Annotated in this window: 48 protein-coding genes; 15 read left to right on the plus strand and 33 right to left on the minus strand. The window is 69.2% G+C overall.

Annotation, left to right across the window (positions count from 1 at the left end; all coding sequences use genetic code 11):
• Positions 1 to 62: 62 nt before the first annotated feature.
• The 15 genes from ABD134_RS07390 to ABD134_RS07460 form a co-directional block, all read right to left on the minus strand.
• Complete coding sequence (locus ABD134_RS07390; protein ID WP_344228230.1) at positions 63 to 740, minus strand: 3-oxoacid CoA-transferase subunit B; 678 nt, start codon at positions 738 to 740, stop codon at positions 63 to 65.
• Between the two features lie 2 nt (positions 741 to 742).
• Positions 743 to 1,504: a 3-oxoacid CoA-transferase subunit A gene (locus ABD134_RS07395; protein WP_313816764.1), complete on the minus strand. Its 762-nt coding sequence runs from the start codon at positions 1,502 to 1,504 to the stop codon at positions 743 to 745.
• A 214-nt stretch (positions 1,505 to 1,718) separates the two neighbouring features.
• A complete protein-coding gene (locus ABD134_RS07400) occupies positions 1,719 to 2,945 on the minus strand; it encodes a thiolase family protein (RefSeq protein WP_378108266.1) in 1,227 nt (408 codons plus the stop codon).
• 93 nt (positions 2,946 to 3,038) lie between these two features.
• Entirely contained in the window at positions 3,039 to 3,488 is a 450-nt protein-coding gene (gene pcaC, locus ABD134_RS07405) for a 4-carboxymuconolactone decarboxylase (protein WP_344228236.1), read from the minus strand.
• A complete protein-coding gene (locus ABD134_RS07410) occupies positions 3,485 to 4,291 on the minus strand; it encodes an alpha/beta fold hydrolase (protein WP_344228238.1) in 807 nt (268 codons plus the stop codon). Before ABD134_RS07410 ends, pcaC begins: the two co-directional genes overlap by 4 nt.
• Positions 4,288 to 5,874, minus strand: coding sequence for a lyase family protein (locus tag ABD134_RS07415; protein WP_344228240.1), 1,587 nt, complete (start codon positions 5,872 to 5,874; stop codon positions 4,288 to 4,290). Before ABD134_RS07415 ends, ABD134_RS07410 begins: the two co-directional genes overlap by 4 nt.
• Before the next feature lie 160 nt (positions 5,875 to 6,034).
• Entirely contained in the window at positions 6,035 to 6,676 is a 642-nt protein-coding gene (gene pcaG, locus ABD134_RS07420; protein WP_344228242.1) for a protocatechuate 3,4-dioxygenase subunit alpha, read from the minus strand.
• On the minus strand, positions 6,666 to 7,430 hold the full coding sequence (gene pcaH, locus ABD134_RS07425; protein WP_378108320.1) for a protocatechuate 3,4-dioxygenase subunit beta: 765 nt from the start codon (positions 7,428 to 7,430) through the stop codon (positions 6,666 to 6,668). Before pcaH ends, pcaG begins: the two co-directional genes overlap by 11 nt.
• A gap of 222 nt (positions 7,431 to 7,652) precedes the next feature.
• A complete protein-coding gene (locus ABD134_RS07430) occupies positions 7,653 to 8,876 on the minus strand; it encodes a 4-hydroxybenzoate 3-monooxygenase (protein WP_344228244.1) in 1,224 nt (407 codons plus the stop codon).
• Positions 8,877 to 9,047: 171 nt separating this feature from the next.
• The gene (locus tag ABD134_RS07435) at positions 9,048 to 9,962 is read right to left on the minus strand and encodes an IclR family transcriptional regulator (RefSeq protein WP_344228246.1); all 915 of its coding nucleotides are present in this window, start codon (positions 9,960 to 9,962) and stop codon (positions 9,048 to 9,050) included.
• Positions 9,963 to 10,096: 134 nt separating this feature from the next.
• On the minus strand, positions 10,097 to 10,270 hold the full coding sequence (locus ABD134_RS07440) for a hypothetical protein (protein WP_344228248.1): 174 nt from the start codon (positions 10,268 to 10,270) through the stop codon (positions 10,097 to 10,099).
• Entirely contained in the window at positions 10,267 to 11,007 is a 741-nt protein-coding gene (locus ABD134_RS07445) for a hypothetical protein (RefSeq protein WP_344228250.1), read from the minus strand. The genes ABD134_RS07440 and ABD134_RS07445 overlap by 4 nt, the downstream gene beginning before the upstream one ends.
• Positions 11,008 to 11,261: 254 nt before the next feature.
• Positions 11,262 to 12,056 (minus strand): ABC transporter ATP-binding protein, encoded by a 795-nt coding sequence (locus ABD134_RS07450; RefSeq protein WP_313816775.1) that lies wholly within the window; start codon positions 12,054 to 12,056, stop codon positions 11,262 to 11,264.
• Positions 12,057 to 12,243: 187 nt separating this feature from the next.
• Positions 12,244 to 13,143: an ABC transporter permease gene (locus ABD134_RS07455; protein WP_344228252.1), complete on the minus strand. Its 900-nt coding sequence runs from the start codon at positions 13,141 to 13,143 to the stop codon at positions 12,244 to 12,246.
• Positions 13,140 to 13,886: an ABC transporter permease gene (locus ABD134_RS07460; protein ID WP_378108318.1), complete on the minus strand. Its 747-nt coding sequence runs from the start codon at positions 13,884 to 13,886 to the stop codon at positions 13,140 to 13,142. The genes ABD134_RS07455 and ABD134_RS07460 overlap by 4 nt, the downstream gene beginning before the upstream one ends.
• A gap of 527 nt (positions 13,887 to 14,413) precedes the next feature.
• On the opposite strand from ABD134_RS07460, the gene ABD134_RS07465 reads away from it, so the two are divergent.
• From ABD134_RS07465 to ABD134_RS07480, 4 genes are all read left to right on the plus strand, one after another.
• Positions 14,414 to 15,316, plus strand: coding sequence for a LysR family transcriptional regulator (locus tag ABD134_RS07465; protein ID WP_344228256.1), 903 nt, complete (start codon positions 14,414 to 14,416; stop codon positions 15,314 to 15,316).
• A gap of 68 nt (positions 15,317 to 15,384) precedes the next feature.
• The gene (locus ABD134_RS07470; protein WP_344228258.1) at positions 15,385 to 16,470 is read left to right on the plus strand and encodes an ABC transporter substrate-binding protein; all 1,086 of its coding nucleotides are present in this window, start codon (positions 15,385 to 15,387) and stop codon (positions 16,468 to 16,470) included.
• Positions 16,471 to 16,520: 50 nt separating this feature from the next.
• On the plus strand, positions 16,521 to 18,230 hold the full coding sequence (locus ABD134_RS07475) for a thiamine pyrophosphate-binding protein (protein WP_344228260.1): 1,710 nt from the start codon (positions 16,521 to 16,523) through the stop codon (positions 18,228 to 18,230).
• Positions 18,231 to 18,346: 116 nt separating this feature from the next.
• Positions 18,347 to 19,390: an ABC transporter substrate-binding protein gene (locus tag ABD134_RS07480; protein ID WP_344228262.1), complete on the plus strand. Its 1,044-nt coding sequence runs from the start codon at positions 18,347 to 18,349 to the stop codon at positions 19,388 to 19,390.
• A 17-nt stretch (positions 19,391 to 19,407) separates the two neighbouring features.
• On the opposite strand, the gene ABD134_RS07485 is transcribed toward ABD134_RS07480, so the two are convergent.
• From ABD134_RS07485 to ABD134_RS07500, 4 genes are all read right to left on the minus strand, one after another.
• Positions 19,408 to 21,030 (minus strand): dihydrolipoamide acetyltransferase family protein, encoded by a 1,623-nt coding sequence (locus ABD134_RS07485; RefSeq protein ID WP_344228264.1) that lies wholly within the window; start codon positions 21,028 to 21,030, stop codon positions 19,408 to 19,410.
• A gap of 27 nt (positions 21,031 to 21,057) precedes the next feature.
• Entirely contained in the window at positions 21,058 to 22,131 is a 1,074-nt protein-coding gene (locus ABD134_RS07490) for an alpha-ketoacid dehydrogenase subunit beta (RefSeq protein ID WP_344228266.1), read from the minus strand.
• Positions 22,128 to 23,324, minus strand: coding sequence for a thiamine pyrophosphate-dependent enzyme (locus ABD134_RS07495; RefSeq protein ID WP_344228268.1), 1,197 nt, complete (start codon positions 23,322 to 23,324; stop codon positions 22,128 to 22,130). Before ABD134_RS07495 ends, ABD134_RS07490 begins: the two co-directional genes overlap by 4 nt.
• A 153-nt stretch (positions 23,325 to 23,477) precedes the next feature.
• Positions 23,478 to 24,587, minus strand: coding sequence for a histidinol-phosphate transaminase (locus tag ABD134_RS07500; RefSeq protein WP_344228270.1), 1,110 nt, complete (start codon positions 24,585 to 24,587; stop codon positions 23,478 to 23,480).
• A gap of 82 nt (positions 24,588 to 24,669) precedes the next feature.
• On the opposite strand from ABD134_RS07500, the gene ABD134_RS07505 reads away from it, so the two are divergent.
• Positions 24,670 to 25,092 (plus strand): phage holin family protein, encoded by a 423-nt coding sequence (locus tag ABD134_RS07505; RefSeq protein WP_313818011.1) that lies wholly within the window; start codon positions 24,670 to 24,672, stop codon positions 25,090 to 25,092.
• Positions 25,093 to 26,679: 1,587 nt separating this feature from the next.
• Here the strand turns inward: ABD134_RS07505 and ABD134_RS07510 are convergent.
• Positions 26,680 to 27,141 carry a hypothetical protein gene (locus ABD134_RS07510; RefSeq protein WP_344228275.1) on the minus strand — a complete coding sequence of 154 codons (462 nt, stop codon included), beginning with the start codon at positions 27,139 to 27,141 and terminating at the stop codon, positions 26,680 to 26,682.
• Positions 27,142 to 27,330: 189 nt separating this feature from the next.
• On the opposite strand from ABD134_RS07510, the gene ABD134_RS07515 reads away from it, so the two are divergent.
• Both ABD134_RS07515 and ABD134_RS07520 read left to right on the plus strand, forming a co-directional pair.
• Positions 27,331 to 27,945 (plus strand): flavin reductase family protein, encoded by a 615-nt coding sequence (locus ABD134_RS07515; RefSeq protein ID WP_344228277.1) that lies wholly within the window; start codon positions 27,331 to 27,333, stop codon positions 27,943 to 27,945.
• Positions 27,946 to 28,075: 130 nt separating this feature from the next.
• Positions 28,076 to 29,608, plus strand: a complete 1,533-nt coding sequence (locus ABD134_RS07520; protein ID WP_344230778.1) for a DUF1846 domain-containing protein — start codon at positions 28,076 to 28,078, stop codon at positions 29,606 to 29,608.
• Positions 29,609 to 29,654: 46 nt separating this feature from the next.
• Here ABD134_RS07520 and ABD134_RS07525 read toward each other — a convergent pair whose 3' ends face one another.
• The 4 genes from ABD134_RS07525 to ABD134_RS07540 all read right to left on the minus strand — a co-directional run bounded on the left by ABD134_RS07525 (position 29,655) and on the right by ABD134_RS07540 (position 34,720).
• Complete coding sequence (locus ABD134_RS07525; RefSeq protein WP_344230780.1) at positions 29,655 to 31,064, minus strand: aldehyde dehydrogenase family protein; 1,410 nt, start codon at positions 31,062 to 31,064, stop codon at positions 29,655 to 29,657.
• Between the two features lie 177 nt (positions 31,065 to 31,241).
• Entirely contained in the window at positions 31,242 to 32,756 is a 1,515-nt protein-coding gene (locus ABD134_RS07530; protein WP_344228279.1) for an APC family permease, read from the minus strand.
• 177 nt (positions 32,757 to 32,933) lie between these two features.
• Entirely contained in the window at positions 32,934 to 33,866 is a 933-nt protein-coding gene (locus ABD134_RS07535; RefSeq protein ID WP_344228281.1) for an AraC-like ligand-binding domain-containing protein, read from the minus strand.
• A gap of 257 nt (positions 33,867 to 34,123) precedes the next feature.
• Positions 34,124 to 34,720 (minus strand): TetR/AcrR family transcriptional regulator, encoded by a 597-nt coding sequence (locus ABD134_RS07540; protein ID WP_344228283.1) that lies wholly within the window; start codon positions 34,718 to 34,720, stop codon positions 34,124 to 34,126.
• Between the two features lie 250 nt (positions 34,721 to 34,970).
• Between ABD134_RS07540 and ABD134_RS07545 the strand changes: the two genes are divergently transcribed.
• From ABD134_RS07545 to ABD134_RS07555, 3 genes are all read left to right on the plus strand, one after another.
• Complete coding sequence (locus ABD134_RS07545; RefSeq protein WP_344228285.1) at positions 34,971 to 36,986, plus strand: primary-amine oxidase; 2,016 nt, start codon at positions 34,971 to 34,973, stop codon at positions 36,984 to 36,986.
• 118 nt (positions 36,987 to 37,104) lie between these two features.
• On the plus strand, positions 37,105 to 37,614 hold the full coding sequence (locus ABD134_RS07550) for a hypothetical protein (RefSeq protein ID WP_344228287.1): 510 nt from the start codon (positions 37,105 to 37,107) through the stop codon (positions 37,612 to 37,614).
• 58 nt (positions 37,615 to 37,672) lie between these two features.
• The gene (locus ABD134_RS07555; protein WP_344228289.1) at positions 37,673 to 39,424 is read left to right on the plus strand and encodes an amidohydrolase; all 1,752 of its coding nucleotides are present in this window, start codon (positions 37,673 to 37,675) and stop codon (positions 39,422 to 39,424) included.
• Between the two features lie 62 nt (positions 39,425 to 39,486).
• Here ABD134_RS07555 and ABD134_RS07560 read toward each other — a convergent pair whose 3' ends face one another.
• Positions 39,487 to 41,040 carry a GMC family oxidoreductase gene (locus tag ABD134_RS07560; RefSeq protein WP_344228291.1) on the minus strand — a complete coding sequence of 518 codons (1,554 nt, stop codon included), beginning with the start codon at positions 41,038 to 41,040 and terminating at the stop codon, positions 39,487 to 39,489.
• A 320-nt stretch (positions 41,041 to 41,360) separates the two neighbouring features.
• On the opposite strand from ABD134_RS07560, the gene purB reads away from it, so the two are divergent.
• From purB to ABD134_RS07580, 4 genes are all read left to right on the plus strand, one after another.
• Positions 41,361 to 42,851 (plus strand): adenylosuccinate lyase, encoded by a 1,491-nt coding sequence (purB, locus tag ABD134_RS07565; RefSeq protein WP_344228293.1) that lies wholly within the window; start codon positions 41,361 to 41,363, stop codon positions 42,849 to 42,851.
• Between the two features lie 157 nt (positions 42,852 to 43,008).
• On the plus strand, positions 43,009 to 44,310 hold the full coding sequence (locus ABD134_RS07570) for an acyltransferase family protein (protein ID WP_344228295.1): 1,302 nt from the start codon (positions 43,009 to 43,011) through the stop codon (positions 44,308 to 44,310).
• 143 nt (positions 44,311 to 44,453) lie between these two features.
• Positions 44,454 to 45,107, plus strand: a complete 654-nt coding sequence (locus tag ABD134_RS07575; RefSeq protein ID WP_344228297.1) for a trimeric intracellular cation channel family protein — start codon at positions 44,454 to 44,456, stop codon at positions 45,105 to 45,107.
• A gap of 196 nt (positions 45,108 to 45,303) precedes the next feature.
• Positions 45,304 to 46,176 (plus strand): methylenetetrahydrofolate reductase, encoded by an 873-nt coding sequence (locus tag ABD134_RS07580; RefSeq protein ID WP_344228299.1) that lies wholly within the window; start codon positions 45,304 to 45,306, stop codon positions 46,174 to 46,176.
• Between the two features lie 38 nt (positions 46,177 to 46,214).
• Here the strand turns inward: ABD134_RS07580 and ABD134_RS07585 are convergent, their stop codons facing one another.
• Complete coding sequence (locus ABD134_RS07585) at positions 46,215 to 46,412, minus strand: dihydrofolate reductase family protein (RefSeq protein ID WP_344228301.1); 198 nt, start codon at positions 46,410 to 46,412, stop codon at positions 46,215 to 46,217.
• Between the two features lie 210 nt (positions 46,413 to 46,622).
• Between ABD134_RS07585 and ABD134_RS07590 the strand changes: the two genes are divergently transcribed.
• The gene (locus ABD134_RS07590) at positions 46,623 to 47,147 is read left to right on the plus strand and encodes a septum formation family protein (protein WP_344228303.1); all 525 of its coding nucleotides are present in this window, start codon (positions 46,623 to 46,625) and stop codon (positions 47,145 to 47,147) included.
• Here ABD134_RS07590 and ABD134_RS07595 read toward each other — a convergent pair.
• Genes ABD134_RS07595 through ABD134_RS07625 form a run of 7 tightly spaced genes read right to left on the minus strand, consistent with a single transcriptional unit; the run spans position 47,144 to position 54,285 of the window.
• A complete protein-coding gene (locus ABD134_RS07595) occupies positions 47,144 to 48,733 on the minus strand; it encodes an AtzH-like domain-containing protein (RefSeq protein ID WP_344228305.1) in 1,590 nt (529 codons plus the stop codon). The genes ABD134_RS07590 and ABD134_RS07595 overlap by 4 nt on opposite strands.
• Positions 48,730 to 49,872, minus strand: coding sequence for an acetamidase/formamidase family protein (locus ABD134_RS07600; RefSeq protein ID WP_344228307.1), 1,143 nt, complete (start codon positions 49,870 to 49,872; stop codon positions 48,730 to 48,732). The genes ABD134_RS07595 and ABD134_RS07600 overlap by 4 nt, the downstream gene beginning before the upstream one ends.
• A complete protein-coding gene (locus ABD134_RS07605) occupies positions 49,869 to 50,681 on the minus strand; it encodes a YoaK family protein (protein WP_344228309.1) in 813 nt (270 codons plus the stop codon). Before ABD134_RS07605 ends, ABD134_RS07600 begins: the two co-directional genes overlap by 4 nt.
• The gene (locus tag ABD134_RS07610) at positions 50,678 to 51,523 is read right to left on the minus strand and encodes an ABC transporter ATP-binding protein (protein WP_344228311.1); all 846 of its coding nucleotides are present in this window, start codon (positions 51,521 to 51,523) and stop codon (positions 50,678 to 50,680) included. Before ABD134_RS07610 ends, ABD134_RS07605 begins: the two co-directional genes overlap by 4 nt.
• Before the next feature lies 1 nt (position 51,524).
• Positions 51,525 to 52,457: an ABC transporter permease gene (locus tag ABD134_RS07615; protein WP_344228313.1), complete on the minus strand. Its 933-nt coding sequence runs from the start codon at positions 52,455 to 52,457 to the stop codon at positions 51,525 to 51,527.
• A gap of 58 nt (positions 52,458 to 52,515) precedes the next feature.
• Positions 52,516 to 53,484: an ABC transporter substrate-binding protein gene (locus ABD134_RS07620; RefSeq protein ID WP_344228315.1), complete on the minus strand. Its 969-nt coding sequence runs from the start codon at positions 53,482 to 53,484 to the stop codon at positions 52,516 to 52,518.
• Positions 53,485 to 53,520: 36 nt separating this feature from the next.
• Positions 53,521 to 54,285, minus strand: a complete 765-nt coding sequence (locus ABD134_RS07625) for a GntR family transcriptional regulator (protein ID WP_344228317.1) — start codon at positions 54,283 to 54,285, stop codon at positions 53,521 to 53,523.
• Positions 54,286 to 54,494: the final 209 nt, after the last annotated feature.

Consider the following 54,494-nt stretch of genomic DNA (forward strand, 5'->3'; position numbering starts at 1 on the left):
CGTCGTGCGGGGGGCCGGGATGACCCCGGTGGGGTCAGGACGAGGGCGTCAGGGGCAGTGGATCAGGCCCCGACCGCCTCGAAGGTGACCTCCGGGTGGGCCTCCCGCAGCTCCTCGAGGGTGATGCCGTGGAGCTCACGGACCTTGACGATGCCGGAGGTGTCCAGCAGCAGCACGGCCTTGTCCGAGTAGATGCGGGACACGCAGCCCACGCCCGTCAGGGGGAAGGTGCACTCCGGCAGCAGCTTGACGTCGCCCTTCTTGGTGAAGAGGTCCATCATCACGTAGGTGTCCTTGGCGCCGATCGCCAGGTCCATGGCCCCACCCACGGCCGGGATGGCGCCGGGCTTGCCGGTGGACCAGTTGGCCAGGTCGCCCCGGGCGGAGACCTGGTAGGCGCCCAGCACGCAGACGTCCAGGTGGCCGCCGCGCATCATGGCGAAGGAGTCGGCGTGATGGAAATAGGAAGCCCCCGGCAGCTCAGTCACGGGGATCTTGCCGGCGTTGATCAGGTCACCGTCGATCTGCTCCCCGGTGGCCTGCGGGCCGAAGCCGAGCATGCCGTTCTCGGTGTGCAGCGTGACCTTCTTCTCCGGGGAGAGGTAGTTGGACACGGTGGTCGGCTGGCCGATCCCGAGGTTCACGAAGGCCCCCGGCTGGATGTCCTCGGCGATGACCTGGGCCAGTTCGTCCTGGGTCAACGGGGTCTCGGTGCTGCGGAACTCGCTCATCTCGCTCATCCTCACTTCTCGGCGGCCAGCTCGGCCGCAGTCTTGGTGGCCAGGCATGGCTTGGGCTGGCCGGCGGCGAGGGCTGCGCGCTCCTCGCGCTCCTTCACCCCGGACTCGGTCGGGATCCCCACGACGGTGTCCACGTAGATGCCCGGGGTCACCACGTGCTCCGGGTTCAGCGACTCCTCGAGGACCTCGTCCACCTGCACGATCGTGTGGGCGGCGGCCGTGGCCATCACCGGACCGAAGTTGCGGGCGGTCTTGCGGTACACGAGGTTGCCGGCCGGGTCCGCAGCGTAGGCCTTGATGAGGGCGAAGTCGCCCCGGATCGGGGACTCCAGCACGTAATGCTTGCCGTCGATCTCGCGGACCTCCTTGCCCTCGGCCAGCTGGGTGCCGTAGCCGGTGGGGCTGAAGAAGCCACCGATGCCGGCGCCGGCGGCGCGCATCCGCTCGGCCAGGTTGCCCTGCGGGACGAGCTCCAGCTCGATCTCGCCGGCCCGGTAGGCCTCGTCGAAGTGCCAGGAGTCGGACTGGCGCGGGAAGGAGCAGATGATCTTGGCGACCCGACGTTCCTTGATCAGCAGCGCCAGGCCGGCGTCAGCCTGGCCGGCGTTGTTGTTCACCACGGTCAGTCCGGTGGCGCCGGAATCCATCAGGGCGTCGATCAGCTCCATCGGCTGGCCGGCATTGCCGAATCCACCGATCAGCACCGTGGCGCCGTCGGTGATCCGGGAGACTGCCTGGGCGGCCGAGTCCACGAACTCAAGCATCGTTCCTCCTTGTAGCGGGGATGTGAGGGGTTCTGTCCGGTCGGGCCTGTGTGGACCGGTCCGGGCCGGGACGACGACGCCGGCCGTTGCCCTCCCTGCGGAAGGTGTCGATCCGGCGTCGTGCCGGGGGGGTGTTGTCCTCAGTCGGCTTGGAGTGGGTGCTGGGATCCCAGACCACCCCAAGTCGACTGAGGACGTAGGGGTTGGTGGTGGGTCAGCGGGCGTTGACGTTCTCGAGGACGACGGCGATGCCCTGGCCGACGCCGATGCACAGGGCGGCGACGCCCCAGCGGTCACCGGAGGCCTCGAGGCGGCGGGCCAGAGTGCCGAGCACGCGGGCACCGGAGGCTCCGAGCGGGTGGCCGATGGCGATGGCCCCGCCCCACGTGTTCACGATGGAGGTGTCCACGCCCCAGGCGTCGGTGCAGGCCAGGGACTGGGCGGCGAAGGCCTCGTTGAGCTCCACGGCGGCGACGTCATCCCAGGTGATGCCGGCGCGCTGGATCGCCTGGTTGACCGCGTCCACCGGCGCGTAGCCGAAGTACTGGGGCTCGTTGGCGGCGGCGGCACGGCCGGCGATGCGGGCCAGCGGCTGCAGGCCGAGGATGTCCGAGGCCTTCTCCGAACCGAGCCAGGCCGCGGAGGCGCCGTCGTTCATCGGGGAGGAGTTGCCGGCGGTGACCATGCCGTTCTCCTTGCGGAACACGGTGCGCAGACCGGACAGTGACTCGGCGGTGGAGTCGGGTCGGATGGTCTCGTCCCGGGTCAGGTCCACGTCCGGGACCTGCACGGTCAGGTTGTCATACTTGCCCTCGTCCCAGGCCTTCGCGGCCAGCTGGTGGGAGTTGGCGGCGAACTCGTCCATCCGCTCACGGGTGATGCCGTACTTCTCCCGCAGCTGCTCGGTGGCCTCGCCCAAGGAGACGGTCCATTCCTTCGGCATGTTCTTGTTGATCAGGCGCCAGCCGAGGGTGGTGTTGGCCAGCTCGAGGTTGTGCATGGGGAACGGGCGCTCGGTCTTGGGCAGCACCCAGGGAGCGCGGGACATGGACTCGACGCCGCCGATGAGCATGACGTCGGCCTCGCCCACGTTGATCTGGCGGGAGGCGATGATGGCAGCGTCCAGCGAGGAGCCGCACAGGCGGTTCACGGTGGTGCCGGGAATCGAGGTAGGCAGGCCGGCCAGCAGGGTGGCCATGCGGGCGACGTTGCGGTTCTCCTCGCCGGCACCGTTGGCGTTGCCGAAGACGACCTCGTCGATCTTCTCGGCGCCGGACGCTCCCGCGGCGGCCAGCTTCGGGGCGCGCTTGACGGACTCCGTCACCACGAGGGCGGCGAGGTCGTCCGGACGGGTCTTGGCGAGGGCGCCGCCGACCTTGCCGAAGGGCGTGCGGACGGCGTCGTAGAGGTAGGCATCCTGGATGGCGTTCTGGGCGGTCATGGCCGGTCTCCTTGGGGGCTTGGGTGAGTCAGTGGCTGGGGTGAGCCAGGATCGATCCGTGGCTCGCGGCGGTCTGGTGGGCCGGAGGGGCCCTCAGAGCTCCTTGCCGGCCGCCAGGTCCTCGTCAACCTGGGCGAAGACCTCCTGGGCCAGCTTGAAGGCGATGTTGGCGGCCGGGACGGAGGAGTAGATGGCGGTCTGCAGCAGGATCTCCTTGATCTCCTCCCGCGTCAGGCCGTTGCGCAGGGCCGCGCGGAGGTGCATGGCGGCCTCCTCCCAGTATCCGCCCGTGACCATCGCGGAGATGGTGACGGCCGAACGCATCTTGCGGTCCAGGCCCGGGCGGGTCCAGATGGTCCCCCAGGCGTAGCGTGTGATGAGGTTCTGGAAGTCCTCGGTGGTCTCGTCCTTGTTGGCCTCGGCCCGGTCCACGTGGGCGGTGCCGAGGACCTCGCGGCGCACGGCCATGCCGGCATCGTAGACCTCCTGGGAGGTGCGGTCCATCTGGTGTCCCACCGGCTGGCCGGTCTGGTTCTCGCTCATGCGGTGAAGGCCTCCTTCAGGATGGTTGCGGTCTCGGCGGGCTTCTCGATCGGCGCCTGGTGCGCCACGTTCTCCAGCACATGGGCCTGACCGGAGGCGACGCCGGCCGCGATCGCCTCGCCGTCGGACGGCGGGCAGACCCCGTCCTCCGCGCCGTGGACGGCCACGATCGGAACGGTGATCTCACCCAGGCGTTCGCGCACGTCGAAGCCGCCGAGGGCCTCGCAGAGCCGGGCGTAGGAGAAGCGGTCGGCCTCCTGCAGGGTGTGCAGCAGGCGGGTGGTGCGCTCGGCATGCTGCTCGATGAACCCCGGGGCGAACCACTTCTCGGCGGAGCCGGCCACCATGGACGGGGTGCCGGCGGCCTCCACAAACGTGGCTCGCTCCTGCCAGGCCTCGGTCTGGCCGATCTTCGCGGCGGAGCAGACCACGGCGATCCCGTCGAACAGGTCACCGTGGTCCAGGCCAAGTTGCAGGGCGACCGCCCCGTTGATGGAGACTCCGGCGTAGTAGACCTTGGCCCCGGCCGGGATGGTCCCGGCCGCATGCTGGGCCTTCACCAGGTCGGCCACGGCGTTGGCCAGGTCAGCCATGGCGAGCGGCTCATTGTGGGCCGGGGACTGGCCGTGGCCGGGCAGGTCCCATCCGATGACCTGGAAGCGGTCCGCCAGCTCGTTGGCGGCCTCCGCCCAGAGCGCCTGGACGCCGGTACCGAGGCCGGCACCCACGAACAGGACGTCCTTGCCCGGGGCGGCCTCGCCCTCGCCGGAGAGGCGGATGGCGGTGATCTCTGGTGTGCTCACGTGGTGCTCCATTCTGCGAAATTGCGGTACTCGGCCACCAGGCGGTCCACCAGGGTGGTGGCCTCGCCGGTGTAGTTGGCGGGGTCAAGCAGGCCGTCCAGCTCGGCGTCCGAGACGGTGTCCGGCAGGGCCGTGCGCAGCAGGCTCCGGAAGTCGTTCCCCTGTTGCTGGCCGTGTTGCGAGTCCAGGCTGCGGTCCACGATCTCCTGTAGCCGTTCCTTGCCGGAGCGGGCCCGGCCCGAACCCACTTCGTCGAGAAGCGGGGCGAGTTCGGCCATGAGCCGTTCGGAGACCAGCAATGGGCCCACTCGGTTCAGGTTCTCGGCCATGCGGTCCGTGTTCACGCGCAGTCCGGAGACGAGTTCCGCCGTCCGGGCGGCGGCTCCCCCGGCGGTGCGCATCAGCTGCCGCAGGGCGGGCCACTCGGCGTGCCAGGCTCCGTCCGGGCGTTCCTCATTGGCGGCGCCGGCGGCGGTGAGCACCTGCGCGAGCGTACCGGGCGCGCCGAGTGCGCCGGCGTGGATCATCACGGACAGCACGGGATTCTGCTTGTGCGGCATCGCGGAGGACCCGCCGCGGCCGGCGACCAGCGGCTCACCGAGTTCGCCATTCTCGATCCGGGCGGAGATCAGCACGTCATTGGCGATCTTCCCGCAGGCCGCCACCACATCGGCCAGGGCGGCGGCCAGCCCGGTGATGGGCATGCGGTTGGTCTGCCACGGCCCGGCGGGAGCCTGCAGTCCCAGTCGTTGCGCCAGGTCCTCGACGAGGGTGAAGGCATCGGTGACGGCGTCCAACGTCCCGGCGTCTAGCGTTCCATCAGCCCGCGCCTTGGTCACGCGGCCGGCCAGGGCGGCCATGGTGCCCGCGGCACCGCCCCACTGGATCGGCAGTTCCGCGGTGGCATCCTCGAGCCGGCGGCCGGCCTGAGCCAGACCGGACATCCAGCCGGCGGCCCGCAGGCCGAAGGTGGACGGCAGGGAGTGCTGCGCGAGGGAACGGGCCACCATGGGGGTGGCCCGGTGTTCGGTGGCCATCGCGGCCAGGGATCCGACGGCGGCGCGCAGGTCCGCCAGGATCGTCGCGGCGACCTGGGCGGCCATCCGCATCATGGCGGTGTCCATGATGTCCTGGCTGGTTGCACCCACGTGGATGGCGGAGGAGACTCCTGGCTCGGTGGGGGCGGCCTGACCGGCCCGGGCCCGCATGGCCTTGAGTGCCGGGATGAGGACGTTTCCGCCGCTCTGGCCGGCGCGGGCGAGCCCGATCAGGTCGTAGTCGGCGAGGTGGCGCGGGTCGGCGGCCTCGGCGGCGGCCTCGGCCTGGGCAGCGGTGACCATCCCGTGCTCGGCGAGGACCGCGGTCCACGCGGCCTCGACTTGCAGCAGGTGGAGCAGGTAGTTCGCGTCCGAGGACTGGACCACCGCGGTGGTGCCGGAGGACAGCGGGTCCAGCAGGCCGGCGTCGGCCTCCATGGCCAGCGCAGTCAGTCCCGGCACTCCGGACAACCCAGCCGATCCGTCAGATCCGGTTGAACCGGACGCGGTGGCCGGGTGTTCTGACGGCGACGCGGGCGTGGACATCGGTGGGCGCTCTCCTAGGGGGTGGTGGTTGTTTCTAGGCTATCCGCACCGATGGCCCGGAGGGCCTTTGCGTCCGTTCTCGTCACGGAGGCTCAGGTCCCGCCGGGCCATCAGGCGGCAGTGTGCCGGGAGGTGCCGGCACGTATCCTTCGGGACCGGATCAGTCGTGCACCGGGTACTCGATGCCGGGGAACTGCAGGAAGACCGTCTCCTTCTCGCCCTGCAGGTGGATGTCGAACCGCAGGGTGCCATCGGCCTCGCGCTCGGCGATCAGTGTCTGGCGGCGGTCCGCCTCCACGGAGGACAGCAGCGCGTCCTTGTCGAGGGCGGCGGCGTCCTCCGGCAGGTAGATCCGGGTGTGCAGCTTGTTCATCAGGCCGCGGGCGAAGACCACCACGTGAATGAACGGCGCCTTGCCCTCCTCCGTGGCACCGGGGTTCACGGTGGAGAAGGTGTAGGTGCCCACGTTGTCCGCGGTGGCCCGGCCCCAACCGGTGAAGGTCCAGCCGTCACGGACGAGGGAGCCGGTCTCCTGCGGGATCTGACCGTTCTCATCGGCCTGCCAGATCTCGATCATGGCGTCCGGGATCGGCGCCCCGGAGCCGTCGTAGATGGTCCCGGTCAGGCGCACGGCCTTCGGGCTGGCCGGGTTTACCAGGTGCTGGCCGTCCCGGAAGGGGATGTGCACGTTCTCGTACCCGGAGGCGTAGCCGAAGAACGGACCGATGGTTTGGCCCGGCGTCGCCACCAGCTTCTCGCTCCCATCGCGGGCCGCGGCCAATTGGTTCTGATCAATGCGCATCGTGCTCGTCCTCCATCCAGGTACGGTTGCTGCCGGTCAGGACGATGTCCCAGTAGTAGCCGGTGTTCCACTCGTGTGTGGAGACATTGTGGTCGTACGTAGCGACCAGCCGGTCACGGGCCTTCTGGTCCGTGATCGACTGGTAGATCGGGTCCAGGCTGAACAGCGGATCGCCCGGGAAGTACATCTGGGTGATCATGCGCTGGGTGAAGTCCGTGCCGAACAGCGAGAAGTGGATATGGGCCGGACGCCACGCGTTGTGGTGGTTCTTCCACGGGTACGGGGCCGGCTTGATGGTGGTGAACTCGTAGAAGCCCTTGTCATCGGTGATCGTTCGACCCACGCCGGTGAAGTTCGGGTCCAGCGGCGCCGGATGCTGATCGCGCTTGTGCACGTAGCGGCCGGAGGCGTTGGCCTGCCAAATCTCCACCAGCTGGTTGCGCACCGGGCGGCCGTCGCCGTCCAGCACGCGGCCGCGGACCACCATGCGCTCGCCCAACGGCTCACCGTTGCCCTGGACCGTCAGGTCGGACTCCAGTGTGTGGACGTCCCGGTGGCCGAAGGCCGGGGACCACAGCTCGATGGTCTCCGGGTCGGTGTGGTGCATGTCCTTGGTCGGGTGGCGCAGCAGGGAACTGCGGTACGGCGGGAAGTTCACTCGCGGCTGGGTCTCCCCGGACGCCGAGTCGTGGATCTGGCCGATCTCGGCGCTGATGGTCTCCTGGGAGTCCTGCGTCGCGGCGGGGTCGAGCACGTGGCTGTTGTCAAAGGTCTCGTCGTCCTCGACGACGGATCCGGTGTTCTCGGTGATGTCGTTGCTCACGGGCTGCTCCTTTCTACGGTTCTGGTGCTGCAGTGGGCGGGATCGTTGACGGTGTTGCGGTGGTGCGGTGGTGCGGTGGTGCAGGGAGAAGACCGGGCCCGACGTCGGCCGGCCTCCTCCAGCGCCGGCCCACGGGCCGGCGTCGGGCACCGGTCAGGCGTGCGGCCAGCCGGTGTACGACTCGGCCAGGTACTGCTGGCCGTAGCGCGAGGAGGTGACGGTCTCGAGCTCACCGAGCGCGCGCTTGGTCTCGAACGGGTGGGCGTCCTGGCGGGTGTGGAGCATGGACGTCATCCAGTAGGAGAAGTGCTGGGCCTTCCAGACACGCTTCAGGGCGGTCTCGGAGTAGCCGTCCAGGAGCTCGCGGGAGCCGGTGGCGTAGAACGAGTCCAGAGCCTCGAACAGCACCTTGATGTCGGCGAACGCCAGGTTCAGGCCCTTGGCCCCGGTCGGTGGGACGGTATGCGCGGCATCCCCGGCCAGGAACATGTTGCCGTGGCTCATGGGCTCGCGGACGAAGGAGCGGAAGCCGAGCACCGTCTTGTCGAAGATCGGGCCGGTCTTGAGCTGGAAGCCGTCCGGGCCGTCCACGCGCTTCTGCAGCTCGGACCAGATCCGGTCGTCCGACCAGTCCTCGGTCCTCTCCGCCGGATCGCACTGGAAGTACATCCGCTGGACGTTCGCGGAACGCTGGGAGATCAGGGCGAAGCCGTGCGGGGAGTTCGCGTAGATCAGTTCCGGTGAGGACTTCGGGGCCTCGGTGAGGATGCCGAACCAGGCGAAGGGGTATTCGATCCTGAAGTCCTGGTGGCCCTGCTCCTGGCCGACGGCGCGGCGGCAGAAGGAGCGGGAGCCGTCGGCGCCCACGAGGACGTCGCAGTGGACCTCGTGGACGGCGTCTGGATCGGCACCGGCGGAGACGTCCCTGTAGCGGATCTTCGGGGTGTCCGACTTCAGGTCCGCCACCTCGATGACCTCGGACTCGTAGCGGATGTCGCCGCCGTCCCGCTTCCGGGCCGCGGCCAGGTCGATGAACACCTCGTTCTGGGCGTACAGGGTGACCGTGGCGTCCACGAGGTCCGGGAAGTTCAGCGGGTGGGACTCGCCGTTGAAGCGCAGGTCGATGCCCTCATGCTCATCACCGTGGGTCAGCACTCGGCCGTCCACGCCGGACTCCGTCAGCATCTTCACCGCCTGCTGTTCCAGGATTCCGGCGCGGTGGGTGTTCTTGATGGTCTCGTGGTCCTGCAGTTCGACGACCACGTTCTCGATGCCCTGCTTCGAGAGCAGGTGGGAGAGCAGGAGTCCGGCCGGGCCGCCTCCGACAATGCCCACCTTTGTCCGCGTGACCAGTGGCGTGTCTGCGCTGGCTGCCATTCCAACTCCTTCGTTGTGCAGGGGCTCCGCGGGCGGGCGGGGCCATACCGCGCGGGGATGTCAACAAGGCCGCAGGCTGCAGGGCCAGGCCTTCTGCCTCCAGTGTGATGGAGCGTACAGACGTTTGCCGGGTCGGTTCTCACTGAGCGAGAAGGATGACCGCGATGCAGGTCACTCCGCAGTGTCCGGCAGCGCCACGGGCGGGTGCTGCGGGAACACCGTGTCCGACGCCGGCATGGCCGCCTGGGGACCCAACGCGCGGCTGATGCCCCGGGCCGCGGCAAGCAGCATCGGAGCCAGGCCGGGCCGGAATTCCGAGGAGCGGGGCACCACCACACCGAGGGCCGCCACGGCATGACCCTCCGGTGACAGGACCGGCACGGCGACGCCGGTCGCCTCCGAGTCGATCTGACCGTCCACCGAGGCCCAGCCCTGCTGGCGCACCTCGGCGAGGAGCTGCCGGAGTTCCGCCTCGGTCGGGTTGACCACGTTCTGTGCGTTGCCCCGCAGGGCGGCACCGCCCGACGTGCCGGACACTCCCGAGGTGGCCGGGCCGGCGTCGTGCCAGGAGCCCTTCAGCTGGGCGCCGAGCTCAGCGGCATGCTTGGCCAGGAAGGACTCGGTGACGTGGCGCCGGGAGAAGGCGAGCAGCACGAGGCCGAGTGAGGTCGTGAAGGTCGGCATACGGCCGGCGATGGTGGCCTGGTTCGGGACGGCCCCGCGGGCAGAGAGCCGTTCGAGCACGAGCACGCCGTTGGCGTCCAGGACCGCGATCTGGGTGTGCTGGCGCAGCACCGCCTGGACGTCGTCCATGTACGGCATGGCCGCCTGCCGCAGGGAGGTGCCCGGCGCGGAACGGGCGGCCAACTCCCAAAGCTTCATCCCGGGCCCCACGGCGCCACCCGGTGCCCGCTCGAGCAGACCCGCCGCCGTGAGCCGGTCCACCCACCGGTAGGCACTGGGCAGGGGTATGGCGGCGCGGCGGGCGAGGGCGGAGATGGACAGGGTGGGCCGGTCCGTGTCAAAGGCACCGAGGATCCGGATCAACCGGTCCAGGGTGGTCTCCTTGGGGTGTTCCTCCGCCATACCCTGAGCCTACCGACCGCCCAGGCCCGCACCCGGCGCCCCGATCCCACTTTCCGGGCACAAGTTCGGGATTCGCCAGGCCCTCGGGCTTTTGCGGCCAGAAATCAGTACTGATCTGTGCCCGCAAAGCGCAGTCAGCTGACACGGCGAGACAGGACGGCCGAAGAGGGCCAGCCGGCAGGTTGCGCCAGTCGGGCACGGACCTGCCGGATGACATCGCGGAGGTCGTCCTTCAGGTCTGCCACGGTGATGCGGATGACGATCCACCCATGGCGTTCGAACCAGGCGTCACGGCGGGAGTCGATCAACTGCTGCTCCGGGGTGCGGTGGTGCTCGCCGTCATACTGCAGGGCGACCCTGATGCCGCGATAGCCAGATCTGCTGGGTAGGGGTCGCCGGGTAAGGACGTGGCGTGGACCTGCAGCTCCGGCTCCGGCAAACCCGCATCCACCAGCGTCAACCGGACGAGAGTCTCCGTCGGGGAATCCGCGCCCACTCGGATCCGCGGGAGCGCGGCTCGCGCCAGGCGCACCCCTTTGAAGCGACCCACGCGGATCAGGGCCCTCTCCAGGTCCCATGGGGTGCTGACAGGTTCCATCCGTCCGCCGTTGAGCCACGGATGCTTGACGAGGTGGTCGCCGGCCGCCACCAGGTGAGCCTCCTGACCCGGCCGGAGCAGGGACGCCAGGTCCAACCATGTGCGCTCCGGACCGGTGCACGGCAAACCGTGGCGGACCACGACGTCGGCCGGATCCAGCGGGCGGCGATGCCCCGAGATCCCGGGGCGGCGGCTGCGGAGCTCCGGCCCCGGTCCCGTGATCTGCAGGTCCGGCTCGTCGGCGAGCCAGGGCGGCAACGGGATCCTGTAGAGATGCGCCGCCGACTGGTGGGAGAGGGCTCCCCCCGTGGCCTCCAACAGCGCAGCCAAGGACTGGGGGTCCAGGCCATGTTCGGGATCGGGGAGACCGAGATCGGCCCACCGCCGCAACTCGAGAGGACGATGTCGGTACAGGCCATGGGCGAATCGCTGGACATCGGACGCCAACAGCCTGTCGATCGATACCCCGTGAGCCTTCGCCTCGCCATGGGTAAAAGGGGCAGCGCACAAGTCCTCGGGAAGAGGCCGGCGTCGAGACATGAGGCCAGCATGGCGGGCCGGGACACTCGCCGAACCACCCCGATCAACGAACTGTGGACGACACGCCCGGCCGCCCACAAACCACCCGTCCTTAACGCGTTTTGCGGGCAGAGATTAGTACTAATCTCTGCCCGCAAAACGGATGGGGTGGGTGGAGGGGGTTACTTGGCCAGGGCATCCTCGGGGCGGAAGCCCTTCTTGGCGAGCTGGATCTGCTCGTAGACGTGGTGGCGGAGTTCGGAGAAGCGCTGGGAGGAGCGGGTCTCGAGCTGGTCGCGCTCGTCCGGCAGGTCGATCAAGACGTCTTCCTGGATCACGGTGGGTGAGGAGGACAGGATGATGACGCGTTCGCCGAGGTAGACGGACTCGTCGATGTCATGGGTGACGAACAAGATGGAGACGCCGAGCTTCTTCCAGACGCTGCGGACGAGGTCTTCCAGATCGGCGCGGGTCTGGGCGTCCACGGCGGCGAAGGGCTCGTCCATGAGCAGCACCTGGGGTTGGTAGGCCACGGCGCGAGCGATGGCCACGCGCTGCTGCATGCCGCCGGAGAGCTGCCAGGGGTACGACTTGGGCACGTGGGCCAGGCCGACGGCCTCGAGGGCGTTGTCCACGAGCTCGTCCCGCTTGGCCTTGTCCATCCCGGCGTTCTTCAAGGGCAGTTCCACGTTGTCCCGCACCCGCATCCAGGGGAACAGGGAGCGTCCGTACTCCTGGAAGACCACAGCCATGGACTTCGGCGGACCGGTGACCTTCTTGCCGTGCAGGGTGACCTCCCCGGCACTGGGGGCCAGCAGTCCCGCGATGCATTTGAGCAGGGTCGTCTTGCCCGATCCGGAGGGCCCGACCAGGCAGGCCAGCTGGCCCTGGGGCAGGTCGAAGGTGAGGTTCCGGACGGCCTCGATATCGCCGCCGTCGGTGTGATACACCTTCTTCATGTTCCGCACCGAGAGCATGGCCTCGCCGTCCGGCAAGGTCTTGCCGACGGTGATCAGTCCGTCCGGGGTCTCGGCCACGCCGCCCTGAGAGATGACGGTGCCTGCGGTGGAGGTCTGGTCAGAAGTCATGGTGGCTTCCTTTTCGGTGTGAGACTCGGGGGATGAATCGGCGTGGACTGGGTCTGGGCTGACGGGTTCGGTGCGCTCAGGCTGCATTCTCGATCTCCCTCAGGCCGTGGTACCAGCGCAGCACGTTGCGTTCGATGAGCTGGAAGATGAAAGACATGATCACACCGATGATGCCCAGCAGCACGATGCCGGACCACATCTCCGGGATCGCGAAGGACCGCTGGAACTGCACGATGGTGAAGCCCAGCCCGGAGGAGGCGGCGAACATCTCGGAGATGACCATCAGGATCAGCGCGATCGACAGGGACTGGCGGATGCCGGCCATGATCTGCGGCATGGCCGAGGGCAGGATCAGGTAGCGGACCCGGTTGAATCCCTTGATCCCGTAGGTGTGCGTGGTATCCGCGAGCACCTCGTCCATCGAGCGCACGCCCTCGATCGTGTTGAGCAGGATCGGCCAGAGCGCGCCGGAGATGATGACCGCGACCTTCATGTCGTCCCCGATGCCGATCAGCAGCATCAGCACCGGGATCAACACGGTCGGCGGGATCGCCCGGAAGAACTCCAGGGTGGGCTCGGTCAGGGCGCGCAGCCAGCGGACCGAGCCGATCAGCAGGCCGCCGACGATGCCGATGATGACCGAGCCGGCGATGCCGAACAGCAGTCGGGTCAGCGAGGGGATCACGTCCGTGGTGATCCGGTTCCCGGTCCAGGTCTCGAAGAAGGTCTCGACCAGCAGTGCCGGGGTGGGCACGAAGAAGTTCTTCTCCCCCACCGCGGTGGAGATGTACCAGATGAGCACGAGGATCACGGGCAGGGCAGCGATGTAGAACAGGCCCTTGGCCGCACCCCAGGCACGCTTGGCGCCCGGGGCCTTCTTCGCGGGGGACGACGGCGGCGCCGACCGGGAGGTGCCCGGTCCGCCGGCCGCTTGGGTCGGGTTGACGGGAGTGGCGAGGGGGGCATCGGCGCTCATTTGGCGACCTCCGTTCGGACCGAGGAGTGCCAGGACAGCACCTTGCGCTCGATCATGCGCATGACCAGGTTGATGAGGACGCCGAGCAGGCCGGTCGCCAGGATGAGTGCGTACATCGCCACGTAGGAGCCACCGGACTGGGCCTTGGCGATCTCGGCACCCAGGCCCGGGTTGCCGATGATCAGCTGCGCGGTGATCGCGAGGATCAGGGCCACGGCCGAAGCCAGGCGCACGCCGGTCATCAGGTACGGCAACGCCGTGGGGAAGATGACGTAGCGCAGCCGCGCCAGAGGACCGAGCCCGTAGGACCGGGCCGTGTTCATGGCCACGTTGTCCACGTCTGCGACCCCGTACAGGACCTGGATCAGGACCTGCCAGAAGGACGCGTACACGATCAGCAGCAATGCCGACTCGATCTCCACGCCGAACAGCAGCACGGCCAGCGGGATCAACGCCACGGACGGCACCGGGCGCATGAATTCGATGGTCGAGTTCGTGAACCGGCGCAGGAACGTGGACGAGCCGATCAGGAAGCCCAGCACGGTCGCGGCGATGCACGCGATCAGCATGCCCAGCAGCCACTGCCACATCGTGTCCCCGACGGCCTGCCAGAACGCGGTCAGACCGAGGTTCCGGAACAGGTCCGCGATGGCCTCCGAGGCCGGCGGCAGGAACGTCGGGTTCACGATCCCGGTGCGCGGCAGCACCTCCCAGATCACCAGGAAGCCCAGCAGGCCCACCAGTCCGAGGGCCTTCGTGCCCCAGTTGCGGCGCGGCTTGCGCGTGGCCCGGGACGGGCCGGACGACGTCGGCCGACCGGTCACTCCGGACTGCGCCACCGAGGTGCGTGGCGCGGCCGGATCCGGCCGCGTGGGGATGTCGAGGCCGGCCACGGTGGCCGCATCGGTGTGCCGCCGGAGGTCTCCGCGGCGGCGGTCGGAACCGCTGGAGGCCTCGAGACGGTGCAACCGCTCGATCTCCGATTCGCGGTGGGTGTCTCCGGACCCGCCCGGGCCATGATGGCCCGGCGCGCCGGTGGACGGGGTTGATTCAGTCATCGATCGAGGTGCTCCGCTCGCGACAGGGGGTGGTCGTTGGGGACGGCTATGCTGACATTTTCGTCAACAATATTGTGACCCGTCCCACAGGCTGTGACCAGACTAGACAGGAGTGAGACTTAGTTCAAGACTTCAACAATATTGACTTTCAAGTGAATTTCCGTCCGGGGGAAGCCGACTCCCCCGCGGACAGCGGCACCCAGGAGGCACGCATGCTCGATCTGAACCTCATTCGGGTCTTCGTCGCGGTCATGGAGGAGGGAACCGTGACGGCCGCCGCGGTGCGCCTGAACCTCACCCAGCCGTCTGTCACACACTCCGTCAACCGCCTGCGCCGCGCCACTGGCGATGAGCTGTTCGTCCGCTCCGGCCGCGGAGTGATGCCGACCCGGGCGGCCCGTCAACTCTACGCGGAGGTGGCCACCATGCCCGCGGCGGTCGACGCGGCGGTGGCCAGCCTCGCAGATTTCGAACCCGCCCACGCTGCCGCCACCTTCCGGATCGCCGTCACCGACCTCGGCCAGCTGGTGTTCCTGCCCCGGCTGGTCCCCGCCCTCGCTGCCACCGCACCCGCCTGCAGCCTGGACGTGGTCCAGCTGGACACCACCACCGCCGCGGATCTACTGGCGGCCGGGGACCTCGACTTGGCGATCGCCTCCGCCCGCCCCCGCGGCGAGGTCCACGCCCTTCCCCTGCGCCGCGACCGCTACGTCTGCATCGCCCGCCGCGGCCGGCTCGGACCGACCCGCCCGACGGCTGAGGACATCTCCCGCGCCGCCCGGGTCGTCATCCGCGGCTCTACCGGACACACGCTCATTGAGGACCGCATGCCGCCGCCCGCCGGCGGGTCCGTGGCCGTCTCCAGCTTTTCCGCCATCCCGGCCCTGGTGGCCGGCACGGACCTTCTCGCCTTCGTGCCGGAGATCCTCCTCGCGGAATGGTTCCACGCCTGGGACATCGAGCAGTGGCCCCTGCCCTACGAGGACACCGACGTGACCGTCCACGCCTACGCGGCACCCCGGTCGCCGACCTCGGCCACGGCGTGGTTCGTTCCGTGGGCCGTCAATCAGCTCCAGGACCTCGGCTCCCGCCCCACCGGGGCCCGGGACCTATAGACGAGATCTATATCCGGCACGCAGAACGATCATTGGACCACGTGTGACTCACGCCATACGGTGCCTCTATGACCCTTCCATCACTGACACCGTCACAGAACCCGTCCCTCACCCGGCGCGGCAGCCGACCCCTCGCGCACCGCGGCCGCCTGCGCTCCCTCGCGGCCGGCGTCGGGATCCTCACCCTCACCCTGGGACTGGCCGCCTGTGGCTCCGGGTCCCCGTCCGGCGGGGAGGAGGCGACGTCGGCCGGCACCGAGGCCGGCGGCGGCTCGGAGGACCTGACCCCCATCCGCGTCGGGGCCATTCCCATCGGTGACGTCGCACCGATCCACGTGGGCGTGAAGGAGGGCTTCTTCGAGGAGGAGGGCCTGGACGTCGAGGTGGTGAACACCTCCGGCGGCGCGATCGCCGTGCCGGGTGTGGTGGCCGGTGACTATGACTTCGCCTTCGGCAACACCGTCTCCCTCATGGTGGCCCGGGACCAGGGCCTGCCGCTGCAGTACGTGGCCAACGGCACCACCACCACGGGCGAGGAGGGCAAGGACTTCGCGGCCGTGATCGCCCTGGAGGACTCCGAGCTGGAGACGACCGCCGACCTGCAGGGCCAGACCGCCTCCTCGAACAACCTGATGAACATCGGGGACACCTCGATCCGGCTCGCGGTGGACAACGCGGGCGGCGACGGCGCGGACATGGACTTCATCGAGTTGGCCTTCGGCGATGCCGCGGCCGCCGTGCAGAACGGTCAGGTGGAGGCGGCCCTCGTCCTGGAGCCCTACCTGACCCAGTCTCTCGACGCCGGACTGAAGGCCGTGTCCTGGCCCTACGCCGAGGCCCACCCGGACCTGGACATCGGGGGCTACTTCACCACGGAGGAGGTCATCGAGCAGCGGCCGGAGGACGTCGAGGCATTCACCCGCGCCATGCGCAAGTCCATGGAGTACAGCCAGGAGAACCCGGACGTGGTCCGCGAGGTGATCGGCGAGTACACCGAGACGGACCCGGAGATCCTCGAGCGCATCACCCTGCCGCGCTTCAAGGCCGACTTCTCCCGCGAGGCCATGGCCGCCCTCGGAGAGGCCGCCGTGAAGTACGGCGTCATCGATGAGGCCCCGGACCTAGACGCCCTGCTGCCGGAGGGGACCGCGTGACCAGCACGGCAACACAGCACGAGACCACGACGAAAGGACCCCAGCCAGCCATGAAGGTCAGTGAGGCCGTCGGCCGCCTCATCGCCCGGATGGGCGCCGCCCACGTCTTCGGCGTGGTCGGCTCCGGCAACTTCCGCGCCACCAACGCCCTCCTCGCCCCGAGCGACGAGCGTCCGGACGGCGTGCCGTTCACGGCGGCCCGGCATGAGATGGGCGCCGCCTGCATGGCCGACGCCTACTCCCGATCCACGGGCCAGCTCTCCGTGGTCACCGTCCACCAGGGCTGCGGGCTGTCCAACGCCCTCACCGGCATCGGTGAGGCCGCCAAGTCCCGCACCCCCGTGCTGGTCATCTCCGGAGACACTCCCGGCGGTCAGTACGGTTCGAATTTCTACATCGACCAGGACAAAGTGGTCGAGGGCATGGGCGCGGTGCCCGAGCGGCTGCACTCCCCCGCCTCCGCCGTGGCGGACACCATCCGCGCCGTGACCCGGGCCGTCAACGACCGGCGCACCGTGGTGCTGTCCATGCCGCTGGACGTCCAGGAGGGCACCGTCCCTGAGCCTCAACGTGCCCTGGTGGACTCGGTGGCACCACCCGTGCCTCCCACCCCGGCCTGCGCCTCGCCGGAGGCGGTTGAGCGGATCGCCGAACTGCTGGCGGGCGCCCAGCGCCCGGTGATCGTGGGCGGCCGGGGCGCCGCGGCCGGCGTCGGGCCCATCCGGGACCTGGCCGAGCGTGCCGGTGCGCTGCTGACCACCTCGGCGGTGGGGCGCGGGCTGTTCCATGAGGATCCGTGGCACCTGGACGTGATGGGCGGATTCTCCACGGACGGGGCCGCCGAGCTGGTGCGCCAGGCCGACGTGATGCTGGTGTTCGGTGCCGCCCTGAACCGGTGGACCACCCGGGACGGTACACACCTGCGCGGTAAGACCGTCATCCAGGTCGATGACACCCCGGCCGCGTTCGGACTCCACTACCCGGTGGACCTGACCATCCTGGGCGACGCCGGCCTCACGGCCGCCGCTGCCGCCGTCGCGCTGGGCGAACGCCTGGCGTCCACCGGAGGCACGCAGACGGGATACCGGACCGAGGAAACCCGTGCCCGGGTGGCCGCGTCGCTGCACTGGCGGGACCAGCCCTTCGAGGACGTCTCCGAGCCCGTGGTGGAGGGGGAACCGGACAGCGGGCGGATCGATCCGCGGCTGCTGACAAACCGGCTCGATGAGATGGTGCCGATGGAGCGCGTGGTGGTCCCGGACGGCGGCAACTTCAATGCCTATCCGGCCATGCACTTCCGCGTGCCGGACAACACGGGGTACTGCGTGCCACTCGCCTTCCAGTCGATCGGCCTGGCCCTGTCCAGCGCCATCGGATCCCAGTTGGCCTCTCCCGGCCGGATCGCCATTGCCGGGGTGGGCGACGGCGGACTGCTGATGTCCCTCGTGGAGCTGGAGACCGCGTCGCGGCTGCGGATGCCGCTGATGGTGGTGGTCTACAACGATGCCGCCTACGGGGCCGAGGTGCACCACTTCGTGCATGAGACCGACCGCCTGGACACGGTGCGGTTCCCGCCGACGGACATCGCGGCCATCGCCGCCGGGTTCGGCTGCGCGGCGGTCACGGTGCGCCAGGAGTCCGATCTAGGCGCCGTGCAGGAGTGGCTCGACGGTCCGCGCGACCGCCCGATCCTCATCGACGCGAAGATCGCCGACTTCCCCTCCTGGGTCCTGGCCCACAGCTTCGCGGACGGGGAGTAGAGGGCCACCGGGAGCGGGCCACGAGAAATGAGACCCCACCCATCAGCACTATGAGGGCAGAGATAAGTACTCATCTCTGCCCTCATAGTGGTCTTCCAGACACCAGAGGAGAACCCATGAGTACCCGAAGCCCCTCGTCCTCCCTCCTGACCCGCCGACGGCTCCTGGCCGTCGGCACCGCCGCCGTGGTGGTCGGCACTGCCGCCGCCTGTGGGCAGGGTGATCCCTCCGGCGGCGGTGACACCGGTGGGGATGCCCAGTCAGCTGACGGGTCGGCCGGCGGCGCTGGCGATCTGCGTGGCGTGACGGTCGGGGCGATCCCGATCGTCGACGTCGCACCCCTGCACCTGGCGAAGGAGCAGGGCTTCTTCGAGCAGGCTGGCCTGGATGTCACGATCGAGTCGACCTCCGGCGGCGCCATCTCCTTCCCGGGAGTCTCCTCCGGCCAGTTCGACTTCGCCTTCGGCAACGTGGTGTCCATGATGGTGGCGCGTTCACAGGGCATCGGCCTGAAGTTCTTCTGCTCCGGCAGCACCACCACGGGAGAACCCGGCAACGACAACGTGGCACTCATCGCGGCCCCGGACTCTGGATTCGAGAGCATCCGCGATCTGGCGGGCAGGACCCTGTCCTCGAACCAGCTGGCGAACATCGGGGACACGGCGTGCCGTCAGGTGATGGACAAGGCCGGTGGAGACGGCGGGTCCCTGGAGTTCATGGAGATGGCCTTCCCGGACGTCCAGGCTGCGTTGGAGAACGGGCAGCTCGACGCCGGGGTCGTGGTGGAACCCTTCGTCACCCCGGCCCTGGAAGCCGGCATGGTGGCCGTCTCCTGGCCGTACGCGGAGGCCAACCCCGAGCTCGACACCGGCGGATACTTCGCGAGTGAGGAGACCCTGGAGAACGATCCGGACCTGGTACGGTCCTTCCGGGAAGCTCTGGTCCGTGGCCTGGAGTACGCCCAGCAGAATCCGGACGAGGTCCGCCGGATCACCGGAACCTACACCCAGACCCCACCGGAGGTGCTGGAGAAGATGAAGCTCCCACGGTTCCGGTCCGAGTTCGACCTCGAGGCCCAGGAGGAGCTGGCTGAGACTGCGCGCACCTACGGGACGGTCACCGGGGAGCTGTCTGTGCCGGACATGTTCGCCGCCCTCTGAGGTGAGGTGATCCGGGGCTACTCCAGCAGGAGGGCCGGCTCCTCCATGATCGCGGCGACGTCCGCCATGAAGCGCGCCGAGAGATCCCCGTCCACCACGCGGTGGTCGAAGGAGCCGCCCAGGGTGGTGATCCACCGCGGGATGATCTCCCCGGAGACCACCCAGGGCTTCTGCCGGATGGTTCCGAACGCCACGATGGCCACCTCGCCACGGTTGATGATCGGCGTGCCCGTGTCGATGCCCAGGGCGCCGATGTTCGTGATCGAGATCGTCCCGTCCGCCATCTCCGCCGGCTGCGTCTTGCCGTCCCGGGCCCGCTTGGCCAGGGTTCCGAGGGCCTCGGCCAGGTCGCGGAGGGACAGCTCATTGGCGTTCTTGATGTTCGGCACCAGCAGTCCGCGCGGGGTGGCGGCGGCGATGCCGAGGTTCATGTAGTGCTTGACCTGGATCTCGTCCTCCGCCCAGGAGGCGTTGACGTGCGGATTGCGCGCCGCAGCCCAGATCACGGCCTTCGCGAGGATCAGCAACGGTGTGACCTTGACGCCCTCGAACTCACGGGAGGTCTTGAGGCGCTTGACGAACTCCATGGTCCGCGAGGCGTCCACGTCCACGAAGATCGAGACGTGCGGGGCGTCCCGGTAGGACTCGGAGACCGCGGCGGCGGTCGCCTTGCGCACGCCCTTGACGCGGATCCGCTCGGTGCGCCGCGCGTTGTCCCCGGTATCCGGCATCCAGAATGAGCCGGAGGTGTCGATGTTCGTATCCCGCTCGGCAAGATAGTTCTCCACGTCCGTCCGCGTCACCTCGCCGAACTGACCCGTGGCCCGCACCTGGGTCAGGTCCACGCCCAATTCCTTGGCGATGCGGCGCACCGGCGGCTTGGCCAGCACGCGCTCGAACAGTCCTGCCACCTCCGTCTGGCGTTCGCGTCCGGCTGCCATCAGATTCCCGACGGCGGCCGGCAGCCTCAGCCCGCGCGTCGCCGGGGCGCTGGGGGCTGCTGGCGCAGCCGCGGGGGGCCGCTCGGCGGCGTTCGGAGCGTCCGGAGCGTCCGGGGCGGTGGCGTCAGTCAGGTCAGTGGTACGTCGGACGGGCTTCTCGCGCAGCGTCGGGCTCCAAGACGGCGCCACTGCGGCCTGCCCGGACGGCTTCCGCGGACGGCGGGTGGCGGCGTCCGCCTTCGGACCGGAGCCCGTCAGCGCGGCACCGGCTCCGCCGGCGTGGGGCCCGCCACCACCGGACGCACCGCCAGCGGTGGACGGACGAGCAGGATCGCCACCGTCGGTCGGCACAGGAGCCTCCTCGCCGACTCCGTCCGCAGCGCTGTCCCCTGCCTCGACAGGCATGGTGTACCCGGTCTCCTCGGCAACGGGAGCCGAGCCCTCTGGGGAGCTGTCCGGGGAGGCCCCCGTGGTGATGCCGATGATCGGGGTGCCGACCTCGATCACCTCGCCAGCCGGGGCCATGAGCTCGGCCACGGTGCCGGCGTAGGGGCTGGGCAGCTCGACCAGGGACTTGGCGGTCTCGATCTCGCAGAGGACGTCGTTGACCGCGACGGTGTCTCCCACAGCCACGCGCCACTCCGTGATCTCAGCTTCGGTCAGGCCTTCGCCGACGTCCGGCAGGGTGAAGATCTCCATGGGTGCCTCCCGGCAATCAGTAGGCGTTCAGTACGCGAAGGTGCGGTCGACGGCGTCGAGGATGCGGTCCAGGTCCGGCAGGTACTGCTCCTCCACGCGGGACGGCGGGTAGGGCAGGTGGAAGCCGCCGACGCGGACGATGGGCGCCTCGAGGTGCAGGAAGGATCGCTCGGACAGGCGGGCGGCGATCTCCCCGCCGAGTCCGCCGAAGGTGGGCGCCTCGTGGGCGATCACCATGCGCCCGGTCTTCTCAAGGGAGCCCTGCAGGGTGTCGAAGTCGATCGGGGACAGCGAGCGGAGGTCCACGACCTCGATCGATCGCCCGTCCTCGGCTGCGGCGTTCGCGGCGGCCAATGCCACCGGGACCAGGGGGCCATAGGCGGCGATCGTCGCATCGGTGCCGGTACGGACCACCTGGGCCTGGAACGCGCCGAGCCCACCGTGGCCCTCAGCGGACAGGTCGACCTGGCCCTTGAGCCAGTAGCGGCGCTTCGGCTCGAAGATGATGACCGGGTCTTGCGACTGGATGCCCTGACGCGTCATCCAGTAGGCGTCCTGCGCGTTGGACGGGGTGATGATCCGCAGGCCGGGAGTATGGGCGAACAGAGCCTCGGGCGATTCCGAGTGGTGCTCGATCGAGCCGATGCCGCCGCCGTAGGGGATGCGGATGGTCACCGGCACGGTGGCGGTGCCGCGGGTGCGGGCACGCAGCTTGGCCAGCTGGGTGGTGATCTGGTTGAAGCCCGGGAACACGAAGCCGTCGAATTGGATCTCGGCGACCGGCCGGTAACCCCGCAGGGCCAGGCCGATGGATGTGCCGATGATTCCGGATTCGGCCAGCGGTGAATCGACCACGCGGTCTGCCCCATACGTGGCCTTCAGCCCCTCGGTCACGCGGTAGACGCCGCCCAGGGAGCCGATGTCCTCACCCATGAGCAGCGTCTTCGGGTCGGCGGCGAGTTCATCCGCCAGGGCCCGGTTGATGGCCTTGGCGACAGTCAGCGTCTCGACGGCAGACACTCCGACGGCGGGCTGGCTGGGCTGCTCGGTTGACCGTGCTGCGGCCCGGCCGCCCGGCAGGGTGGTGCTCTCCGCGCTCATGCCTGACTTCCTTCATCTGCTGCGTCAGTTGCCTCTGCTGCATCGGCGAAGCCGGCCTGCCATTCACGGTGCCAGGCCTTCTCCTCGGCCACGAGCGGATGCGGTTCCGCATACACCGTGTCGAACACGGCATCCAGCGGCGCGATGGCGTCCCCGGTCATCGCCAACACGGCCTCGCGGCTCTGGGCGGCCAACCGCTCCCCCTCGGCGGCGACGTCGGCGAAGAACTCGTCCGGCTCGGCACCCGCGGCGCCGGTGGCGCGCAGGTACTTCTCCAGGCGGACCATCGGGTCGACGCCGGCCCAGGCCGCCTCCTCGTCCCGCGTCCGGTACTTCGTGGGGTCATCAGCTGTGGTGTGCGCCCCAACCCGGAAGGTATGGGCCTCCACCAGGACGGGACCGGCGCCGGTGCGGGCCTGGTCCGCGGCCCACGCCGTGACGGCGTACATGGCCAACGGGTCATTGCCGTCCACGGTGACACCCTCGAAGCCGTAGCCCGCGGCGCGCTGTGCGAGCGGGACGCGGGTCTGGGTGGACGCCGGCACCGAGATGGCCCACTGGTTGTTCTGGCAGAAGAACACCACGGGCAGGTTGAAGCTGGCGGCAAAGACCATGGACTCGTGGACGTCTCCTTCGGAGGAGGCGCCGTCCCCGAAGCACGCCAGCGCGATCTGACCCTCGCGCCTCAGGCGGTCGGCGTCCCAGCCGGCCTGATCCCGCTGGATGCCCCACGCATAGCCGGTGGCGTGCAGGGTCTGGGCGGCGAGCACGAGTGTGTAGGGCTGGAGGCGGTGGTCCTCAGCGGTCCAGCCGGCATGCGCGGCTCCCCGGAACAGCTCGAACAGTTGGCCCGGGGTGACGCCGCGGCCCAGGGCGAAGAGGTGCTCGCGGTAGGTCGGGAAGATCCAGTCGGAGTCGTGCAGTGCGGTCAGGGCGCCAGCCTGGGCCCCCTCCTGGCCGATGGCGGGGACCCACAGGGCGAGTTGGCCCTGCCGCTGGAGAGAGGTGCCCTCGGAGTCCACCCGGCGCTCGGTGGCCATGAGCCGGTACATCCTCTGCAGGGCCGCCTCATCGAGGTCGGCGAGGTAGGGCGTGAACCTGGTGTCCTCCTGCAGGGTGCCGTCGGCATCCAACAGGCGGACGGCACCGTCAGGCAACTCGGTCGCCGTGGTCGGCGGCTGCGGTTCGTTCACGTGGAACTCCTTCTCCCCCGGCACGTCCGGCACCGGTCCGGGGTCAAGCCTAGTCGCGCCGGGCCCTACTCGCGCGTTGAACGACGCCGGGCCAGCGCCTTTCGCTTGTTCATCGGCTCCCGCGGCACGCACCGGACGGTGGGGGCTGGGAGGCTAGGCGGCCGGCGTCGGGCGTTCGGGGAAGTCCGCACAGAGCTGGAGGAAGCGCGTGTTGGCCTCCTCCTCGCCGATGGTGACCCGGACACCCTCGGTGCCGAAGCCGCGCACGGCCAGCGCCTGGCGTCCGGCCGCCTCGAGGAACTCGGGCGTGCGGTCGCCCAGGGGCAGCCAGACGAGGTTGCCCTGGGAGTCGGGGACGTCCCAGCCAAGGGCGGCCAGGCCGGTCAGCACGCGCTCACGCTCGGAGACGACTTTCGCCACGCGCTCATTGACCTCATCGATGTGGTCGAGGGAGGCGATGGCGGCCTGTTCGGCCACCGAGGAAACGGCGAAGGGTGTGGCCAGTACGCGGAGGTACTGGGTGACGTGCGGATGGGACACGGAGTACCCGACCCGCAGGTTCGCCAGACCGTGCGCCTTGGAGAAGGTCCGCAACACCGCAACGTTCGCGTGCCGACGGTAGACCTCCAGCGCGTCGACGGCGTCCGGCTGGGTGATGAACTCGGTGTAGGCCTCGTCGAGGACCACCAGCACGTCCGGCGGCACCTTCGCCAGGAACGCCTCGACCTCGGCGCCGGTGAGGGCGGGCCCCGTGGGGTTGTTCGGGGTGCAGACGATGATCACGCGGGTGCGTTCGGTGATGGCAGCGGCCATGGCGTCCAGGTCGTGGCGGAAATCGGCGGTCAGCGGGACCTGGACGTCCCTGGCCCCGGCCGCCCGGACGACGATCGGGTAGGCCTCGAAGGACCGCCACGCGTAGATGACCTCGTCCTGGGTGCCGTCCGGGTGGGTGCCGGCGTAGGTGGTGATGATCTGCGTCAGCGCGCCGAGGGAGCCGGCACCGGTCACGATGTCCTGCGGGGAGATCTGGAGGTGTTCGCCGAGGCGCTCGCGCAGGGCGGTGGACAGCGGGTCCGGGTAGCGGCAGATGTCCGTGAACCGCTCCAGGACCGCTCGGACTGCGGGCACCGGGCCGAACGGGTTCTCGTTGGAGGAGAGCTTGTAGGGCGTGAGCCCCTCCACCGGGGCAGCGGGCTTGCCCGCCGCATAGGCCGGGAGCTGGCTGAGGACCGGGCGCGGCCGGATGGGCAACGGTTCGTTCATGACTCACCAGCTTAGCCCCGGCTCGTGATCGACGGCCGTGTCCGCAGGCCATGTCCACAGGTGGACGTGGGACGATGGCTCCATGGTGAAGTTCCTACTCCGTGTCATCGTCAACGGCCTGGCCCTCTGGGTGGCCACCCTGATCCTGCCCGGTATGGAGGTCATCCCCTCCGACACCTTCGGTGACACGGGTGACACCACCCTGAACACGGTGATCGCCTACCTCGTCATCGGTCTGGTGTTCGGTGCCGTCAACGCGGTGGTCAAGCCGGTCATCTCCCTCCTCTCCCTGCCCCTGACGTGCCTGACCCTGGGTCTGTTCACGATCATCATCAACGCGGGCATGCTCATGCTGACCGTCTGGTTGACCTCCTACCTGCCGATGCAGGTCACGGTGGACGCCTTCTGGTGGACGGCGGTCTTCGCTGCCGTCATCATCTCGATCGTGTCCATGCTGGCCAACGGCGTCCTCGGCCTCTCCGGCGCGAACTCCCGGCGGGACTGACGCGCCGTCAGCGGCGACGGGGACGGATGGCGCGGGTTCCCGGGGCGGATCCTCTCCAGCTGCACCGATCGGGTCACGCCACCAGCGGCGGTCAGGGCGCCGAGATGGGCCAGCGCTGGTGCCAGACGGGCCGCCTCCGGGTCTGCGTCGATCCGTTCTCCGTGGAACCGGTAGTTCTCGAAGTGATGCCCTGACATGAGATCCCGACCCTCGGGATACAGCTCCTCCCGGTACCCGCTGACCGTAATGGTGGCCCGATGGGCGCCCTGCGGGTTTGGCCGACCGTCCGCAGCTGCAGGCAGGTCTTCCTCGTGCTCCAGGTGGACGGTCTCCACCCCCTCGGGGACGGCCATCTCCCCCGTGGGGGAACCGATGGTCATCAGCCCCCGCACGTCATAGGTCGCCGTGATCCTCGGGTCGGCGGCCGCTCGCGCGGCATGCATTCCGCCCTGGCTGTAGCCTGTCAGCACCAGGGCGTCGCCCTGGCCTGCTCCCGCCTGGCGAAGCGCGTCATCAAGGGCCGCCGTCATGTGCTGCGAGTCGAAGGCCAGGGCTTCGGCATTTCCATCCAGGCCCAGGGGGTTGGTGGACCAGCCGCTGGCGTCCTTGGAATCGCCCGGCTGGGTGCCGGGGATCGCCACCAGCCACACCGTCGCCGGGGCACCGGGGGCACTGGAGACGTCCGGAGTGATCCGGGTGATCTGGATCGAGCCCGGTTCCGCCTCGCGCGCCTGGTCCAGGTGGTCCATGACATTCGTGACGGTGCCCCGCTCCTGGGGCGTCCACGACTCGTCCCACTCGTCGGCCGCGGGGACCTTCTCCTTGGTCCGCACCGGACCGATCTGGACGATCCCGGCGCCCGAACCCAGCACCGTGAGCAGTGGCCACAGGCGTTCCGGCCCGGACAGGGCGCCGCTGACGCCCTCATCCCGAGCCGCATGGCCGGCGACGTCCGAGGCCACTCGGAATCCCACACCGAGTCCCAGGGACAGGGTACCGAGCAGTCCCGCGATGACCTCTGGAGCAGCCTGGATGGCCAGTTCCGCGATCGGCTGCGGAATCGGCTGGTTGGAGAGGGCCAGCACCGCCGCAGAGACGAAGGCAGCACCGCCGGCCAACTCGACGACAGCGCGCTGGGCGGCGGCCTCCGCACTCCGGTAGGCCTCCGCCGAGGACCGCACGCCGAGGTACAGCACGTCCGCCTCGGCGCTGATGGACAGCAACCCGGAAGACAGTGTTGCCGTGCGAGCCGCCAACACCCGGCCTGCTCCGGTCTGGGCCGCCGCCAAGGCGAGGAGGGAGCCCGCCCCCGCAGCCCGCATCGACAGGGCCGCCGCCTCGACCGTGGCCGCGGCCAACAGGAAGCTGCCCCGTTCCAGGTCGTCCAGGTTGGCGTGGATGCTGGTCGGCCCGCCGCGGATGGAGAACGACGGCGTCGCCTCGCCACGGCCGTCCCCCGACCGGCCGGGAACATCATCCACTCCGTCCAGGAGACCGGGACGACCGACGCCCGCGGGCACGATTGTGGTCAGGATAGAGGTCGCGGGCAGGGCGCCGGGTGCAGCCGCACCCATCGGCCCGGCCACCTCAGCACATCCCCAGGGTCACGGCGCTGGCCGCCGTGGCCTTGGCGATGCCGATGCTGGCACGCAGTTGGCCGATCCTCCCGTGCAGCTCGTCGATCGCGACGCGGGCCAGCGCCGCGGATTCCTCCGCCAACTCGGCCAGGTCCGCCGCCCGCCCGCGCAGACGGTCGCTCCGGCCCAGGAACGCGGCCCCGGCCGGCGAGCGCCAGTCCAGGGCCGAAAGGCTGTGGACTGAGTCGGCCACCTCGCGGGTACCCGTCCCGACCAGCCGCAATTCCTGGACCACCTGGTACAGCTGGGCCGCCGCCGCCTCCAGGAGGCGAAGCTGCTGCTCGTCACCGAAGAGCACATCCACAGTCGTCCCGACCGCCGAACACACCACGTCCGGATCGATGACCGGACGGAACATGGTTCCGCCCATCAGCCCGTGATCCACCGGCGTTCCACCGTTGGGTATTGTCATGCCCGTCCTCCCGCCCTGCACTGCTCCGGTCTCGTCCGGTCACAGCCCCGTCACTCCTGCTGTCCTCGACGCTAGGCACTCTCCCCGGCTCCTGGGTGCCTGTCAGCTGCCAGTGGGGATAGGCCCAGAGCATCGGGCCTGTTGTGGAGGACGGCACCGGCGCGCCGGAGGTGCTGGAAGACTGTCCCCATGAGTCACCAGCGCACCGAACTCGATCCGGCCACCCTTGGCGATCGCGAGACAACTCTCCTGGTGAAGTCCATCCTCATTCCGAGGCCCATCGCCTGGGTGGGGACGGTGGACGCCCACGGAACCGCGAATCTGGCCCCGCACTCGTTCTTCACGATGGTCTCTGAAGAGCCGCCGATCGTGATGTTCTCCTCGACCTCACGCAAGGACACGCTCACCAACGTCGAGGCCACCGGCGAGTTCACGGTCTCGCTCGTCTCCCGGCCACAGTTCGAGGCAGCCAATCAGACCTCGGCGCGTTATGCCCCGGAGGTGAGCGAGTTCGAGGCCGTAGGGATCGAGGCCGAGCTCTCGGCCGTCGTCGTGCCCCCGCGGGTGGCCGGCTCTCCCGCGGTCATGGAATGCACCGTGGAACGCATCATCGAGGTCGGCGGGAACCATATGGTGCTCGGCCGTGTGGTGCAGGTGGCGGTGGACACGGACACCCTCCACACGGACTCCCGCGGCCGTTCCCTTCCACTGGCGGAGAGCCTGGATCCGCTCACTCGCCTGGGCCGGAACGAGTGGGGCACCCTCGGCGAGGTGTTGGCCATCGACCGGCCGCAGGGCGCGTAGCCCGGCGGAGGTCCGGCCCGGATGCTAGCTTGACGTCGTGGCCTCGTCGACATCCCCCTCCGCTCCATCAGCCCCCGAAACCCCCGCCCAGGACCTGTTGGCAGCCTCCGCGCCCGGCGTCGCTGGGGGCGTGCCCGGCGGTTCGCCGTCTCCCACGCCGAATGGCCTGCCAGGACACCGGACGGGCTTCGACCGGGATCGCTACATCGACCTGCAGTCCCGCCACATCGAGGAGCGGCGCCAGGAGATCGGCGGCAAGCTCTATCTGGAGATGGGCGGGAAGCTCTTCGACGACCACCACGCCTCCCGCGTGATGCCGGGTTTCACGCCGGACAACAAGATCGCCATGCTCGAGCGCATCAAGGACGAGCTCGAGATCCTCGTCTGCCTCAATGCCAAGGATCTGGAACGCCAGAAGGTCCGAGCTGACCTGGGAATCCCCTATGAGGAGGATGTCCTGCGGCTGATCGACGTGTTCCGCGAACGCGGCTTCCTGGTGCAGCACGTGGTGCTGACCCAGCTGGAGGACTCGAACCAGGTGGCCCAGTCCTTCAGCGAGCGTCTCGAGCGGCTGGGGTTGACGGTCGCCCGCCACCGCGTGATCCCGGGCTACCCGCAGGACACCAGGCGGATCGTCTCCGAGGAGGGCTTCGGACTGAACGACTACTCCGAGACCACCCGGGACGTCGTGGTGGTGACCGCGCCCGGGCCTGGCTCCGGCAAGCTCGCCACGTGCCTCTCGCAGGTGTATCACGATCACGCCCGCGGGATCGCGTCCGGCTATGCCAAGTTCGAGACGTTCCCCATCTGGAACCTGACCCTGGACCACCCGGTGAACCTCGCCTACGAGGCCGCCACCGCGGACCTGGATGACATCAACCTGATCGATCCGTTCCACCTCGACGCCTATGGCGAGCAGGTCACCAGCTACAACCGGGACGTGGAGGTCTTCCCCCTCCTGAAGGCCCTGCTGGAGCAGCTCACCGGTTCCTCCCCCTACGCTTCCCCCACGGACATGGGTGTGAACCTGGCCGGCAGCTGCATCGTGGACGATGAGGTGTGCCGCGAGGCCTCCCGCCAGGAGATCGTGCGCCGCTACTACAAGGCCCTGGTGGATGAACGCAGCAACGACCGCGAGGCGGACATCTCCGAGCGCGTGGCCATGGTGATGTCCCGGGCGGGCTGCCGCACCGAGGACCGCGCCGTCGTCGCCCCCGCCCTGGCGATCGAAGAGGCCACCGACGCTCCGGGCTCCGCCATCGAGCTGGCCGACGGGACGATCGTCACCGGCAAGACCTCTGGTCTGCTGGGCTGTTCGGCGGCCATGCTGCTGAACGCGTTGAAGCACCTCGCCGGGATCGAGGACGGCGTCCACCTGCTCTCCCCCGCCGCGATCGAGCCGATCCAGACCCTCAAGACCGAGCACCTGGGCTCAAGGAACCCCCGACTGCACACGGACGAGGTGCTGATCGCCCTCTCCGTCTCCGCCGCCTCGGATCCGAACGCGCGCCGTGCCCTGGACGAACTGCGCAACCTGACCGGCTGCGACGTCCACACCACCACCATTCTGGGCACCGTGGACGAGGACATCTTCCGCAACCTCGGCATGCTGGTCACCTCGGAGCCCCGGTTCCAGCGCAAGGCGCTGTACCGCAAGCGGTAGGGACACGTGCGCCGACGGCCGCGCCCCTGCCCGCCTGCGGCTCAGCTCACCAACTGGTGACCTTGGGTAGCGCCACCGACTTCAGGCCCTCCACGCCGAACTCGAGTCCGTAACCGGATTTCTTGACACCGCCGAAGGGCACCCTCGGGTCCACGGCCCCGTGCTTGTTGATCCATGTGGTGCCGGCCTCCAGCCGTGCCGCCACCGCTCGTGCCTCATCCAGGTCGGTGCCCCATACAGAGGAGCCGAGCCCGACCTCGAGGCCGTTGGCCCAGCCGATGACCTCGTCCAGGGCCGTGTATTTGACGATCGGCAGCGCCGGGCCGAACTGCTCCTGGGCCACCAGTGGATTGTCGTTGTCCACGTCCGCCACCAAGGTGGCCGGGTAGAAGTAGCCGGGCTGGTCCTGCTGCGGGTCGCCACCGATGAGAATCCGGGCGCCGGCGGACCGGGACTCCTCGACCAGCCCGGAGACGATGTCGAACTGCTGCCGGTTCTGCAGCGGCCCGAGGACGTTCTCCTCCTCCAGCCCGACGCCCATCGGCATCTTCTTCGCCACGTCCACCAGGGCCTCGCACATCTGGTCGTACTGGGACTCGTGCACGTAGAGCCGCTTCAACGCCGCGCAGGTCTGTCCGGTGTTGATGAAGGCTCCCCAGAAGACGCCTTCGGCGATCGCCTCGGGATCGGCGTCCGGCAGAACGATGCCGGCGTCATTGCCGCCGAGCTCCAGTGTCAGTCGCTTGAGTGTGTCCGCGGCGGAGCGCATGATCGCCTGACCGGTGGAGGTGGATCCGGTGAACATCAGCTTGTCCACTCCGGCGTGGGCGGTCAGCGCGGCACCGAGCTCACCGCCACCGGGCACCACCTGCAACACTCCGGCCGGCAGCACCTGGTTCAACACGGCGCCAAGGGCCAGGACGGACAGCGGGGTGTACTCGGAGGGCTTGAGCACCACGGTGTTGCCCATCCGCAGAGAGGGCGCGATCTGCCAGATCGAGATCATCATCGGCCAGTTCCAGGGACCGATCGCCCCGACCACACCCACCGGCACGTACTCCAGAACCGCCTGGCCGGACTCGTCGTCCACCAGCACCTCGGGCTCGAGCTCGAAGGCGGCGTTGGCCCTCAGCCAGGACGCGCAGGCCCCGACCTCGAATCGGGCGTTCGGCCCGTTGAGCGGCTTGCCCTGTTCGCGGGACAGCAGCTCGGCCAGGGCCTCGGCCGAACCCTCGATCGCATCCGCTGCCCGGTTCAGGTACTCGGAGCGTTCGGCATGCGAGGCGGCCGCCCACTCCGACTGGGCCTGCCGGGCCGTGGCTACGGCGGCGTCCAGGTCCGCCTCGGAGCGCTGCGGCGCGCGCCCGACGACGGCCCCGGTGGCCGGGTCCCTCATCTGGACTCCCTGCCCCTCGGGTGCCTGGATGGCGGCCAGCAGCGCCGCGTAACTGGACAGGTCGGCGGCGGACGGCGTCGTCTGGGTGGTGGTCTCGGAGGTCATCATGGTCCTTTCATCGGAGGCCGGCAGCTCGGATGGCCGGCAGAGAATCACTAACAGGGGTTCGGTGACGTTGCAGTCAGGAGAGAGGGCGGGAGTGAGGGTCAGGCCGTGGCGGCGCCCGGGGCGGGGTTCTCAGTCCAGTTGACCACCCGCGCCGATGCCCCGGTAGGTCTCGGGCCGGTGGCTGCGCAGCCGCCACGCCCACAGGGTCCCGAGGAGTCCGGGGACTAGGACGATCGCCGGCAGGAGCCAACTCAGCATGCTGTACCCCTCAGAGCCGATCAGGACGTTGAAGTTCACCACGATCACCACGAACAGGACGATCAGTCCCACGGCCGCCAGGCCGGGGGCAACGGTCCGGGTCCAGAAGGAGTACTCCCCGGTGAACCGGCGGAGGAAGCCGAGTACGGCCAGGGACGTCAAGGCCATCAGCAGCACCAGCCCGAAGGCGCCCATGTTGGTCAACCAGGTGAAGAGCGTCAGCACCGGGAAGAGCGGATCATCGGATCCGGCTCCGGCCACGCCGAAGACGAGGATGACCACCAGGGCTACGCCGGACTGGGCCAGCGAACCGGCCACCGGGGCACCCGAATGACGCCCCGTCCGCTCCAGCCAGCCAGGCAGCACGCGCTCGCGCCCGAGGGCGAAGAAGTACCGGGCCACGATGTTGTGGAAGGCCACGAGTGCGGCGAACAGGCTGGTGATGAACATCAGGTTCGCCAGGGTCACGAACCAATCGCCGGCGTTCTCGGCGAGAAAGACGAACATGAGGTCGGGCCCGAACTCCTGGGAGCGGGCGATGACGTTCGAGGCGCCCTCGCCGACCACCATGGCCCAGGAGGAGAACGCGTAGAACAAGGCGATGACGCTGATGGCGATGAGCGTGGCGATGCCTGCGGTGCGGCGTGGATCCTTGACCTCCTCGTTGTAGATGGCTCCGGACTCGAAGCCCATGAAGGCGGCAATGGAGAAGGCGAGGGCCGCACCGACTCCGGTGGCGAACAGTTGATCGGGCACCAGGCCGTCGGCTGTCACGCCCTCGGGAGCGGCGCCGAAGGACATCACGTCGAAGATGATCACCACGAGGAACTCCAGGGCCACGACGATTCCGAGCACTTTGGCGGAGAGGTCCACGCGATTGACGCCCATCAGACCCACCACCACCCAGGCAGCAAGGGCGCACACCCACCATGGCAGGGAGATTCCGGCGACTCCGGCAAGGAAGGAGGACAGGGCGAAGCCGAACATGCCGGCGATCCCGATCTGCATGCAGTTGTAGGCCACGACGGCTACGAGCGATGCCCCCACTCCGACGGGCTTGCCCAGACCCTTGGCGATATAGGCGTAGAAGGCACCGGCGTTGTGGACATGCCGGCTCATCGCCGCGTAGCCGATGGAGAACAGCACCAGGACCACGCCGAGCACGATGAAGGACAGCGGGATGCCGACGAGTGAGGTGACCGCAAAATTGCTGGGCACGCCTCCGGCCACGACGGTCAGCGGGGCGGAAGCGGCGATGATCATGAAGACCAGTGCGGGGATGCCGATCCGGCGCGCGCCCAAGCGCCGGCCGGCGGCCAGGGGTGGCCGGTCGGCGCCCGGCGTGGTTCCCGGGTCACTGTGCCGGGCGGTGGTGGGGTGGGACATCGTCGTCTCCTGGGTCAGGACCGGCGGTGGGGGGATCCGGTACCGGTGGGCCGTCCCCGCCGGGCCCGCGTGCAGGCACCGGCGAGGATTGCCACCAGACTGGCCCCACCGCCGTCCTGGCCGCTTGGCCCTGGGGGCACAGCCCTTGACGATCCGCGCACGACGTCGGGTGCGGCCTCAGCTGTGCGCGTGCCGGAACTGCGCCGGCGACTGGCCGAACTCAGCCCGGAACAGGCGAGAGAAGTGCGCCGGGTCCGCCAGGCCCCAACGGGCGCCGATCGCTCCGACAGGCGTGTCCCGATGGAGGGGGTCCTGCAGGTCCCGGCGGCACTGCTCGAGCCGGCGTTCGCGGATCCACCGGGCCACAGTGCGGTCCGTCCGGGCGAAGAGCTGGTGCAGAGCGCGGGTGGACAGGTAGTGGGCGGCGGCGATCATCTCCGGTCCCAGATCGGGATTGGCCAGCTGGGACTCGATGAAATGGTGGACCCGGCGCAGCAGCCGAGCCTGCTGCGTGCCCTCGGCGCCCGGGCGCGAATAGAGCTCGTCGGCCAGGACGGTGGCCAGCAGGTCCACGACGTTCAGTGCCAACCGGTGGCCGATCGGACCATCCAGCGTCGGCAGCATCGCCCCGATCTGGGTGATGAACGGGGCCACCGCCTGGCCGAGGCGGTGGCCGGCGCCCATGGTGGTGGCTGTCAGTTCCCGGACGTCGTCGGCGGACAGCCCCGTGAGCTGGCGAGGGAACATGAGGACCAGGGTGGAGAAATCGTCGTCGAAGGACAGCGAGTAGGGCCGCTCCGTATCGTAGATGGCCAGGTCTCCGGGCTGCAGGAGCGTTTCCCGCCCATCTTGAACCAGCAAGCCGTGGCCGCTGACCTGGAGGTTGAGCTTGTAGTATCCGGGCCCGGATCGTCCGATGAGTTCCGGAGTGCGGATCACGGAGTGCGGGCCAGCGGTCACCTGCATCATGGCCAGCTCCCGGAGGTGCCGGCCTGCCAGTAGCCCGGAGAACCTCCGGGGCCGCGCCTGCTCCGCCTCGAGCGGCACGAAGGAGTCTGAGATGAGCCGCCGCCACCGGACGAAGTCGGCGGCCGTGTCCTGCTGGTACATGGTGGACCTCCTGGAGACGGAAGCGTGTGTCCCCGTGGGACGGGCCCGGGTGGGGAACGCCACCGGCCACCCGTCAACCGTCGGGATTGTGGCCTCGATCACGCTTGCAGACCACTGTAAGCGGCCTCTCGCCACGCGTCACCGTTTTCCCTCCGCGCGGAGGAAAACCGAGTCGCCTCCCGGAGGCCCGGTCCGGACGGTCAGCGCGCCGCTCAGCCCGGCCAGGCCGGCAGGGCCGCTCAGCCCGGTCCGGACGGTCAGCCCGCCGCTCGCAGGTGGGCGAGCTGGGCGGCCAACTGCCGCTCGAGGTCGGCAGGGCTCGTGGCAGCACTGTCGATCACCGCGGAGATCTGGCTGCCGAGCATGAAGTTCAGCAGCACATCGCCACTGGAGGGGATGTCGATTGCGGCGTCGAGATCGCCGGCCTCGCGAGCCTGCCCCATCCACGTGGCCATCGAATGGCGCCATTGGGCCATGGAGGCGTTGTTGAGCTCACTGCCCCGCGGATCATGCGCCGCCTCCTGCCAGAAGGAGATCACCACCCGGGCCTCGTCCAGCCGATCCACGTCCAGCGGCAAGACCTCGCGGCAGAACGCCTCGAGGGCCGCCATTCCATCCAGGCCGCGGGTCGCCACCGCCACGCGCCGGTTGGTCCGGTCGAAGACGAAGGCGTACGTCGCCTCGATCAACTCGGCCTTGGTGGGGAAATAGGGCTTCAGGGAGCCGTTGGCGAAGCCGGCCTCGGCAGCGATCTGACGCATGGTGGCCCCGGAGAGCCCCCGCCGGGCAATGATCCGCCAGGTCGCCTCCACCAACTCCCGCTTGCGCTGCTGATGGTCTACCACCTTCGGCATCGCCACCCCTTCCGCCATGGTGCCGCGGCCCTGCCGCACACGCCGTGCCGCCGCCACCGTCGACTCGAACATTCTGCCACCGGGACCATGGGCGTCGGCCGGCAGGCCCTTGCCACCGTCGTCGACGATGTTTATTCTCTACAACTGTAGAACCAAACAGTGATCCAGGTCACCCTTCCTCCCGCGTCCACCTCTTCACCGCCCCTCACCGTCGACCCTCCGTTGACGTCCAGCCCCGAAAGGACCGGACATGACCGCCACCGATTCCGGCACTCGCTCCCTCCCCGCCGAGACACCACCAGTGCCCGCCTCAGACGCCTTCGCCCTGCAGACGCCCGAGGAGATCACCGCCGTCCGGGACATCCTGACCGAAGGCGGTCTCTTCTCCGAAGCTGTCCGCATGGCCTATCTGGGCCTCGTGGAACCTGCCCGGGGCGCCCCGGCCGACGCACCTCTCGACCGCCGGTTCCGGGTCTTCCTGCTGGACACCGGCGGCGGCCCGTCCCGGGATGTCGTGGTGTCCACCACTCATCGTCGCATCGATTCCGCCCTCGAGCTGGACACGGCCACCACGGGTGAGCTGCCCGTCCTGGAAGAGGAATTTGAGGTGGTCGAGTCGGTCCTCGCCCAGGATCCGCAGTGGCTTGCCGCCCTGGAGAATCGAGGGCTCCCTGTGGACGAGGTCCGCGTGGCCCCCTTGTCCGCCGGAGTCTTCGAGTACCCGGAGGAGAGCGGTCGTCGGATCCTGCGCGGGCTGGCCTTCCACCAGCAGCACGAGACTGATTCCGCCTGGGCCCACCCCATCGACGGCCTGGTCGGCTACGTGGACGTGGCTGCCAAGACCGTGGACCAGGTCATCGATCTGGGCGTGGTCCCGGTCCCCGCCGAGCACGGCAACTACACCGATCCAGAGCTGACCGGCCCGGTGCGCACCTCGCAGAGGCCTATCGAGATCACCCAGCCCGAGGGCCCGTCGTTCACCGTGACAGGCAGCAATCACGTGGAATGGGAGAAGTGGTCCCTGGACGTCGGGTTCGATATGAGGGAGGGCCTCGTGCTCCACAACATCGCCTTCCAGGACGGCGAGCGCCGGCGAACCGTCCTGGACCGGGCCGCCATCTCCGAGATGGTGGTGCCCTATGGCGATCCATCGCCGGTTCGATCCTGGCAGAACTACTTCGACACCGGCGAGTACCTGGTGGGTCAGTGGGCCAACTCCCTCGAGCTGGGATGTGACTGCCTGGGGGACATCACCTATCTCTCACCCTGGGTGGCCAACAACACCGGTGAGCCCCGGCAGATCAAGAACGGCATCTGCATGCATGAGGAAGACTGGTCCATCCTCGCCAAGCACACGGACCTGTGGAGCGGCGTCGCCTACACGCGCCGCAACCGCCGCCTGGTGATCTCCTTCTTCACCACCGTCGGCAACTACGACTACGGGTTCTACTGGTACCTCTACCTGGATGGCACCATCGAGTTCGAGGCCAAGGCCACCGGCGTCGTGTTCACCTCGGCGGTCCCCGATGGGCCCACGGACTTCGCCTCGGAGCTGGCTCCCGGCCTGGGAGCCCCGTTCCACCAGCACCTGTTCAGCGCGCGCCTGGACTTCGCCCTGGACGGCGGGGTGAGCCGCGTGGTGGAGGAGGACGCAGTCCGACTGCCGGTCTCCGGGGAGAACCCGCGGGGCAACGCCTTCACGCGACGGCATACAGTCCTGGCCACCGAGCAGCAGGCCATCCGGGACGCGGACATGTCCGTGGGGCGCACCTGGGTGGTCACCAATCCCGAGTCCTCCAACCGGCTGGGACGGCCGGTGGGCTACAAGCTGCACCCCGAGGGCCAGCCGACGTTGCTGGCGGCAGAGGGCTCCTCCATCCACCGCCGGGCCACGTTCGCCTCCAAGGCGCTCTGGGTCTCCCGGTACGCGGAAGACGAGCGATACCCCACCGGCGACTTCCCCAACCAACATGCCGGCGACGGCGGCCTGCCGGAGTGGACCGCACAGGACCGGCCGATCGACGGCGAGCGGATCGTCATGTGGCACACCTTCGGTCTCACCCACTTCCCTCGGCCGGAGGACTGGCCGATCATGCCCGTCGACCACGTGGGCTTCCGGCTGCGCCCCGAGGGCTTCTTCGACCGCTCGCCGGTGCTCGACGTCCCGGCACCGGAACGCGGCCACTGCTGCACGCCCGGTGGCTGTAACGAGCCGTCCGGCGACTCCCAGGATGGCCAGGACCATGGCGGATGCAGTTCCCACTGAGTCCCGGCTCGCCGGGGCTGCGGGATCGGACCGGAGCACCGCCTCGCGGCCTGGCGTCCGCACGGTCGCGGCGCCACGGGCAGCCAGGGAAGCCAGAGCGGCCAGAACGGCGACCTGGGTGGCAGCCGCCCTGGCCACCGGATCCGTCCCCCTGCATGCCTGGATGCTGATCTCCCATGCCCACGGCCCGGTCCTGACGGTGCTGATGGCGGCCACGGCGCTGTGGTGCTGGTGGTGTGGCGTCAGGGCCGTCCGGGCCGTCCGGGCCGTCCGGGACCCAGGTTCTCCTGGAGGGGCGCCCGTGGCGCCCCTGCGCCACCTGTGGATCATGGCCCAGGCCATGGCCCTGGTCCATGTCGCCTTGCTCACCGGGTTCCCGGGCACCGGCGGCCATCGGCACGCTGGCGCCCCGGCCGGCGTCGGCCCCTGGTCCGGTTCCGGTAGCCAAGCCGGCTCCGGGACCCAGGTCACCCTCGACGGAGTGGCAGAACCACTGCTCTGGGTGGTGGTCCTGGAACTGGGGGTCTGTTTCGCCTGCGCCGTGGCGCTGCGCGCGGGCCGCAGGGGCATCCAGTCCGCCCTCTCGACGGCCGCACCTCCCACTCAGCCGGCCGGTGGCCACACGTGACCATCGGCCACCCGAACCGCCCCCTCGACCGGATCCGCCTCATCGAAAGGAATCGAGCATGACCTCGAACCCCTCCTCCCCCTCCGACTCCACGCCGGGCCGGATCCCTCCCGAGCGGGACGGGACGCCCCGGCGCGAATCCGGACGGCCCCTGGTGCTGACGGGAGCACGGATCTTCACGGCCGATCCCGGTCACCTGTGGGCAGAGGCCCTGGCCGTCGCCGAGGGGCGCATCCTGGCCGTGGGCACCGTGGCAGAGGTGGAACGCGCCGCCGGCGCGGACGCTGAGCGCGTCGAGGCCCATGGCGCGCTCGTCATGCCCGGGTTCTGCGACGTCCACATCCATCTCGGCCTCGGTGGACGCCAGTTGGCCTGGGAGCTGCCGCTGCTGCCGACCGACACCGCCGGGCAGATCCTGGCCAAGGTCAGGGAGTGGAGCACCGGCCGGGGGCCTGACGAGTGGATCGTCGGCGGGATCGTGGGATCCACGATCATGGACACGCTCGCCAGCGTCGAGATGCTGGCCGCCCTGGACGAGGCATCGGGCGGGCGGCCGGTGATGCTCCGGGACGACTCCATGCACAACCGCTGGGTGAACTCGCGGGCCCTGACCCTGATGGGCGTGGAGACGGACACGGCCGATCCTCGGGACGGCACCTACGTCCGGGACCGCGATGGGCGGTTGACGGGCGTGTTGTGGGAGATGGCCTCGCAAGCGGCGGAGGCCGCCGTCGCCGCAGGGATCGAGGATCTGGAGGCCTACCTACGCCGTGCTCTCATCGAGGGACTGGGTGCCGCCCACTCTTTCGGCATCACGTCCATGCAGGAGGCAGCGACCATGGAGCCGACCCTGCGGGCGCTGCAGCGGATGGACCACGCCGGCGAGCTGACGGCGTGGGTGGTGACCTCGATGCCGGCCCAGCCCTTCCTGGAGCCCGGGCCGGTGGGACCGGAACTGTTCGAGGCAGCCGCACAGTACCGCAGCGAGCATGTCCGCCCGGACTTCGCCAAGTACGTCCTCGACGGGGTCCCGATGACCCGGACCTCGGCCATGCTGGCGCCGTACCGCTGTTGCACCGATCAGCACTCACCGGAGGATCGGGGCCACCTGATTTGGGACGCCGAGGAGCTGCGCGCGTCCCTCGCGGACACCGTCGCCCGCGGACTGGGGGCGAAGCTGCACGCCACCGGCGATGCCGCGGTGCGGTTGGCCCTGGACGCCGTCGAGCACGTGCGGAGCCTCCACGGTGGCGCACCACGCTTCCAGGTGGCGCACGCCGAGTACATCGCCCGCGAGGATCTGCCGCGCTTCGCCGCCCTGGATGTGGTCGCCGACGCCTCGCCGTACATCTGGTACCCCTCCGTCATCCAGTCCTCGATCGCCCAGCAGGTCACAGCGGAGGTGTTCGAGGACAGCTGGCCGATGCGGGACCTGGTGAACTCCGGAGCCGTGGTGGCCGCCGGATCGGATTGGCCCTGCGCCCTGCCCAGCCCGGATCCATGGGTGGGACTGCAGACGATGGTCACGCGGCGCAGCCCCGACGGATCCCTGCCGGGTGCACTCAACGTCAGCCAGGCACTGACCATGGAGGAGGCCGTGGCGGCCTTCACGCGTGAGCCGGCGCGGGCCATGGGCCTGGGGGACGTCACCGGGCGGCTGGCGCCGGGACTCTCAGCCGATTTCATCCTGGTGGATCAGGACGTCTTCGCCGTGGCCCCAGAGCGTATCCATCACACACGGGTCCTGCAGACCTGGTTCTCCGGCCGGCCGGTGTACACGGCCGCCAGGGATACCGCAGGCCCGGCGTGAGCCTCGGGTGGGACCCCGTCTGAGGTCCCACCCGGCCCCAGGGCTGAGGTTCGGACTGGGGCTCAGAACGGGGTGATGCCCGTGATCGCCGTGGCGGCCTTCTCTCCGATGAGGACGGCGGGGGCGTTGGTGTTGCCGGTCGTCACCTGCGGCATGATCGAGGCGTCGGCAACCCGGATCCCCCGCAGTCCGTGCACGCGGAAAGTCTCGGGATCCACCACCGCGTCCTCGCCGAGGCCCATGGCACACGTGCCGACCTGGTGGTGGTACGTGGTGGTCGTGTTGCGGATGTACTCCACCAGTTCCTCATCGGAGTCCCCGACTCCGGGCCCGGGGAAGATCTCCGCCGCACCCCAGGCAGCGAGGGCCGGCTGGCTGGCGATCGACCGGCACTGGCGCACCGAGAAGAGCATGGCCTCGAGGTCATCACCGCCGGTGTAGGCGCCCAGGTCGATCCTGACCGGGTCATCGGTGCCCGGACCGGACAGGGTCAGAGACCCGCGGGAGGCAGGCTGCACCATGCCGGCAAGCAGTGAGAATCCCTCCTCGGGGCCTTCCATGAGTTCTCCGGCCGTGTTCGTGTACATCGGCACGGAGAAGAAGATCGGCTGGGTGTCCGGTCCGGGTCGGTCCTCGCTGGACTTCGCCCAGTAGTGCACCTGAGCCGCCGCCACCTCTGGTGCGGGCAGAGGCTGCTCGGTGCTGCACACCACCGGTACCAGCAGGTGGTCGTGCAGGTTCTGCCCGACGCCGGGCAGGTCCAGTTCCACGTCCACGCCCACCTCGCGCAGGTGGGCCGCCGGACCGACTCCGGAGCGCAAGAGCAGCTCGGCCGAGCCGATGGCCCCGGCTGTGAGGACGACTTCACCCGCGGAGTAGACGGCCCTCTCACCGTCTCGGATCAGTTCCACGCCGGTCACGACGTCGCCGTCGAACCTCAGGCGGTGCGCCCGGGCGCCGGTGACCAGGGTCAGCCGCGGATGGTCGGCGATCGGCTTGAGGTAGGCCCGCCAGGTGTTGAACCGGACGTCGTCCCGGAGGTTGAGCTGCATCCAGCCCACGCCCTCCACCGAACCCGCGTTGTAGTCGGAGTTCTCCGGCACTCCCTCCTGGACCGTCGCGTCGTACATGGCCTGTTGGATCGGGTGCCGGGGATACTCGGTGGTGACGTCGAGGGGCCCGTCGTGGCCGCGGACCTGCGCGTCCCCGTCGCGGTAGGCCTCGATGGCCTTGAAGTACGGCAGGACCTCCTCCCAGGCCCAACCGGTGCATCCGCCCTCAGCCCAGGAATCGAAGTCCTGCCGGTCTCCGCGGACCCAGATGGTGGCGTTGAGGGCGTGGGATCCGCCCAGCACCTTGCCACGGGGCAGATGCACGCGGCGGCCGTTAAGTTCGGCCTGCGGCTCCGTGAAGTAATTCCAGTCCACCGCTGATCCCCAGAGGAACCCCAGCCGCGAGACGTCGTCGATGTCCGGATTGATGTCATGCTCCCCAGCCTCCACCAGCGTGACGGAGTGCCCGGCATCGAGCAGGCGGCGGGCGAGGACGCAGCCGGCTGAGCCGGCCCCGATCACCAGGAAGTCGGTGATGGCTGGTGCGGTCGTGCTCTCGGGCATGGGTGGACTCCATTCGGCATCAGGCCAGATCAGGCAGGGCGATAGCCGTCACCGTAGGTCACTGCCGCCACGGTGTGATTGACGCTCCGTGCACGAGGGCTGACGATCCGCGCACGCCCCTGACCCCGGAGGCGCGGCACGCACTGCCCAGCCCCAGGTACCAACATCAGTTGGGGAATCTGTAGCCGACAACACGTCCATTTGGGCGTCAGATCGCCCAACTAACGCGTGTGGCCTGGCACGAAACCCGGCGTACTGTCCGCAGGCTCCCAAGATGACGTCTAGTCATGTATATGACATGGCAATGACAGAATGGCCCCATGCCTGAGTCTTCCGCGCCGCAGTCCGCCTCCTCTGCCCAGCCCGCTTCAGCCCAGAGTCCCTCGGCCACGGAGCCGTCCTTTGGCTTCGTCGCCAGCGGGCGCAGTTCCCTGGCCGACGCCGGCATCCCGCTGGGTCCCTTGGACGGCCGCTACCGCTCGGCGGTGGCTCCGCTGACCGAGCACCTCTCCGAGGCCGCTCTGAACCGCAACCGCCTACACGTGGAGGTCGAGTGGTTCATCCACCTCGCGCGCCACGAGGTCCTGCCGGGCCTGGCGCCGCTCACGTCCGCGCAGGAGTCCGGGCTGCGGGCCATCGTCACCGGCTTCGATCAGGACGGAGTCGCCGAGCTGGCGGCCATCGAGAAGGAGACGGTGCACGATGTCAAGGCCGTGGAGTACTACATCGGCCGTCGGCTGCCGGACCTGAAACTGGAACACCTCACCCCGCTGGTGCACTTCGCCTGCACCTCCGAGGACATCAACAACCTCTCCTACGCCGTCGGCGTGCGGGACGCGATCCGCGACGTCTGGCTGCCAGCCGCGCGGGCCGCCGTCGGAACCCTCCGCCAGATGACCGAGACCGCGGCCGGCACGCCGATGCTCTCCCGCACCCACGGGCAGCCGGCCACACCGACCACGCTGGGCAAGGAGATGGCGGTGTTCGTGCACCGCCTGGAGCGTCAGCTGAGGCGCATCGAGCAGCAGGAGTACCTGGGCAAGATCAACGGCGCCACCGGCACATACGCCGCTCACCTGACCGCCGTCCCGGACGCCCACTGGCCCGAGGTGGCCCGCACCTTCGTGGAGCACCTCGGCCTGACCTGGAACCCGCTGACCACGCAGATCGAGTCGCACGACTGGCAGGCTGAGCTGTACGCGGACATCGCGCGCTTCAACCGCATCCTGCACGGCTTCTGCGTGGACGTGTGGAGCTACATCTCCATCGGCTACTTCGCGCAGATCCCGGTGGCCGGTGCCACGGGTTCCTCAACCATGCCGCACAAGGTCAACCCGATCCGCTTCGAGAACGCCGAGTCCAATCTCGAGCTGTCCAACGCCCTGTTGGACTCGCTCGGCGCCACGCTCGTGGAGTCCCGCTGGCAGCGCGACCTGACGGACTCGACGTCCCAGCGCAACATCGGCAACGCCCTGGGACACTCGGTGCTCGCACTGTCCAACGTCACCAAGGGCATGGGCCAGCTCAAGGTCGCCGACGCCGTGCTGGCCGAGGACCTGGACCATAACTGGGAGGTCCTCGGCGAGGCCGTGCAGACGGTCATGCGCGCGCAGGCGATCGCCGGCGCGGAGGGGATGGACAACCCCTACGAGCGGCTCAAGGAGCTCACCCGGGGCCGCCGCGTGGACGGGGAGCGAATGCGCGAGTTCGTACAGGGCCTGGGCCTGGAGCCCGACGCCGAGGCTCGCCTCATCGACCTCACCCCCGCCTCCTACATCGGCCTGGCCGAGGAGTTGGCCCGCGGGATCTGACCGGGCGCCGGCGCGGACCTCACCCGGTACCGCACCGGCCCCGGGCAGACCAGGCCCTGGGGTGTCAGTGGTCCGGTCTCCGGCCCCTCCCCGGTAGGGGGCCAGTCGATACCTGTGGGTGATGTGGCCGGTGAAGCCGCATCCATACCTTCACAGGGTGAACCTCAACAACAGCCTCACCTTGATCAACGGTCCGGCACAGCCGCCCCGGCAGTTCGGACACACTGCCGAGGCGAGCCCGGCGACCGGTCGCGATACCGGCATCGACCTGGTGCGCGCATGGTGCGTGCTGGTGGTGGTGCTGCTGCACGCACTGATGGCCGGTGTCACGGTAAGCGGCGCCGGACCCGAATTCGTCAACACCGCCGAGGGCGCGGCGTGGTTCGCGCCTCTGAGCTGGGCAGTTCAGGTCATGCCCTTGTTCTTCGTGGTCGGCGGATTCGCCGGTTCAATCGCCTATCGCCGCCTCCGGCACCGGGGCGGCACCCCCGTGGACTTCCTCGCAGGGCGCGTGCACCGGCTCCTCCTGCCGGCAGTGCTCTCGGTCGGCGCGGCCGGGCTCGGCCTGGCAATTCTGGCTGCCGGAGGCGTCCCCGCCGACCTGGTGCTGACAGCGGGATTCCGGTATGGCCAACCGCTCTGGTTCCTGGGCGTCTTCCTGGTCTGCCAAGCACTGTTGCCCGCCCTGATCGCCGTCCACGACCGCGCACCGCTCCGCAGCATCCTCGGGCTCGCCGCAGCCGCAGTGGCTGTCGAGGTACTGCGCACGGCCACCGGCCTGGAGGGGACCGGGTTCCTCAACCTCGCCTTCGTCTGGCTCACCCTGCAGCAGCTGGGGTTCTTCCTGGCCGACGGGCGCCTGGACGCCCTGAACCGCCGCACCCTGGTCATGACCGGCCTGGGCGCCATCACGCTGCTGGCCGGGTTCTTCATCACCGGGACCTTTTCGCCGGACCTCATCGAGAACCTGAATCCACCGACGCCGGCCCTCCTCCTGGTCGGTGTGGCGCAGACCGCCCTGCTCTCCCTCGTCCGCCCCACCCTGACGCGCCTCAGCGCCCACCCCCGCATCGCTGCGGTCACGGATTTCGTCACGCCGCGCACCATGACCATCTACCTCTGGCACATGCCCGTGCTGCTGACCATGGCCGGCGCCACGGCATGGGTGGCGATGGGCACCGGCGTGACGCTGCCCGAACCCTCCAGCGCCGCATGGTGGCTCACCCGCCCGCTGTGGCTGGGCGTCGCCGCCGTTCTCACCACCGCGGCAGCGTGGGCCCTGGCAGCCGGCGAGCAACGCCGGATGCCGCCGCCCACAGCCTCTGGTGCCCGCGCGGCGCAAGCCGTCCTGGCCGGACTCGCCGCCGTGGTCCTCCTGCTGGTGACCGGCACCACGGTGCTGTCCGCTGCGGCCGCGGTCTGCCTGCTCATCGTGGCCCTGCGCCGGATCCGTAAGTAGTACGGCCTTGATGGATGCGCCTATCCTGAAGGTCCACGGGGCCCCGGGCGGCCTGCACGCCGGGTCCCTCACTATGGTCTCCGACGGCCCGAGTGACAGCACCCCGCCCGCGGCACCTCAGCGACGTCAGAGGAGGGACGGGCATGATCGAGGCCTTCGAGGCTCCGGCCTATCTCGAGACACTGCTGTTGGTCCTGGACCTGTGCGGCGTGTTCTTCTTCGCCGTCTCCGGCAGCCTGCTGGCCGCCCGGCGGCAGTTCGACATCATCGGCTCGGTGTTCCTGGCCTTCCTGGCCGGGCTCGGCGGCGGCGTGGTGCGGGACATCATCATCGACGAGGGGGTCCCCAACGCCTTCGCCAACCCGCTGTACCTGATCCCGCCGGCTGTGGCCGCGGCACTCGTGTACTTCCGACTCATCACCCAGGGCCGACTGCGCCGTACGCTGCTGGTCTTCGATGCCGCCGGCCTGGCCCTGTTCTGCGTCACCGGCACCCAAACGGCCCTGGCGGCCGGCATCACGCCCGTCATGGCGATCCTGCTCGGGGTCAGCACGGCGGTGGTCGGCGGACTGCTGCGGGATGTGGTGGCCAACGAGGTCCCCGAGATCTTCAATCCGCAGGGCCTCTATGCCGTGCCCGCCCTGTTCGGCTCCGGGTTGAGCTCACTGCTGTGGGTCCTGGGGGTGTTCACCTGGCTGACCGCGGCGCTGGTCATGCTGGCGGTGTTCGCGTTCCGACTGGTGTCCCTGCGGCGACGGTGGTGGGCTCCGGGAGCGGCCCACGGCTGGAGGTCGTAACGGCTGGAGACCCGAGTCGTCGCGACACACCCCTATACCTATGGAGATAGTTATTATAAACTCGTGACGTCAGCGTGACCGGGACCACAGCGGAACCGGTCACGCGGCACCAAGCCAGCCCGGCCGACGTCGGGCCCGTCCTCCCGGAGCCACCGGACCGCACGGGCCACGGCCCCCGAACATCCGAAGGATCCGCATGAGCTCCCCGAACCCCACCCCCACCGCCTCCGGCCGCCCGTCCGTCATCACCGACCCCTCCCTCGAGATGACCGGCAAGGACAAGGACATCGATGCGCTGCGCGAGGCCGCCCCGCTGATCCCGGCCGGCACCCGCATCAACGTCACGTTCCTGGGCAACGAGGACCTCGGCATGCGCGTCAAGGCCTCGTCCGCCGCCAAGGAGTTGGGCTACGTCCCCGTTCCGCACATCTCGGCCCGTCGACTGACGTCCGAGTCCGAGCTGGTGGAGTTCCTCACCGCGCTGCGTGACCAGGTCGGTGCCACCCATGCCTTCGCCGTCGGCGGCGACCCCTCGGAGCCGATGGGTCCCTACGGTGCCTCGGTGGACCTGATCACCTCCGGCCTGCTCAAGGAGCATGGCTTCACGGACATCTCGATCGCCGGCTACCCCGAGGGTCACCCGGACATCTCGGATGCCCAGCTCTGGGATGCCCTCGAGAGCAAGTACGCCTCCCTGCAGGAGCAGGGCCTCAACGGCACCATCCTCACCCAGTTCGGCTTCGACGTGGACCCGGTGTTCGCCTGGATCAAGGAGGTCCGCCGCCGCGGCATCGACCTGCCGATCCGCATCGGCGTCCCCGGCCCGGCCGGCATCAAGCGCCTGCTGACCTACGCCTCCCGCTTCGGCGTCGCCACCTCCGCGGGCATCGCCAAGAAGTACGGCTTCTCCATCACCAACCTGCTCGGCACCGCCGGGCCGGACAAGATGATCCAGGACCTCGACGCCGGCCTGACCCCGGCGGAGGGCGACGTCAAGCTGCACTTCTACACCTTCGGCGGAACGAAGACGACCGCCGAGTGGATCAAGGACTACCAGGCGAAGCACTGAGCCTCCTCGCCCCGTCCTGACAGGTCCGCGCCGACCCGTCAGGACGGGGCGTGCACGGTGGGGCGGTAGACCAGCACCTGGGTCCGTCTGTCGAAGGTGTGGCTCTCCAACAGCTCCAGGTCGAAGTCGCCCGCACCGCGGAAGAGGGGCGCGGTCCCGGTCACGCCCGTGATCACCGGGAAGATCGTGAGCTGGATGCGGTCGACCAGGCCCGCGGCCAATAGGGCACGATTCATTGAGGCCACTCCGAGGTGCCCGGGGCTCGGAGGAGCCGCTTTCAGCGGGATGCTGGGGACCAGCTTCCGGCCTGAGCACTCCGCCCGCAAGGATCGGGTGGCGTCGTTCGGCAACCCGTCCGCTGCGAGCGCCGGTGCCGGGTCCTCCCTGTCCGGACCAGGCAATAGGCTTGCCGTGCAACAATCCGTTCAACAGAAGAGGATCGCCGGATGTCGGACGTCACATCGACCCCTGCGGTCCCGCTGATTCGACGGCGCATCCTCGCCTCAGGTGCCGTCCTCTCGGTACTGCTCACCGGGTGCGGCGGTCCGGGAGGCGCCGAGGAGGTGGTGGGAGCCTCGCCCCCCTCGCCGGCCGTCACAGCGGAGGCCACGAGCATCTTCCAGCTCTCCCCCGGCCAGTGCTTCGACCGGCCCGCCGCCGAGGGGCTGTATGAGGTCGCAGTGGTGCCCTGCGAGGTGTCCCACGACCTGGAGATGTACGCCCTGTTCCAGCTGGATGACCCGGCCTGGCCGGGCGACGCAGTGGTCCACCAGCAGGCCGACCAAGGGTGCCACGAGCAGTTCATCACCTTCACCGGCACGGAACCGGCACAGTCGGATCTGGGTTACACCATGTACACGCCGTCCGAGGGATCCTGGTCCGAGGGTGACCGCCAGGTCCAGTGCGCCCTGCAGTTCAACAGCGGCGGCCGGATGATCGGATCGCAGATGGCCGGACCGGCTGCCGGTTAGGGACAGCGTCCGCCGGTGGAACCGACGCCGCATTCCCGGTGGATCTCTTCACCCAGGTCCACCAGCGCCAGATCCGTGTCCTGTGGGCCGACAAGACACAACCCGACCGGTCCCTCGTCCGTCTCCAGGGCCGGCACGGACAGGGCCGGCCGCGCCAGGATGCCGGCCACGCAGGTCATGGTCAGGGTGGCGGTGCGCACCCTCTGGATCATGGCGTCCGGCGCGTCCACGGGCGGTGCCGCTGACGCAGCCGATGGCAGCAGGAGGACACGCCCGCCCAGCACCTCCTCCCACCGTGCACGTGCCGCGTGCAGGGTGCGGCGGGCGGCCTCCTGCTGCTCCGCATCGACGCGTTGGGCATCCGCGAAACGGTCGGCGACGTCTCCCGTGACCAGTCCCGGGTGTTCGGTGATCCACCGGCCGTGACTCTCCCATGCCTCCGCGGCCTGGACCAGTCGGAAGGCGTCGTAGTACGAACCTGGGAAGGCTTCGGACGCCGCGCCGCCCTCGAGGGAGATGACCGTCACGGGGCGTTCGAGTCGGGACACGGCCAGGTCGAAGGCCGCGACCACGGCGTCCTCGGCCTGCTCCACCAGATCGCGATCGATCACCAGTTCGGCCGCAGCGGTCCCGATGGATCGCCTCCCCCGGCCGGGCAGGGAGACGGCAGCGGCATCCCGCAGGGTGGCGCCATCTCGCGTCAGCCATCCGACGGTGTCGAAGCTCGGGGCCAGTGGCAGGGTGCCTGCCATGGGCACAGCGCCATGCGTGGTGCGCAATCCCCACAGCCCCTGGTAGGAGGCGGGAACCCTGATCGATCCCGCTGTATCGCTGGCCAATCCGATGTCGGCTTGACCCAGAGCCACGGCAGAGGCCGGGCCGCTGGAGGATCCGCCGGAGATGGCCCCCCTGCACGCCGGGTTCGGTGGGGTGCCGTAGTGGGCGTTGCGGCCGGCGATGGAATAGGCGAACTGGTCCGTCTGGGCAATACCGAGCACAGACGCGCCATGGTCCAGCAGGGAGGCGACGGCGGCGGCATGCTTGAGCTCGACGCCGGCCGTCTCGAGATACCCCGGCACTCCGGCACCGATCCGGTGTCCCTCGACCGCGAACAGGTCCTTGACGGCCACGGTCCGTCCGTCCAGGGGGCCCTCGGAGTGTGGCGCCGCCAACGGCGTCCCGAGTACCCTCCACACCGACCTGTCGATCGCCATCACCGGCCCGGTGACATGGGCGGCCGTGATCTGCCAGCCGCGTTCAGCGTCCCGGGTCCACAGCTGGGTCTGCACTCCACGTCCACCGGATGCGGTGATGCTCTCGCCCACCGTCAGCCAACAGTCGTCCGAGATCCGCCTCGTCTGCACACCCACGATCCGGCGGGCGTCTGCTCCCCCTCGCCCGCGGCGGAATTGCCTGATCCGATCCGCGCCCACCATCAGCCCCGTGCTGTCGGCACGAAGGGTGGTCTCGTCGTCCGCGAAGAGGGCGTCCAGGGATTCGAGGTCATCGGCCATGAGCGCCTCCTCGTACTGCCAGAAGCGGTCCACCAGTGCCATGGGTGCCGCCGCCAGTCCGCCCCCGGTCATCGAGGCCTCCTGTTCTGGGGAAAGTCACTGCGTCGAATCCGGGCATGGACGCCCTTGACCACGTCCACCACCTGGGACACGTTGAAGTCTGTGGCCGCCGAGAGATAGGCATAGGCGAGATGTGGCTCCATGCCGTAGCGAGCCTGGAGGAGGGTGATGGCCGAGCGGACGCAGTCACGGACGGCTGCGTCCAGGTCCTCATCGAGCCCCGTGGGGACGAGGAATTCGGTGGTTTCGGCGATCGGGTTCACCAACGCCCCGAACTGTTCCACCGCTTCTCCTTGGGCGACCACGTCGAAGCGGACCGTGACCCGCAGTGATGCCTCCATGGCGGTCAGTGCGACCTCGCCGTCCCCCTGGGCGAAGTGCGGGTCGCCCAGGTAGGCCAGGGCGCCAGAAACCTGGACCGGCAGATGGAGTGTGGACCCAGCCGTGAGCAGGTTGATATCCAGGTTTCCCCCATGCCGCCCCGGAGGCACCGAGTGGGGACGGACGCCTCCCCGCACCGCCACACCCATCGTGCCCAGGAACGGGTGCAGTGGAAACCGGGCCTGCTGGGCGGTGTGCGAACCAAGTGGAATGGCGCCGAATGCCCTGCCCGTCTCATCGGCCACAGCCTCGGCGAAGACCGAGACGGATTCCTGGCCCAGGGGGTACTCCCCGGCGAGGGCACCACGTCCGTGCCGGCTGGAGATGACGCCGTAGGGAACCCGGGGAAGGGTCTCCAGCACGGTGATGGACAACAGGTCCCCGGGTTCGGCACCGCGAACGCGGATCGGACCAGTGACCACGTGGGGCCCGTCCACAGCGGGGTCACGGGATCTGTCCGCGCCGGCCAGGGCGACGCCGTCCGTGAGCACGAGGTCGGGGTCGACACCGTGACGGGCGAAGAACCGCACTGGGTCACGGCCCTGGTCCTCCAGGACTCCCTCATGGCTGATCGTGTCCACCGTCACCTCCGTACCTGGATCCACGGTCAACACCGGCTGGTCGAACTCGCAGGGCAGCCGTCCCCAGAGGACGTTGCCGGCCGTGGCGGGCAGGTACTCCCGCGCCGTGATCGGCCCGGAGCCGGGCTGGAGCGCCCGTGCGGGGATCGCCACCCTGTCCGGACTGGCAGAGGTGTGCATGAGGGTCATCGGATTCCTTCCGGGACGGGCAGGGCGAGGGTTTCCGCAGTCTGGGCGGCCTCCCCCTCGGGGAACTCGGCGGACGCCGTGGAGGCACCGGCTTCGGTCATCGACGCAGGGCCGTCCCCCGGCCGCGGAATCAGGCGGAGGGCGGCGACCCATACCACGGTGATGGTCACCACGAGGGACAGGCCGATCCCGGCGGCGAGGTGCAGGATGGTCAGCCCGGCACCGACGAGGGCCCCGAGTCCGATCATCCCGATGGCGGTCACCCGCCGGAACCACAGCTGACCGTCCTGCCGACCCAGCCGGGAATCGGCGGCCAGCCCCGTCAGGGTGGACGTCACCACCACCGTGGACAGGTCCTTGACCCCGACGTGCCGGGCCGCGGCGGCCTGGAGGCCCATCGCCATCGCCAGGACGCCGGTGATGGCGGTGACCAGTTCGATCCCCGGCTCCCGAACCGCCAGCAGGCTCCCGGCACAGGCCGTCAGGAGGACCGCTGTGGTTCCGAGAATCCAGCAGACCGGCGCGCTCCATCCCCTGGCGGCCCGGCGGAGCACTCGCCCTCCGGCCACCGCCCCCAGGACGAAGCCCGCCAGGGCAACCCCGAGGCCCAGTGTGGGCTGGGCGGTCTGTGACACCAGGGAAATGCCGATCAGCACCACGTTGCCGGTCATGTTGCCCGTGAAGACCCCGTCGAGCCCGATGATCCCGACGGCATCCACGATGCCCGTGGAGAAGGTGAGGGCTAGCAACAGCCCCAATCCCAGCCGCCCGTCCGCCGGTGGCGTGATCGTTCGTGCGGCCGGGTTCATGCCACGGTCGTCTCGTGCACCAAGGCGGAGATGTCCCGCTCCAGCTGGTTGAATGCGGCTCCGGTGACGTCCCGTTCCGGACCGAGCCGGATCGGGACGATGTCCCGGATGTGACCCGGACTGCCATGAGCGAGACCACCGGCCATGACGACCACCCGGTCGGCAAGGTAGACCGCCTCCTGGATGCTGTGGGTGATGAACAGGATCGTGGTTCCCACTCGCTGGCGGATCCCGACGAGCTCGTTCTGCAGCTGCTCGCGAGTCAGGGCGTCCAGGGCGCCGAAGGGTTCATCCATGAGGAGCACCCGGGGCCGATTCGCCAGGACGCGAGCGATGGCCACACGTTGCTGCATGCCTCCGGAGAGCTGATGCGGGTAGGAGGAGCCCATCCGGCCCAGGCCCACCAGGTCAAGGTATTCCGCCGTCCGCTGGCGGATCTCCGTTCTGGGCAGGCGCCGCTGCTTGAGGCCGAAGGCCACGTTCTCGGCCACGGTGAGCCACGGGAACAGCCCATAGTCCTGGAAGACCACGGCATGCTCCGGACTGGGCGCGGTGACGGGCACCTCGTCCACGTGAATGGATCCCTCGGTGATGTCCTCGAATCCGGCGACCATCCGCAGTACTGTGCTCTTGCCACAGCCACTGGCACCCACGATGGCGATCAGTTCGCCGGGCGCGACCTTCAGATCCACCCCGCGCATGGCGTAGCGCTGGTGGTCGTAGCTCTTGCCGAGGTCACTGATCTCGATGGCTCCACGCCAAGCCCCTCCCTCGGATGCAGGTTCCGGCGAGGGCCCGCCGGACGCCGCGGTGCTGGACTGAACAGTCAGGGTGGTCGTCATCTCAGGAACCTGCCTTGGTGTCTTGGAGGATGGGACGGCCCCGGAACACTGCCTTCACGGCGAGGACCAGGGCCCGGTCGGTGAGGAAGCCGAGCAGGCCGATGATGACCATGCCGGCGACGATGAGGTCTGTCTTGGCCACCACACGGGCTTCCGAGATCATGGCTCCCAGGCCCACGGTGATTCCGGTCATCTCGCCGACCACCAGCAGTGCCCACGCCAGGCCCATGGCCACCCTCAGGCCGGAGACGATCCCCGGCATGGCGGCCGGCAGCACGACCTTGTAGAGGCGCTGCCATGACGGAGTGCCGAGCATGGCAGCGGCCTCGTTCAACCGTTCGGGCACCTGCATGACGGCCGTGACGGTGTTCATCAGGATGGGGAAGAAGGCGGCGAGGAAGACCAGGAAGATCGCCGAGCGGTCTCCGATCCCGATCATCAGCAGCGTCAGCGGCGCCCAGGCCGTCACGGGGATGGGCCTCACCACATTGATGGTCGGCTCCAGGAGCGCGGTCAGGAGACGGGACCGTCCCATGAGCAGGCCGAGGGGAATGGCGACGGCGGCCGCCAGGGCGAATCCGGAGACCGCCCGCACCAGGCTGGCCCAGGCGTTGGCCCAGAGTTGCCCGGAGAAGGGGTCGTTGATGATCCCGCCCACGGCGAGATCCCCCAGGCGCACGGCGACATCGGCTGGTCGGGGCAGCTGCTCGAGTCGGATATCGAACGGCAGGACCCATCCTGCCTCGACGCCCAGGGTCCAAAGCCCCAGGACGACTAGGGGCACGGGCCATGCGAGCAGCAGACCGGGACGCCGCCTGGCGCGCCTCGCTCCGGGCCGCCGTCCGGGCAGGCTGCTGACCTGCGCGCCGAGTTCGGCCGGCGGGGCCGGGTCCTGAGTGCCGGGTCTGGGCGTGGTGGCCACGTCTGTCGTCATGTCTGTTCTCCCTAGGGGTCGGTCGAGAGCTGTTGCTGGCCAGGTGTGCCGGTGCCGGCTACTCGCCGGAGACGAACTCCGTGGTCAGCACGTCATCGATGGCCGGGGCCTCGTCGATGGCCCCCAAGGAGACCATCTGCTCCCCGAGAGCCTCGACCTGGCTGACGTAGTCGGTGCTGAGGTCAGAGCGCAGCCAGATGTTCTGTGCGGCCTGCTCGAGGACGGCCTGGTCGAAGGAGAACTGCTCCTGCACGCCCGCGATCCAGGCGTCCTCGTCCTCCCGGAGCGCCTCGGTGGCCTGCTCATGGATGTCCACCACCGTCTGCACTAGCTCCGGGTCCTCTTCCGCCAGGGAGCCGGCCACGGCCAAGCCGATGTTGACCTTCCCGATCTCGGTCTCGTAGATGGACGCGACCCGGGCGGAACCGTCCAGCAGAGAGATCGAGGCATTCACCTCGGCTCCGGCGTAGGCATCGATATCGCCGCGGGCGAGGGCGTCGGACATGTCCGCGTAGCCCAGTGAGACCAGTTCGACCTCGGAGTCGGGATCGATCCCGGCCGCCTCCAGTGTCAGCCGCAAGGCGATCTCCTGCGAGGACCCGGGGACGTGGGCGATCCTCGCCCCCCTCAGGTCCTCCACCGAGGCCATCCCGGCAGCGCCGATCAGTCCGCTGCCGCCATCGGCACCGCTGGCCACCAGTTTGACGTCCTGCCCCTGGGAGACCCCCGAAATCACGGTGGGGACACCCATGAGGGCGAAATCGACGTCCCCCGTGGCCAGGGCATTGAGTTCGTCCGTGGAGTTGGCCATGGGCACCACCTCGAAGGTGATGCCCTCCGCGTCTCCGAATTGCTCATAGAGATATGCGGCGTAGAGGTGCGGCTGGCGTTGCGTGGCCACGGTGACCACGGTGGAGCCGTCCTCTGCGGCAGCGGCGTCTGAGGTCGGCTCGCCAGTGCATGCGGTCAGGGTCAGGGCCGCGATCGCGGTGATTCCGGTGGCGGCGAGGAGGCGGTGATGGAGCACGGTGGTTGTCCTATCTGAGGGGGTGGAGGGGAATTGTCAGCGGACCGGAGGCAGCCGGCCGGCGCCCGCGGACTGGTAGTCGCGGGCGAGTTGGAAGGCGGCGAACGTCTCGGCGGCTCGCTTCACGGCGGCCTGGCGAGACTGTTCGATGTGGGCGCGCAGTTCCTGCATGGCCCCGGCATGGTCCCCGTCCAGCACGGAGTCCAGGATGCGGAGGTGCTGCTGTGCGGCCTCGTCCGTGCGTTCTGCGGTGAGGTAGCCGAAGACGCGGATGCCGCGGATCCTGTCGCAGACCGTCTGCAGTGACTCGGCCAGGACGGGTTCTCCCGCGTTGCGCAACAACGTCAGGTGGAATCTCTCGTCGAGCGCGGCCAGCCGGACGGCATCGGGATGGTGACCGGCCCGCAATGCGGACCATTCTTCGCGCAGGGGCAGCAGTTCAGTGGTGTCCCGGTCACCCGTCAGTCCCTCGATGCTGCGAGAAAGTCCGCGCATCTCCAGGGTCATGCGTAGTTCGTAGAGCCCTTCAACGGTCCTGAGGTCCGGCATGGAGAGGGACAGACCGTCACTCCGCCGCTCGAGGACCTGCTCGGCCGTCAGTCGGGTCACGGCCTCACGGACGGGTGTCCTGGAGACACCGAAGCGTTGGCTCAGACCGTTCTCCGTCAGCTTCTCCCACGGGGCGATCAGGCCGGACCGGATGTCCTCCCGGAGGTGAAGGTAGACGGAGGAACCCGAGGTCACCCCGCGAAACGGGGCATCCACCGGTGTATACACGCTGCCATCCATGGTCGTATCCATGCGATCCACCCTAGAAATCCCAGGTTTCGCAGAATCGAGGCAGTCGTTTCGTCGCCGTGTCGGTTTCGTCAGCGGTGTTGCCGTGCCGTGTCCGGAAGCTCACCTTCGCGCTGGGACCGGTGGGAGGCAGTGAGAACCGGCGACTGCCACGGCGGTCCGCACCACGGTCCGCCGGCCGTCGAGCACGCCAAAAACGCCGGCGCCCCACC

It is taken from the genome of Citricoccus alkalitolerans, from assembly GCF_039528175.1.
Taxonomy (GTDB): domain Bacteria; phylum Actinomycetota; class Actinomycetes; order Actinomycetales; family Micrococcaceae; genus Citricoccus; species Citricoccus alkalitolerans.

Excerpts from the sequence above, each read along its gene's own strand:
- ABD134_RS07390 (WP_344228230.1), bottom strand. The coding sequence starts at position 740 with ATGAGCGAGATGAGCGAGTTCCGCAGCACCGAGACCCCGTTGACCCAG.
- ABD134_RS07395 (WP_313816764.1), bottom strand. The coding sequence starts at position 1,504 with ATGCTTGAGTTCGTGGACTCGGCCGCCCAGGCAGTCTCCCGGATCACC.
- ABD134_RS07400 (WP_378108266.1), bottom strand. The coding sequence starts at position 2,945 with ATGACCGCCCAGAACGCCATCCAGGATGCCTACCTCTACGACGCCGTC.
- pcaC (WP_344228236.1), bottom strand. The coding sequence starts at position 3,488 with ATGAGCGAGAACCAGACCGGCCAGCCGGTGGGACACCAGATGGACCGC.
- ABD134_RS07415 (WP_344228240.1), bottom strand. The coding sequence starts at position 5,874 with ATGTCCACGCCCGCGTCGCCGTCAGAACACCCGGCCACCGCGTCCGGT.
- pcaG (WP_344228242.1), bottom strand. The coding sequence starts at position 6,676 with ATGCGCATTGATCAGAACCAATTGGCCGCGGCCCGCGATGGGAGCGAG.
- ABD134_RS07430 (WP_344228244.1), bottom strand. The coding sequence starts at position 8,876 with ATGGCAGCCAGCGCAGACACGCCACTGGTCACGCGGACAAAGGTGGGC.
- ABD134_RS07435 (WP_344228246.1), bottom strand. The coding sequence starts at position 9,962 with ATGGCGGAGGAACACCCCAAGGAGACCACCCTGGACCGGTTGATCCGG.
- ABD134_RS07450 (WP_313816775.1), bottom strand. The coding sequence starts at position 12,056 with ATGCTCTCGGTGCGGAACATGAAGAAGGTGTATCACACCGACGGCGGC.
- ABD134_RS07455 (WP_344228252.1), bottom strand. The coding sequence starts at position 13,143 with ATGAGCGCCGATGCCCCCCTCGCCACTCCCGTCAACCCGACCCAAGCG.
- ABD134_RS07465 (WP_344228256.1), top strand. The coding sequence starts at position 14,414 with ATGCTCGATCTGAACCTCATTCGGGTCTTCGTCGCGGTCATGGAGGAG.
- ABD134_RS07470 (WP_344228258.1), top strand. The coding sequence starts at position 15,385 with ATGACCCTTCCATCACTGACACCGTCACAGAACCCGTCCCTCACCCGG.
- ABD134_RS07475 (WP_344228260.1), top strand. The coding sequence starts at position 16,521 with ATGAAGGTCAGTGAGGCCGTCGGCCGCCTCATCGCCCGGATGGGCGCC.
- ABD134_RS07480 (WP_344228262.1), top strand. The coding sequence starts at position 18,347 with ATGAGTACCCGAAGCCCCTCGTCCTCCCTCCTGACCCGCCGACGGCTC.
- ABD134_RS07485 (WP_344228264.1), bottom strand. The coding sequence starts at position 21,030 with ATGGAGATCTTCACCCTGCCGGACGTCGGCGAAGGCCTGACCGAAGCT.
- ABD134_RS07490 (WP_344228266.1), bottom strand. The coding sequence starts at position 22,131 with ATGAGCGCGGAGAGCACCACCCTGCCGGGCGGCCGGGCCGCAGCACGG.
- ABD134_RS07500 (WP_344228270.1), bottom strand. The coding sequence starts at position 24,587 with ATGAACGAACCGTTGCCCATCCGGCCGCGCCCGGTCCTCAGCCAGCTC.
- ABD134_RS07505 (WP_313818011.1), top strand. The coding sequence starts at position 24,670 with ATGGTGAAGTTCCTACTCCGTGTCATCGTCAACGGCCTGGCCCTCTGG.
- ABD134_RS07510 (WP_344228275.1), bottom strand. The coding sequence starts at position 27,141 with ATGACAATACCCAACGGTGGAACGCCGGTGGATCACGGGCTGATGGGC.
- ABD134_RS07515 (WP_344228277.1), top strand. The coding sequence starts at position 27,331 with ATGAGTCACCAGCGCACCGAACTCGATCCGGCCACCCTTGGCGATCGC.
- ABD134_RS07530 (WP_344228279.1), bottom strand. The coding sequence starts at position 32,756 with ATGTCCCACCCCACCACCGCCCGGCACAGTGACCCGGGAACCACGCCG.
- ABD134_RS07535 (WP_344228281.1), bottom strand. The coding sequence starts at position 33,866 with ATGTACCAGCAGGACACGGCCGCCGACTTCGTCCGGTGGCGGCGGCTC.
- ABD134_RS07540 (WP_344228283.1), bottom strand. The coding sequence starts at position 34,720 with ATGCCGAAGGTGGTAGACCATCAGCAGCGCAAGCGGGAGTTGGTGGAG.
- ABD134_RS07545 (WP_344228285.1), top strand. The coding sequence starts at position 34,971 with ATGACCGCCACCGATTCCGGCACTCGCTCCCTCCCCGCCGAGACACCA.
- ABD134_RS07555 (WP_344228289.1), top strand. The coding sequence starts at position 37,673 with ATGACCTCGAACCCCTCCTCCCCCTCCGACTCCACGCCGGGCCGGATC.
- ABD134_RS07560 (WP_344228291.1), bottom strand. The coding sequence starts at position 41,040 with ATGCCCGAGAGCACGACCGCACCAGCCATCACCGACTTCCTGGTGATC.
- purB (WP_344228293.1), top strand. The coding sequence starts at position 41,361 with ATGCCTGAGTCTTCCGCGCCGCAGTCCGCCTCCTCTGCCCAGCCCGCT.
- ABD134_RS07575 (WP_344228297.1), top strand. The coding sequence starts at position 44,454 with ATGATCGAGGCCTTCGAGGCTCCGGCCTATCTCGAGACACTGCTGTTG.
- ABD134_RS07580 (WP_344228299.1), top strand. The coding sequence starts at position 45,304 with ATGAGCTCCCCGAACCCCACCCCCACCGCCTCCGGCCGCCCGTCCGTC.
- ABD134_RS07585 (WP_344228301.1), bottom strand. The coding sequence starts at position 46,412 with ATGAATCGTGCCCTATTGGCCGCGGGCCTGGTCGACCGCATCCAGCTC.
- ABD134_RS07590 (WP_344228303.1), top strand. The coding sequence starts at position 46,623 with ATGTCGGACGTCACATCGACCCCTGCGGTCCCGCTGATTCGACGGCGC.
- ABD134_RS07595 (WP_344228305.1), bottom strand. The coding sequence starts at position 48,733 with ATGACCGGGGGCGGACTGGCGGCGGCACCCATGGCACTGGTGGACCGC.
- ABD134_RS07600 (WP_344228307.1), bottom strand. The coding sequence starts at position 49,872 with ATGACCCTCATGCACACCTCTGCCAGTCCGGACAGGGTGGCGATCCCC.
- ABD134_RS07605 (WP_344228309.1), bottom strand. The coding sequence starts at position 50,681 with ATGAACCCGGCCGCACGAACGATCACGCCACCGGCGGACGGGCGGCTG.
- ABD134_RS07610 (WP_344228311.1), bottom strand. The coding sequence starts at position 51,523 with ATGACGACCACCCTGACTGTTCAGTCCAGCACCGCGGCGTCCGGCGGG.
- ABD134_RS07615 (WP_344228313.1), bottom strand. The coding sequence starts at position 52,457 with ATGACGACAGACGTGGCCACCACGCCCAGACCCGGCACTCAGGACCCG.
- ABD134_RS07625 (WP_344228317.1), bottom strand. The coding sequence starts at position 54,285 with ATGGATACGACCATGGATGGCAGCGTGTATACACCGGTGGATGCCCCG.